This window comes from Micromonospora sp. NPDC005254 (assembly GCF_042872525.1).
Lineage (GTDB): Bacteria > Actinomycetota > Actinomycetes > Mycobacteriales > Micromonosporaceae > Micromonospora.
The window spans coordinates 33,929-88,470 of record NZ_JBIAKM010000010.1 but is presented as its reverse complement, the minus strand read 5'-3'; the positions used below and the strand labels follow the sequence as shown (position 1 = coordinate 88,470).

The window sequence follows — 54,542 nt, the reverse complement described above, 5'->3', positions numbered from 1 at the left end:
CCGCCCTGGTCGGCCCCTCGGGCGCCGGCAAGTCGACGCTGCTGGCCCTGGTCGAGCGCTTCTACGAGGTGAGCGCCGGCGCCGTCCGCGTCGACGGGGTCGATGTGCGGGAGCTGCCCCGCGACGCGCTGCGCGCCCGGCTCGGGTACGTGGAGCAGGAGGCCCCCGTGCTCGCCGGCACGCTGCGCGAGAACCTGCTGATCACCGCGCCCGACGCCACGGACGACCGGCTGCGCGAGGTCCTCGACGAGGTCAACCTGAGCCACCTCGTCCAGCGGACCCCGCAGGGCCTGGACGTGCAGGTGGGGGAGGGCGGGGTGCTGCTCTCCGGGGGTGAGCGGCAGCGGCTGGCCATCGGCCGGGCGCTGCTGGCCGGCCCTCCGGTGCTGCTGCTCGACGAGCCGACCAGCAACCTCGACGCGCGCAACGAGGCGGCGCTGCGCCGGGCCATCGACGCGGTGGCCGCCCGCCGGACACTGCTGATCGTGGCGCATCGACTCGCCACCGTGGTGGACGCCGACCAGATCGTCGTGCTCGACGGCGGCCGGGTGGTGGCGGTGGGCACCCACGCCGAGCTGACCGCCACCGACCCGCTCTACCGGGAGCTGGCCACCCACCAACTGCTGGTCGCCTGATCCGGCGGCGACGCGGAATCGACATGCCGGCGGATACCCGACCGGCCGGGCCGCGCAAGGCGGCTGGAATCGCGTACCGTTGCCGCTCATGGGTGTGTCGCAACGGTTCAAGAGCAAGTTCCGGCGGTTCCTCCAGCGCCCGGGATCAACCGTGGATCTTGCTCCGCTGGAGAAGCTGCTCCCGGCGATCGAGGCGCGCGAGGATGACCTCGCCGCGCTGGACGACGCCGAGCTGACCGAGGCCGCCGGCGTCGCCGCCGGCTACGAGGAGATCTGCGCCGTCGGCCGCGAGGCCGCCCGCCGGGGCCTCGACCAGCGACCGTACGACGTACAGCTGCTCGGCGCGATGGCGCTGCTTTCCGGCAAGGTCGCCGAGATGGCCACCGGTGAGGGCAAGACGCTGACCGCCGCCATCGCCGCGTACGGGCACGTCCGACTCGGCAACGGGCCGGTGCACGTGCTCACCGTCAACGACTACCTGGCCCGCCGCGACGCCCAGTGGATGGAACCCATCTACACGCTGCTCGGCCTGACCGTCGGCTGGGTCAACGAGGCTTCCACGCCGCAGGAGCGGCGCGACGCCTACACCTGCGACGTCACCTATGTCTCGGTCAGCGAGGCGGGCTTCGACTACCTGCGCGACCAGTTGGTCACCGACGTGGCCGACCGGGTGCAGCCCGCGCTGGCCACCGCGATCATCGACGAGGCCGACTCGATCATGATCGACGAGGCCCGGGTGCCGATGGTCCTGGCCGGCGCGGTGCCGGGCGAGCAGGACCCGGTGCACGCCGCCGCCGCACTGGTGCGCGGCCTGCGCAAGGGCCGGCACTACACGGTCGCCGAGGACGGGCGCAGCGTCGCCTTCACCTCCGCCGGCCTGGCCGCCGTCGAGGCCAAGCTCGGCATCGACCTGTACGACGAGGAGCACGTCGAGCAGCTCTCCGCGGTCCACGTGGCGCTGCACGCCCAGGCCCTGCTGCACCGTGACGTGGACTACATCGTCCGGGACGGCTCGGTCGAGCTGATCGACGAGATGCGCGGCCGGGTGGCCCAGCGCCGCCGCTGGCCCGACGGGCTCCAGGCGGCGGTCGAGGCCAAGGAGGGCCTGGACGCCACCGCCGAGGGCGAGGTGCTGGGCACCATCGCCGTGCAGGCGTTCATCGCGCTCTACCCGAAGGTGTGCGGCATGACCGCCACCGCGGTGCTGGTGGGCGACCAGTTGCGGGAGTTCTTCGGCCTGGAGGTCGCGGTGATCCCGCCGAACACCCCGTGTGTCCGCGAGGACGAGCCCGACCGGATCTACGCGACCCGCGCCGAGAAGGACGAGGCGCTGATCGACGAGATTCAGCGCTGGCACGCCAAGGGGCGTCCGGTGCTGGTCGGCACCCTCGACGTCAAGGAGTCCGAGGGGCTGGCCGCCGGGCTCAACGCGGCCGGCGTGTCCTGCGTGGTGCTGAACGCCAAGAACGACGACGAGGAAGCGGCGATCATCGCCGAGGCCGGCGCGTACGGCGCGGTGACCGTCTCCACCCAGATGGCCGGCCGGGGCGTCGACATCCGGCTCGGCGGCAGCGACCAGGCCGACCAGGAGCGGGTGGCCGAGCTGGGTGGCCTCTACGTGATCGGCAGCGGCCGGCACGACAGCCGTCGCGTCGACGACCAGCTGCGGGGCCGTGCCGGCCGGCAGGGCGACCCGGGTGGCTCGGTCTTCTTCGTCAGCCTGGAGGACGACCTGGTCGTCCGGCACGCCGCCGACGCGGTGCCGCCGTCGCCGCGGATGAACGCCGACGGCCTCGTCACCGACGAGCAGGTCGACTACGCGGTCGAGCACGCCCAGCGGGTCGCCGAGGGCGTCAACCACGAGATCCACCGCAACACCTGGCGCTACAGCGTGGTGATCGAGCAGCAGCGCATTGCCCTCGCCGCCCGCCGGGAGCGGCTGCTGACCAGCGACGTGGCCGCGCTGATGCTGCTGGACAAGGTGCCCGAGAAGGCCGGCGAGATGGACGAGGACCTGCTCGCCCGGGTGGCCCGCTCGATCGCGCTCTTTCACCTGGACCGGCTCTGGGCCGAGCACCTGGCCGAGCTGTCGGAGGTCCGCGAGGGCGTGCACCTGCGCGCGCTGGGCCGGCTCGACCCGCTGGACGAGTTCCACCGCGCGGCGGTGCCGGCGTTCAACAACCTCGTCCCGGAGATCGAGGCCCGCACCATCGCCACGTTCACCGAGACCGAATTCGATGAGGATTGGGAGCCCGAGGACGGCACCCTGATCCGGCCGACCGCCACCTGGACGTACCTGGTGCACGACAACCCGTTCGGCTCTGAGCTCGACCGGCTGATCGCCTCGATCGGGCGGCGGCTCAGCGGCGCCTCGCGCTGACCCGACCTTCGGGGCCTCTGCCACACCTCCGGGTATGGCAGAGGCCCCTCCTTACGCCGTTTCGATCCCGGTTTGCGAGGGTAGTAGGGCGGGTCGGTCAACTCGGAAGAGAGCAGACGATGGCACCTGTGACGACGTTGGCGGGATGCACGCGAGGGCGTACGAGGGCAGTGGAACGGTGAACCTGGACACGCGGGAACCGGTGGTCGAGCGACTCGGTGTGCTGGAGACCGCCGCGCTGTTGCGGGAGCTGACCGCCGGCCTGATCGGGTTGACCGATTTCGACGAGGCGCTGCTGGCGCTGGTCCGGGTCACCCGCGACGCGGTGGCCGGGGTGCGCTGGTGCGGTTTCACCGCGCTGCGGGCCGGCGAGCCGGCCGGCGTGGCCGCCTCCGACGAGCGGCTGGCCGGCCTCGACGACCTGCGCCACGGGCCCGACTCGCCGGCGATGAGCGCGATCCGGCGTCGCGAGATGATCCTCGCGGTGGACCTGGCCGGCGAGTCACGCTGGCCGGCCTGGACGCCCCGCGCCCGCGACCTCGGCGTCCGTGGGGTCATCTCCGCCCCGCTGGACATCGACGACCAGGTCATCGGGGCGATCAACCTGTACGCTGCCGCGCCCGACGTCCTCACCCCGCAGCACCAGTTGACCGCGATGCTGCTCGCCGAACACGCCGGCCTGCTGCTGGCCGCCGTCCGGGACCGGAGCCGCCAGCAGGCGCTCGTCGGTGAGCGGGACGCCTCGCTCCTGCACGACGGTGTCATCGGGCAGGCCATCGGTGTGATCATGACGCAGCGCGGCTGCCCGGCGGCCGAGGCCCTCGACGTGCTGCGCACCGCCGCCTCGTCCCTGGACATCCCGCTGCGCGAGGTGGCCGAACGCCTCATCCGGACGGTCTCCCGCCCCCGCGAGACCTGACCTGACCTGCCCGCCGCGCGCCGCCGTGGCGGTGTGGCCGGCTCGGTCGCCGGGAGGTCGGGGCGTCCGAGCCGTGGTGACGGCGCGGTTTCCCGCGAGGATCAGGCCGGGCGTGCCCGTTCTCCCGGTCGGCGGCGAGTCGGGCGGCGTCGTTTCGCGCGACGAGGGGTCGGGTAGCACTCTGGTACTGGTGAGCTGCGCCGACCCTGGGGAGGAACGATGCAGAGCCGGCTGCGGGTGCAGGGGCATCCCATCCAACCGATGCTTGTGACGTTCCCGCTGGGGCTCTTCGTCAGCGCCGCCGTCTTCGACCTCACCGACGTACTCGGCGGGCCGGCCTTCCTCGGTGAGGTCGGCTACTGGACCGGTGTCGCAGCCCTGTTCGCCGCCGCGATGACGGCGGTCGCGGGCATGGTCGACCTGTGGGACGTGCCGGTCGACGGCACCCGCCGCACCGCCATCGCCTTCAACCTGGTGAACGCGGCCATGGCGGGCCTGTTCCTGGTCACCTGCCTGGTGCGCGCCCACTCGCCGGACCGGGGCGCGACGGTCGCGATCCTGGCCACCGAGCTGGTCGCGCTGACCGCCGGTGGGATGAGTGTGCACCTGGGCGCGCGGCTCATGCGCCAGTTCGACGCGGGCCGGGCCGAGACCGGCGGCCTGGACACCCTAGCCGGTGGCACCGTCGAGGTCGCCCGCCCCCGCCCGTGACCGACCCGGCGCGCGCCGGCAGAATCGCGACCCGGCGCACGCGCCGGCAGAATCGGCGGCCCGGTGCTTGCGCCGGCAAATCGGTTGCCCGCCGTCCGGCCGGACGGCGAGGCTGACCGCCATGAGCGCCGAACGTGATGCCGAGGAGTTGATCGCGGAGGCGGCCGCCGCGCCGGTCGACGGCTGGGGCTTCGACTGGCTGGCCGGTCGGGCCACCGAGGAACGTCCACCCTGGGGGTACGCCGGGTTGGTCGCCGAACGGATGGCGCGCGCCGACGCCGCGCTGGACGTGGACACCGGTGGCGGCGAGGTGCTGGCCGAGATTCCGTACCCGCCGAAGGTGTTGGTGGCGACCGAGGCGTGGCCGCCGAACGTCGAGGTCGCCCGGCGGACCCTGCGCCCGCTCGGAGCGACGGTGGTGGCGGTCGCCCCCGACTCGGCGCTGCCGTTCCGGGACGGGTCCTTCGACCTGGTGGTCAGCCGGCATCCGGTGCGCACCGACTGGGCCCAGACGGCCCGGGTGCTGCGCCCCGGCGGCACGTTCCTGTCCCAGCAGATCGGTCCGGGCACCATGCGTGAGCTGAGCGAGGCGATCCTGGGCCCGCTGCCTCCGCCGGACGGGCGGCACCCCGCCGCCGCGGTCGCCGCGGCCGAGGCCGCCGGGCTGCGGGTGGTCGACCTGCGCCGGGCCACGCTGCGCGCGACCTTCCACGACATCGGCGCGGTCGTCTGGTTCCTGCGCAAGGTGGTCTGGACGGTGCCGGGCTTCACGGTGGACCGCTACCGCCCCGAACTGCTCGCCCTGCACCGCCGCATCACCGCCGAGGGCGCCTTCGTCGCCCACGCCCGACGTTTCCTCATCGAGGCCACCCGCCCCACCTCGACGCGCTGATCATGACGGTTGCCGGGGCGTCGCGCCCCGGGGTACCGGTCAGTGGGGGTTGGCCTGGTGGTGGGTTGCCAGGATGTCGGCGCCGAAGTCGCTGGCGGGGCGGCGGAGCACGGTGTGCGCGTGGTTGCCGTCGTCGCTTGTGTTGTCGTACTCGATCAGCAGGTCGTCGCCCTGCACCCGGTAGTAGTGCCGCTGGCCGGGCCTCGTCGGGCCGGCCCAGGCGAAGTGCAGCTGGCCGCCCTCGACGCGGGCCGCCTCCTGCACGGCCAGTTCGGGAGGCAGCCGGTCCAGGTAGAGCGCGACGACCTGGTCGAGCAGCGCGCGGCCGGTCGGGCCGAGCCGGTCGGCCGGCACGCCGAGCGGTTCGAGGGGCCCGTCGACCCGCCCGCGGGTGGCGCTGATGATGTCCGTCGGCGCCTCGTCGGCGATGATCGCGGCGGCCCGCCCGGCCGGCCCGAGCGCGTCGAGCAGGGCGCGGGCCAGGTCCTCCTCGGCAGCGAGCGGTCGGGAGATGGTGTGCCCGGCGTAGCGCACCGCCGCCGGGTTGGCGCCGAAGAAGATCGGCGCGGGGGAGACCTGGTCGTCGACCACGGTCATGGTCACCGACAGGTGGTGCCCTTCGAGCCGCCACGCCCAGCGGTCGTCGCGGGCCGGGTCACCGAACACCGCGATCCAGTAGTCGCCGCTGTGCCGCCCGCGGTGCCAGCCCTCGGCGCGGTCGAGGACTTCCTCCAGCGCGATGATCGCCATGGCCTGCGCGTACGCCGACGGGCTGAGCGCGGTGGCCAGCAGCCGGTGCGCGGCCTTGCGCCCGGCGACGTCCAGCTCGGCCAGGCAGACGCCGGGGCGGGGGCGGGGCCGGTACTCCAGCCAGCGCCGGGCCGACTCGTCGTCGAACGGGTACACGGCGCCGATGCGGGTCGCGGGGTCGAGCGCGGCCAGCAGCGCGGTGCCGGCGGCACGCATCTGTTCGGGCAGGGGATCTTCCACCGACCCTGTATACCGGCCCGTCGGGTGCCGCGTCAGCCGGCCCGCAGCAGCGCGGCCATCTCCGGCAGGTCGAAGAACTGCGCGGTCTCGGCCGCCGACGGGGTGCCGTGCGCCGGATCGGCCCCGGCGGCGAGCAGCGCGCGGACGGCGTCGGCGCTGCTGCGGAAGACCGCGGCGGCGAGTGCGGTCTGACCTCGGTCGTTGGTACGGGTGTGGTCCGCGCCGCGGGCCAGCAGAGCGGCCACCGTGTCCGGGTGGGCGTGGTAGGCGGCCAGGATCAGCAGCGTGTCGCCCTTGTCGTTGGTCAGGTTGACCGGCAGACCGGCGTCGACCTGGGCGGCCAGCTCCTCGGTGGAGCCCGCGCGGGCCAGGTCGAACATCCGGTGCGCGAACGCCAGGGTCTCGGCGTCAAGGTCATCGGTCACCGGTCCAGGGTAGTCGCCGAGGTCCTGATAGGTTGCTCGGCCGGCGCGGTGGGGGAGGGGTCCGATGGGTGAGACGGTCTACGTGGGCAACGCGGGCGTCGACGGCGTCGGCAACGGTGGCTGGCTGCTCGGGCACTTCGCGCCGCCGGACGAGATCCGGCACAGCACCGACGTCGAGGTGAAGTGGGGCGTGCACCCGCCCGGGGAGGCCCGCGCGCGGTGGGCGACCGGCGAGCGTCGGACCACCCTGTTGGTGCTGGTCGACGGGTGCTTCCGGGTGGAGCTGCCGGACCGGACGGTCCGGTTGGCCGCACCCGGCGACTACGTGGTGTGGGCGCGGGGCGTGGATCATTCCTGGTACGCGGAGCGCGCCTCGGTGGTGCTGACCGTGCGCTGGCCGTCGCTGCCCGGCTACCGGGTGGGCCCCCCGGTTCTGCGCTGAGCCCGAGCGGTCGCCTGCTCGCCTCCCGGCATGTGGAATTACCTACTAAACCTATAGGCTTTGCCGGCTAGAGTACGGAGGCACCCCGCCGAACGACCCGCTGAGGAACCACCGATGACCCACGATCGCCCGGCACCCGACCTGCTCGCCGTCGCCGCCCGGTGGGCCGACCCGGCCGGCTGGCCGGTCGCACTGCGCTTCGACCCCACCGAGCGCTGGTACGCCCGGCTCGCCACCGCCGACGACCACGAGGTGTGGGCCCTGAGCTGGCTGCCCGGCCAGGGCACCGACCTGCACGACCATGGCGGCTCCGCGGGCGCGTTCCGGGTGGTCGCCGGCGCCCTCACCGAGGAGACGGTCAGCGGTGCGGCGCTGCGCCCCCGTCTGCTGCCCGCCGGCGCTGCCCGCCGCTTCGGCCCCCGCCACGTCCACCAGGTCACCAACCGCGGCCCGGTGCCGGCGGTCAGCGTGCACGTCTACCGGCCGGCGCTGCGCCGGATGACCCGCTACGACCTCCTCGACGGGCGCCTGCGGGTCGCCGAGGTCGCCGAGGCTGGCCGGTCCTGGTGAGCCTCTCGTTCGCACCGCCCTCTCGTCACCGGAAGGAATCGATAATGCAGGTCACCGCCGAGCACTGTCCGGCACCCGTGCCACCGCCGGGCTCCCGGGGCATCGACGAGATCCTGGCCGCCGCGCGAGCCCGCCTGGACCGACTGGACCCGGAGCGGGCGCACCTGGCGTGCCGGGCCGGCGCGTTGCTTGTCGACATCCGGCCGGCCGCCCAGCGGGCCGCGCACGGCGTCGTGCCCGGCTCGCTCACGATCGAGCGCAACGTGCTGGAGTGGCGCTTCGACCCGCGGTGCCCGGCCCGGCTGCCCGAGGCGGTCGACTACGACGTGCCGGTGGTCGTCATCTGCCAGGAGGGCTACACCTCGTCGCTGGCCGCCGCCGCGTTGCAGGACATCGGCCTGCACCGGGCCACCGACGTCGACGGCGGTTTCGCCGCCTGGCGCATCGCCGGCCTGCCGGCGCTCGGCCCCACCCCGCTGCACCGCGCATCCCCCCTCGCGCCCCCGGTCACCGCCGGCTGGGCGCGCCGCTGACCCCCACGCCGCACCGGGCGTGGCGGGCGTACCGCCATCTCAGGAGGCACGATGTCCGTCGTCGCGATCCCCACCCGTCCCTACTCGCCGGGTCACCCGGGCCGGGCCGCCGTCCGCCCGCGTACCGGCCCGACCCTGACCATCACCCTCGACCTGGCCCCCGGGCCGATGAGCCCTCGGTTGGCCCGGCTGGTGCAGCTGCTCGGCGAGCTGGCCGAGGCCGAGGAGGGTCGGCTGCGCCCCGCTGACGACGTGCCGTCGACGCCGCGACCGCTGTCGCGCCCCGCCACCGCCGAGGTGCCCGCCGCCGACACCGACGGGGCCGGTGTGCGCATCCTGGCCGGCTCGCGGGTGGTCCGCCTGGGCGACCGGGTGGTCGCGCTGACCCGCATCGAGTACGACCTGCTGCTCTTCCTCGCCGAGCGTCCGCGCCGGGTCTTCACCCGCCTTCAGCTGCTGTCGAACGTCTGGGGCTACGAACACGCCGTGGCCCGCACCGTGGACGTGCACGTCCGGCGGCTGCGCGCCAAGCTGGCCGGGGCAGAGGTGGTCACGACCGTCTACGGGGTGGGTTACCGGCTGGGCGACGAGGCGCGGATCAGCGTCGACCACACCCGCTGAACAGCGCTCGTGCGGCGGTCCGCAGGCGACGGCGGTGGCATGGTGAACAGGACGGGGACCCCCGTATCGGGGCATCCTGGCGGCTCTGCTGTAATCATCAGGCTTCGTACGCAGAGCGAGCATCCGGCTCCGATGTGTTCGTCAATTGTCACATTCATGCAACGCAGCCGCCTCTTGACCCTCGCCCGGGCGCCCGGAAGCATCGATGAAGCGGCGTCCCGGGCCGTGGGGAGATACCCGGACCAGCCCAAGGAGGACCATGTCGGTCAGCCCCGCCTCGTCGCGCGCCGGATGGCATACGTCCCAACCCGCGGTGCCCGGTCGACCTCCCGGCGGTCAACGCCGCCCGGCGAACACCGCCGCGCCCATGCTCACCGTGACCCTGTCCATCCCGCTGGCCTGTGAGGAGTCGCTGACCCCGCCGGCCCGGCGGCTGCTCGAAGCCGCGCGCGAGATGCTGGAGCGGGGCGAGGGCGTGATCACCAGCTCCGTTCCGGCCGAGCGTCGCGCCGACGGGGTGCCGGCCAACCGAGCGCCCGCCCGAGCCCTCACCCCGACGATCCCCGCCCTGCACATCCTCGCGGCGTCCCGATCGGTGCTGCGCGACGACGAGCCGCTGCCGCTGACCCGGCTGGAGTTCGACCTCCTGCTGCATCTGGTCGCCCACCCCCGCCGGGTGTTCACCCGGCTGCAACTGCTCAACGCCGTCTGGGGCTATGAGCACGCCGGCGTCCGCACCGTCGACGTGCACGTGCGCCGGCTGCGCGGCAAGGTCGGCGTGGACGTTCCCCTGGTCACCACCGTCTACGGCGTCGGCTACCGGCTGGCCGACGACGCCCGCGTCACCGTCGACCGCACCGGCTGACCGTCCGACGACCGCCCGTTCGGCGCGCGGGGCAGGATGGTTCGGTGCGCATCCGTCCCATCTCGCCCGACCTGCTCGTCGCCGAACTGACCGCCCGGCTCGACGACGCCTCCCGCACCGTCGAGCCCGCCCGGCTGCGCGTGGCGATCGACGGCGCCCCCGCCGCCGGCCCGGACGAGCTGGCCGCCGCGCTGGTCGACCCGCTGCGCGCCCGGGGCCGCCCGGTCCTGCACGTACGCGCCGCCGACTTTCTCCGACCCGCCTCGCTGCGCTTCGAACTCGGTCGCACCAACCCGGACGCCTACTACGAGGGCTGGAACGACGAGGCCGGCCTGCGCCGCGAGGTGCTCGACCCGGCCGGCCCCGGCGGCGACGGGCGGGTGCTGCCGTCGCTGTGGGACGCCGTCGCCGACCGGGCCAGCCGCGCCCGGTACGTCGACCTGCCACCCGGCGGCGTGGTCCTGGTCAGCGGCGCGCTCCTGCTCGGTGGGGCGCTGCCCTTCGACGTGACCGTCCACCTTCAGCTGTCTTCGGCGGCGCTGCGCCGCCGCACCGGTCCGGCCGACGAGTGGACCCTGCCGGCCTTCGACCGCTACGCCGAGGAGGTGGTCCCCGCCAGCTTCGCCGACGTGGTGGTACGCGCCGACGACCCCCGTCACCCCGCGCTCGTGCAGGCCGGCGGCAGCTGAGAAATCGTCGGTTTGCGTGTCACGTCCGCCGGGTACTCGCCCGGCTCACAGAGCGCGGGTGACCGCCCGCGTACCGGATGCGACCGTTGACCGGGGCCCACGCCGCCGGCACCCGGTTCACCTTGAGCCACCAGGCCCAGGAAAGGCAGGCAGCGATGCTCGTCCACGACACGGTCGGTACGGGCCGATCCCAGACGGAGATCGACCAGATCCGGCACTCCCTGCAGGCGCGTTACGACGAGCTGACCGCCGAGTACGAGCAGGCCGTGCTGCAGAGTCAGGTGCTGCGTCTGGTGGAGGTCGGTGACACCGCCGGCGACGACCAGGCCGACAGCGGCACCAAGACGGCCGAGCGCGACACCGCGCAGTCCCTGCTGCGGACCATCCTCGACCGGCGCACCCAGTACGAGCACGCCCTGGGCCGCCTCGCCGAGGGCACGTACGGCTGGTGCGAGGGCTGCTCGGCGGCGATCCCGGTGGAGCGCCTGGAGATCTTCCCGGCCGCGACCACCTGCGTGACCTGCAAGCAGACCCGCGAGCGGCGGGCGGCCTGAGCGACGGCAGCGGTTGCCGGTCGGTCCACGACACGATGGACTTCCCCCATGGGTGACATCCTGGTGGGCACCGCGTCCTGGACCGACCGCACACTGCTCGACTCGGGCTGGTATCCCCAGACCGCGGACACGCCGGAGAAGCGCCTGGCGTACTACGCCCGGCAGTTTCCGCTGGTCGAGGTGGACGCGACCTATTACTCACCGCCCGCCGAGGCGACCGCACGGCTGTGGGCCGAGCGCACCCCGGCGGGCTTCACGTTCAACATCAAGGCCTTCAGCCTGCTCACCGGGCATCCCACCCGGGTCGGCGCGCTCTACAAGGACCTGCGGCCGGAGACGGACAAGAAGAACGTCTACCCCGACGACCTGCCCGCGCAGGCGTACGAGGAGGTGTGGACGCGTTTTCTGTCCGCGCTGGACCCGCTGGTCGAGGCGGGCAAGCTCGGGGCGCTGCTGTTCCAGTTCCCGCCCTGGTTCACGATCAAGCGGGCCAACAAGCAGTACCTGCTGGAGGTGGCGAAGCGCTGTGCGCCGCTGCGACCGGCCTACGAGTTCCGCCACGCGTCCTGGTTCGACGGCGACAACGCCGACGAGACCCTCGCCTTCCTCAGCGAGCACCGGCTGCCGTACGTCTGTGTGGACATGCCGCAGGGCCACCGCTCGTCGGTGCCCCCGGTGCTGGCCGCCACCGGCGACCTCGCGGTGATGCGCTTTCACGGCCACAGTGACAAGTGGACCAGCAAGGACATCCACGAGAAGTTCGGCTACCACTACTCCAAGCGGGAGCTGGCCGACTGGGCGCCGAAGCTGCGCGAGCTGGCCGACTCCGCCGGGCAGACCCACGTCCTCATGAACAATTGTTACCGGGACTTCGCCCAGACCAACGCGAAAACCCTCGCGAATCTCCTCGACGTCGGCTGACCTCACCCGATCCGGGTGGGGCCGGCTCACCCGCCCGACCGGCACGGTGGACACGGTGGGTACGGCCGCACGGAGGTGGCCGACGCCGGAGAGGACACGGAGGTGACGGGGGATGACGGTTCGAGTGGTGACGGATCGACGGCGGGGCGCCGTCCTGCACGTGGTCGGCACTGCCGACAACACCCGGCGCGCGCCACAGGGCACCCCGGTACGGGCCCGCCGCGGCCCGGTGGGGCCGCCGCGACGCGCTGACGACCGACGGTGGGACACGACGGAACGGGGGTCGACCGATGGCTGAAGCGATGATCTCCGCTTTCGAGAGTTCGCTGGACAAGACGAACCTGATCCTCAAGGACATCGAGAACGCCTACGGGTGGCCGAAGGAGCAGCGCAACCAGTCGTACGCGGCGCTGCGTACCGTGCTGCACCTGCTGCGCGACCGGTTGCCGGTCAACGAAAGCGTCGAGTTCGCCCAGCAGTTGCCGGTGCTGGTCCGGGGGATCTACTTCGACGGCTGGAACCCGTCGGACGTGCCGATCAAGCTCAACCGCGACGACTTCCTCTACGAGGTCCGGCAGGGCTTCCCGTACGACGTCGAGGGCGGCGCGGAGCGGGTGACGCAGGTGGTGCTGGACACCCTGCGTCGGCACGTCACCCAGGGCGAGTGGCAGGACGTGAAGGACACCATGCCGAAGAATCTCGCCACGTTCATGCCGTGACGCCGTGACGCGTGAGCCCGCCCGACGACGCCGTCGGGCGGGCTCAGCGCTCGGCCGCGTCGGCCTCGGCAGCGGAGGGCACCCGCGACACCGGATGACCGGCCGCGCGGGCCAGCGCCGCGAAGGCGACGGCGTCGGTGACGGCCGCGCCGCCGGGGTCGTTGTTGAAATAGACGTACGCCGGCTCGTCCGCGCCGAACGCGTCGGTGAGCCGGCGAACCCACGAGCCGAGCGCGGTACGACCGTAGTGCGGCCACGGTCGGGCCCGCCCCTCGTGCAGCCGCAGGTAGCCGAAGTCGGTGGTACGCCAGCGGGGCGCCACCGGACGACCGAGGCGATCCGCCCAGACCAGCGCGGCCCGCCGCCGTTCCAGGACGGCACGGGTGGCGTCGGTCCACCATGACGGGTGCCGCGGCTCGACCGCCACCCGCACCTGCGCCGGGAACAGCCGCAGCGTCGCGTCGAGCGCCTCGACGTCCGCCCGCAGGTTCGGTGGCAGTTGCAGCAGCACCGGCCCGAGCCGGTCACCGAGGGCCGTGGCCCGGCCGAGGAACCGGGCCACCGGCTCGGCCGGGTCCCGCAGACGTCTGATGTGGGTGAGGTAGCGGCTCATCTTCACCGCCACGCAGAAGTCCGCCGGTGTCCGCGCCCGCCACGCCGCGAACGTCTCCCGCTCCGGCAGCCGGTAGAAGGCGTTGTTGACCTCGACGGTGGCGAAGCCCGCGGCGAAGTGCTCCAACCAGAGTCGCTGCGGCAGCCGCTGCGGGTAGAAGCGGCCCCGCCAGTCCCGGTACTGCCAACCGGAGGTGCCGACCAGGATCACCTCCCCATCCTGACACCGACCGCCACCGCCCGCGAACCGCCCGTGTCGCCCCGGTTCGGCGTCTACGGTGTGGGTTAGAGAAGATCGCGCGTGGGGTACCACCCGCAGCACGACGGACCCCGGCGTACGGCGGGGCGGCACACCCGAGGGAGTACCGATGGCACTCAACGACGATGACATGCAGACCACGGGCGGCGGAGGCATGGAAGGCCCGGCCGACGGTGGAGCGACCCCGGGTCACCAGGACGGCGGCGCCGATGGTGGCGCGGAGGGTCCGGCCGATGGCGGTGCGACCCCGGGTCACCAGGACGGCGGCGCCGATGGTGGCGCGGAGGGTCCGGCCGACGGTGGCGCGACGCCGGGTCACCAGGACGGTGGCGCTGACGGTGGCGCGGAGGGTCCGGCCGACGGCGGTGCGACCCCGGGTCACCAGGACGGCGGCGCTGACGGCAGCGCCCGGTAACGGACCGTCATGACGCACCTCGACCCGCCGGGCGGCCACGGCCGCCCGGCGGTTCCGTCCGCGGGCGCCACCGCCGCGCTGGCCCGCTGTGTCTCGGTCGAGCCGGCCAAGTTCGCCGCCGCGCACTGGGGGCACACCCCGCTGTTGTCCCGCGCCGCCGAGCTGCCCGACCCGGCCGGCTTCACCGACCTGTTCAGCCCCGCCGACGCCGACGAGATGCTCAGCCGGCGCGGTCTGCGTACCCCGTTCCTGCGGGTCGCCAAGGACGGCCAGCTCGTCCCGGCGGCGCGGTGGACCGGCGGCGGCGGCGCCGGCGCGGAGATCGGCGACCAGGTCCTCGACGAGCGGGTTCTGGAGCAGTACGCCGGCGGCGCCACCCTGGTCCTGCAGGGCCTGCACCGGATCTGGCCGCCGCTTGTCGACTTCGCCCGCGACCTGGGCCTCGCGCTGAACCAGCCGCTGCAGATCAACGCCTACCTCACCCCCGCGGGCAGCCAGGGCTTCGCCGCCCACTACGACACCCACGACGTCTTCGTGCTCCAGGTCGACGGCCGCAAGCACTGGCGGATCCACCCGCCGGTGCTGCCCGACCCGCTGGAGAAGCAGCCGTGGGGCGGCCGCGCCGACGAGGTTTCCGCCACCGCGCAGGGCCCCGCCGCGCTGGACGTGGTGCTCGCCCCCGGCGACGCCCTCTACCTGCCCCGCGGCTGGTTGCACAGCGCGCAGGCCCAGGACGCCAGCTCCCTGCACCTGACCGTGGGCATCCGCGCGCTGACGCGCTATGCCCTGGTCGAAGAGTTGCTCGCGCTGGCCGCCGAGGACCAGCGGCTGCGTGCCAGCCTGCCGTTCGGCACCGACGTGGCCGACCCCGACGCCATCGAGCCGGAGCTGACCGAGACGGTGGAGGCGCTGCGGGACTGGCTGCTGCGCGCCGACCCGGCCGCCGTCGCGGCGCGACTGCGCCACCGCGCCTGGCCGGCCGCCCGACCGGCGCCGATCCGGCCGCTCGCCCAGGCCGGCGCCGTGGCCACGCTGGACGCCGACTCCCGGCTCACCCTGCGTCCGGGCCTGCGCTGGCAGCTCGTGCCGCACGGGTCGGACCAGGTGGCGCTGCGCCTGTTCGACCGCACCATCACCCTGCCGGCGGACTGCGAGCCGGCGGCCCGCGCCCTGCTGGGCGGGACGGTCACCCGCGTCGGTGACCTGCCCGGTCTGCCCGACGACGCCGACCGGGTCACCCTGGCCCGCCGCCTGTTGCGCGAGGCCGTCCTGATCCCGGCCTGACTGAGTCCCACCCCCGGCCTGCCGGGCCGATGTGGCTGACGAGCGGTATACCTCAGAGGCATAAATATGACTCTGAGGTATACCGCTCACCACCGCATTCGCCTCGACGGACGTGACCGACAGTGACCGCCGCCAGCGGGCCCCAGTCGTCGGCTCAGCTCAGCGGCCGAGCACCAGCAGCAGCGCGGTCGCCACCAGGCCGGCGCCGAGCACCACGGTGATCGGGCGGGGGCCGAGCAGCGCGTGCCGGCGGTCGGCCAGCACCCGCGCCGGCACGAGACCGATCAACGGCCCGAGCAGGGTCACCACCAGCGCCAGCACCGGCATCCCGACCGCCAGGTCGCCGCCGTACCCGACGCCGAGCGCCCGCGCGCCGGAGCCCAGCGCGTACGCCACGACCGCGCCGGCCACCCCGCAGAGCGCCAGCAGCGGGTTGACCGAGCTCGGCAGCTCACCGGGCTGCCCGGCCCGGTCGAGCAGGTCCCGGGCCCGGCCGAGCAGCAGCACCGGCTCGCCGGCCGCACTGCCGTTGGTTGGCGCGGGCGGCGCACCGAGACGGCGGGCGCCGAGGCGGGCCCGCACCTGCTGCCACAGGTGCGCCACCTCGGCGTCGACGCGTTCCTGCTCCTCGCGGGCCGCCACCAACTCCTCCTCGGCGCGGCGCACCTGGTCGGCGGCGTCGGCGAGGGCCCGCTCGGCCGCCGCGCACTGCCGCTCGTACCACGTGTGCGCCTCGGCGCGCTGCTCGCGTACCCGGGCGCTCAGCTCGGCCAGTCGCCGCAGCTGCGCCGTGTACGTGTCACTGGTCACCGGTTGGTTCATCGCGACGGTCCATAGGGGATGAGCACCTGGCCGGTGCGGTGCACCGCCCGGTCGAAGAAGAGCCCGCGCCACGGCCGGGGATACCAGTCCGGGCCGCCGGTGCCCGGATAGAGCGACGCGCCCAACTCGCCGCCGTGCGCGTCGAGCGCCACCCAGGCCCCGATCTGGTCGGTGCGGGCGGCCGGGCCGCCCAGGTCCGCGCGCATCCGCGCCACGCCCCGCCACCAGGCCAGCACGTGGGTGCGCCGCTCCGGTCCGTCGTGCAGGATGCGGCGCAGCTGCTCCAGGCCGGTGCGCCGACCCGTGCGCGCGGCGAGGGCGCCGGCGGCCGCGTCGACCGCGAACAGCAGCAGATAGTGCGGGCTGCCGGGGCCGGACAGCCCGTCGGCCGTCTCGGTCATCAACTCGCCGACGGTCTCCTCGTCGTACCAGGAGGCGTCGTCGGCCAGGTCGTCGTAGAGCGCGCGGGCGATCGGATCGGCGTCCGGGTCGAGGCAGGCGATGGAGAACCGGGCGGTGCCCGGCGGGTGTTGGCGGGCCAGCGACCGGGCCGCAGCGTCCAGCACCGCGCACGCCTCGTCCACCCGTGTGCCCAGCACCGCCAGGTTGCGCCCGGGTGCGCGCGGCAGCCGCAGCGCCGCCGAGCGGGACTGCACGTCGATGATCTCGCCGAGCAGGGCCACCGGGTTGCGCGGCGCGCGGCCGTCCGGCGGCGCGGCGAGCGCCCGGAAGTCCGGGGCCTCGTCCAGCCGGGGGATCGCGTCACCGTCGAAGAGCCGGGCCGGCGCGGCGTCCGGCGGGCGCATCCGCCACAGCCGGTGTTGCAGGCCGCTCCACGTCTCCCAGTCGCTTGCCGACGGGATCCGCGCGACCTCGTTGCCCTCCACCATGCCGGACTCGGCGTTGACCACCGCGTGCCAGCGGGGCAGCGACTGCGCCGCGTCGTTGCGCTCGGCCAGGATCCGCAACGCCTTCGGCAGCGCGATCCGCAACGTGAACTGGGCGACCAGCGCCGGACGGCCCCACAGCGCCTCGATGCCCCGCACGTCCTGCGAGGCGAGCACCAGGTGGATGCCCTGCGACCGGCCGCGGCGGGCCAGGTCCTCCAGCAGGTCGGCGGCCTCTCGCGCGACCACGTCCCGGCCGGCCAGCAGCATCTGGAACTCGTCGACCACGGCGACGATCCGGGGCCAGTGCCCGGTCGGGTCGACCGCGCGCAGCTCGGCCAGCTTGGTCACCTCGTGCTTCTTGGCGGCGTCGGCGCGGCGACGCAGCTCCTCGGTGAGGAACCGCAGCAGCGCCAACCCGAACTCCCGGTCGGTGTTGACGTTGATGCCGACCAGACGCATGTGCGGCAGCCAGCTCGGGTCACGCCGGCCCTGCGCGAACCGGGCGAAGGACACCCCCTCCTTGAAGTCCAGCAGATAGAACTCCAGCTCGGCGGGGGAGTAGCGGGCGGCGAGGGCGCCGATCCACGCGAAGATCAGGTTGGTCTTGCCGGTTCCGGACGGTCCGCCGATCAGCGCGTGCGGTGGATAGTCGCCCAGGGTCAGGCGCACCGGTCGGCCCTGCGGCCCCTCGCCGATCGGGGCGGTCAGGCCGCTGGCCGAGTCCTCCCGCCACATCTGCTCCGGTGGGGGCAGCAGGTCGGCGAACGGGGTCGGCGGCGGGCCGGCGTTGACCTGGGCCGCGATCTCCCGGCAGGTCTCGGTGACCAGCGTCGCCGGTGGCGGCGGGTCCAGCCGGACCGACAGGCCGGACGGGCCGCCGATCCGCGCGCCGGACGCCTCGGTCACCACCCGGGTCACCGTCGGGTCGTCCGGCAGGGGGACGCCCCGGACCACCAGGTGCACCCCGCAGGCGGCGCCGGCGCGGACCACTCGTTCGAGCTGGCCGCGTTCGTGCCGGCTCAGCTCGTCGCCGCCGAGCAGCACCGCCACCCGCCAGGGCTCGGGGCGGCGGCCGGTCGCCGCGGCCAGCTCCCGCAGTGAGCCGTGTTCGCCGGCCAGCACCGTCTCGTTGATGCGGCGGATCTGCTCGACCAGGTCGTCCAGCAGCGGGCCCAACCCGCCCGGGCCGACGAAGGTGAGCAGCCCCGCGGTGCCCAGGGGCGCGAACCCGGCCAGGCCGCCGCCGAGGTGCTCCGGGTCGTACCCGACCAGTCGTACCCCGCCCGGGTCGGCGCGGCCGACGGCCCGCAACAGCAGCGCGGACACGACCGCGTCGCAGCCGGCGCGGTCGTCCCCGGACAGGTGCACGTGCCCGGCGTCGAGGAGCGGCACCAGCGCGGGCACCGGGTCGACGTCGTCGATCCGGACCGTGCCGACCCGCAGCGCACCGGGCGGCTCGGCCCGGCGGGTGGGCGTGGGCGTCCAGCCCGGCCAGTCGGCGCCGGCGCAGCCGGGCGCCTCCCGGCGGGCGGCATCGGCGGCGTGGCGGGCCAGCTCGGCGATCCCGGTGGCGTGCCGGGCGTCGATCTCGGCGAGGCGACGGTCCCGTTGGGCGCCCACCCGCTGCGGTACGGCGGCGGCCGCCCGCCGGACCCGGGTCAGCCGTTCGCGGCCCGCCGTCAGCTCGGCCTGGGCGGCCGACAACCGGGTACGCGTGGCACCCAGCGCCTCGGAGAGGGTGTCCCGGATGCGGGTGGCGAGCTGGCCACGCCGGTCAGCCATCGGAACCCCGGCGGGCCGGCGCGTCCCGCCACGGACTGCCGGTCCGCGGCGGCAGCCCGGCGCCCCGCTGCGGCACGACGCCGCCGGACGCCTGCCTACCGCTAACCGCGCCAGGACGTGGACCGACGCCGCCGGAGGGTGGCTCGGGGGACCGTGGATTCGCCTTCGCGGAGCGTTGCTCAGCGGGGCGCGGACCCGCGTCGCCGGGGCGCTGGTCACCGGTGGCCTGCGGCGTGCCGGTGCCGAGGGGCAGGTCCCGGCCGAGGCGAGCGAGCAGCAGCGCGGTCGCCACGCCGGCGGTGACCGCGGAGTCGGCGGCGTGGGGCGGCTCTCCCGACGCGCGGGGTGGCGGCATCCGGCACACCCGGGTCAGCAGCGTCTCCAGCACCGGCGGCGGCAACCCGGGCAGCAGGTCCCGGACCCGCCCGTCCAGCTCGCCGCGCAGCCGGCCGAGGTCGGCGGCGCGGGGCGGATGCCCCAGCAGCTCACCGGCCAGCTCCCGCAGCAGCGGTGGCGCGAGCGCGGCCATGCCGAGCCCCACGTCGGCGGGCGCCCGCCGCAGCTCGGTGCGCAGCCGGTCCCGGTCACCGGCGCGCACCCCGCCGACGACCCGGCGCAGCAGCTCCTGCGAGTCGCGCAGCCGCTCGTCGGGCTCGTCCGCGCCGCCGTCGCGCCCGCCGGTCAACTCGGCCACCCGCACCGACCACCAGCGACGCATCCGAACCTGCTCGGCCTGCTCGGGCACCACGGTGGTCGGCCCATGCGGCGGGGCCGCGTCGTGGCGCGGGTCGCGCTGCTGCGGGCGGGGCGGCGGGGCGCCGTCGGCGGCCAGCCCGATCGCGGCCAGATACGCCGACAGCTGCTCCTGCGCCACCCGCAGCGCGTAGTTGGCGCTCTCGGCGTGCTCGGTCGCGGCGGACAGCTCGGGCACCCCCATCGGGTTGGCCGACTCCTGTCGTACCCAGCGCAGCCGTTCCGCGGCCAGGCCGAACTTCTCCAGGGCCTGCCCGAGCAGGCCGACCGGGAACTCCTCGCTGGCCGCGCGGACCTGGCCGCCGATGTCCTCGATGATGGACACGGTGGCCTACAGGGTGGAGACGTAGAGCTGCGCCTGCTCGACCGCGACCAGTGTCGCGGCGAGACACTCCTCCAGCTCCTGGCTGGCCTGGGTCAGCGACGCCTGGGCCGCCTCGACCGTCTCGTGCCCGCTGCCCTCCAGCGCGCCGGCCAGGGTCTGCTGCGCCTCGGCGAGCTTCTCACCGGCCGCCTGGACGGCTGTCTGCCCGTCGCCGATCTGTTGGAGAGCGACATCGATGGCAGCCTTCAGCTCGGCGACGCTCGCCACGGCGGAACCTCCTGGGGGCGGGGAGATCTCCATTAGAGCTTACTGGCGTCCATGGGAGAACATCCGCCCTGGCGGTGTTCCTGCCCGACTGACCGTTAACCCACCTGAAGTGCCGGGAGTCCGTTCTGTGGGAGTCCCAGTATGAGAACTTCTCAATTATCGCGGAGCCAGCGCGGGCCGTACACCTCGGCGCCGAGGGCGGTGACCCGCTCGCGCAACTCCCGGTCGGCGGTGACGACCAGCCGGCGGCGCTGCGGCGCCGCCTGCACCAGCTCGACCACCGTGTCGTCGCCGGAGCCGGGGGCGGAGACCACGCGGACGTCGTCGGTGCCGGGCACGTCCCGGGCAGCGCCCTCGACCACGAGGACCACCTCGACCGGGGCGGTCAGACGGGCGGGCAGGCCCGTGGCGGCCACCGGGGCCAGGGAGTCCCGCAGCCGGGCGGCGGCCCCGGCCCGGTCCCGCCACCATCCGTTCGGGCGCGAGCCCACCACGTTGGCGCCGTCCACTATCAGCAGCGGGTTCTCAGTCATGGCGTCAGCCTGCCACCTGCGGCCGGCGCCGGCCCGGTGCCACTCCACATCGCTGTGGGCGCCGCCGCCTGCGGCGTTTGTCGGGCCGAGCGCCGGGTAGCCCCTGGCGACCGTGCCGCGCCCGACTGCGGAGGACAGACATGATGGGACCCGGTGACCCTGGCTCCGACCCGTGGGACGAATTCCTGGCCCGGTACTTCGGCCGGGGTGAGGGAGGACGCCGACCGCCGCACCGGGTCGACATCACCCGACTGATGACGGCCGACGCCCGGGAGATGCTGGCCGACGCGGCCCGCCGCGCCGCGCAGCGGCAGAGCAACGACCTGGACACCGACCACCTGCTCTGGGCTGCGCTGCAACGCGAACCCCTGCGCGACCTGGTACGCCGGGCCGGCGCCGACCCGGACACCCTGCTCAACGCGCTGGGCGGCAAGGGCGACGGCGCGCCGCGCGGGGAGGTGCCGCCCAACCTGTCGCTGACCCCGGCGGCCAAGCGGGCGCTGCTCGACGCCCACCAACTGTCCCGGGCGATGGGGGCCAACTACATCGGCCCCGAGCACATCCTGATGGCCCTGCCGCTCAACCCCGAGTCGCCGGCCGGGCGGATGCTGGCCGCCGGTCGGATCCAGCCCGAGTCGTTGCAGGCCGCCAACGCCGAACGCGGCCCGATGACCGGGCCGAAGCCGGACCGCGGCACACCCACCCTGGACCAGTACGGGCAGGACCTCACCGACCTGGCCCGCGCCGACCAGATCGACCCGGTGATCGGGCGGGCGGACGAGATCGAGCAGGCGGTGGAGATCCTGTCCCGGCGGACCAAGAACAACCCGGTGCTGATCGGCGAGGCCGGTGTCGGCAAGACCGCGATCGTCGAGGGTCTGGCCGAGCGGATCTGCGACGGCGACGTGCCGCAGACCCTGCTCGGCAAGCGGGTGGTGCAGCTCGACCTCGCCGGCCTGGTCGCCGGCACCCGCTACCGGGGTGACTTCGAGGAGCGCCTCAAGAAGGTGATCGACGAGATCCGGGCGCACCGGGACGAGCTGATCATTTTCCTCGACGAGATCCACACCCTGGTCGGCGCCGGTGGGGCCGGCAGCGAGGGCGGAATGGACGCGTCCAACATGCTCAAGCCCGCCCTCGCGCGGGGCGAACTGCGGGTGATCGGCGCGACCACGCTCGACGAGTACCGCAAGAGCATCGAGAAGGACGCCGCGCTGGCCCGGCGGTTCCAGCCGGTGCTGGTGCCCGAGCCCAGCGTCGACGACACCATCGCCATCCTGCGTGGCCTGCGCGACCGGTACGAGGCCCACCACCAGGTGCGCTTCACCGACGAGGCGCTGGTCGCCGCCGCCGAGCTGTCCGACCGGTACGTCACCGACCGGTTCCTGCCGGACAAGGCCATCGACCTGATCGACCAGGCCGGCGCCCGGGTCCGGCTGCGCACCCGCACCCCGGCGTCCGACGTGCGGGAGCTGGAACAGCAGCTCGACGACGTACGCCGGGACAAGGAGCAGGCCGTCACCGACGAGCAGTACGAACGGGCCTCGGCGCTGCGGGACCGGATCTCCGAGCTGGAGGAGGAGATGCGCCGCGCGAGGGGCGCTGACGGCTCGACCTCGCAGGTGCCCGAGGTGGGCCCGCAGGAGATCGCCGAGGTGGTCTCCCGGGCCACCGGCATCCCGGTCAGCCAGCTCACCGAGGAGGAACGCGACCGGCTGCTGCGCCTGGAGGGCCACCTGCACGAGAGGGTGGTCGGCCAGGACGCCGCGGTCACCGCTGTGGCCGAGGCGGTGCGTCGCTCCCGGGCCGGGCTGGCCGACCCGGAACGCCCGATGGGCAGCTTCCTGTTCCTGGGCCCCACCGGCGTCGGCAAGACCGAGCTGGCCCGCGCCCTGGCCGAGGCGTTGTTCGGCGAGGCGGACCGGATGGTCCGGGTGGACATGAGCGAGTTCCAGGAGCGGCACACGGTCAGCCGGCTGGTCGGCGCCCCACCCGGGTACGTCGGCTACGAGGAGGCCGGTCAGCTCACCGAGGCGGTGCGCCGCCGCCCGTACGCGGTGGTGCTGCTCGACGAGATCGAGAAGGCCCACCCCGACGTGTTCAACATCCTGCTCCAGGTGCTCGACGACGGGCGGCTCACCGACAGCCAGGGCCGCACGGTGAACTTCAAGAACACCGTCCTGATCATGACGAGCAACCTCGGCTCCGAGTTGATCACCGGAACCCAGCGGGCCGTCGGGTTCGGCACCGGCGCGCCCGGCAGCGAGCAGGAGAACGACGAGCTGCGCGAACGGCTGATGCGCCGCCTGCAGGAGAACTTCCGGCCGGAGTTCCTCAACCGCATCGACGAGGTCATCATCTTCCGCCGGCTGGAGGCCGAGCAGTTGCGCGACATCACCGCGCTGCTGCTGGAGGAGACCCGCCGCCGGTTGCACGCCCAGGACATCCAGGTGGAGTTCACCACCGCCGGCATCGACTGGCTGGCCGAGCACGGCTACCAGCCGGAGTTCGGGGCCCGTCCGCTGCGCCGGGTCATCCAGCGGGAGGTGGACAACCACCTGTCGCGGATGCTGCTGGAGTCGGCGATCTCGCCCGGGCAGAAGGTCATCGTGGACGCCCGCGACGGGCAGCTCACCTTCGACGTGACCGCAGGTGAGCGGGGGTACACCGCCGCCACGACAACACACCCGCGATGACCGGGCCGGCGCGACGAGACGACCACGAGGACCCGCGTGAGCACGCGGAGTCCGCCAAGCCCCGGGACGAGGACGACGACGAGGACCATCCCGACCCGATCCTGGCGCCCCCGACCGCGAACCCGCGCCGCACGCGGGTGCCCGCCGAGGGCCTGCATCCGAAGACCGACCAGGACGACCCGGAGACGTCGGGTCACCATCGTCGAGAGGAGACCTGATGGTACGCGACACGCGGATCGACCCCGAGGTGGAAGTGCTCTGGGAGGACTTCCACGCCGAGGTCAACGTCCCGTCGGAGCAGCTGCGCACCTGGCTGCTGACCCGGGGCTCCGGCGAGGAGTCGTTCAGCCCGAACCCGGACCTCGACCTGCCCCAGCCGGGACGGGAGATCCTCAAGGTGCTCAACAAGCGCAAGGTCGACCTGACCCCGGAGGACATCGAGGTGATGCGGGAGGCGGTCGAGCGGATCCGCGAGCTGATGGACGCCAAGCCCCAGCGCGGCAACGCCGACGACAAGTGGCGGCACTCGCTGCTCGACCTCGGCCACGACCCTCTCGTCGAACGCTGAGCGATGCCGTACGCGACGGTGCCGTCCCGGGTGCGGGGCGGCACCGTCGCATGCCGCTACTGGCCCTGGTCGGACTCCAGGCTGCCGATGGTCAGCCCCGCCGCGTCGGCGGCGGCGTCGCGCTCGCCCCGGGTCTGGTCCTCCCGGGTGAGCAGGTTGGCGTACTCGGTGACGTCGGCCGGGTCGGGCACCTCCGGCAGCCGGCGCAGGAACGCCTCCACCTGGCGGGTGGCGGCGGTGTGCGCGGCGGCGGCCTGGCGGAGCAGTTCCCGGTCGTCGGCGGGCGGGTAGAGATCGGTCATGTCCGCCAGATACCCCGACAGCGGCCGTTCGCACCGCCACCGACCAGGCAGTAGCCGACGTCCCGGTCGCGTGGCCGGGACTACTCGCCCGGGTGGGGGTGGCCGGTGATGCCGTCCAGGATGGTGGTCAGGTTGTGGTCGAAGGTCTCCTCGGCGCTGAGGTGGGCGCCCTCGATGACGAGCCGGGCGACGGTGGGGTAGCGACCGGTGTCGAGCATGCGGGTCAGGTACGGGCCGAGGCTGGCCTGCCAGGCGCTGACATCGGTGCCGGTGAAGCGGGCGGTGCGCCGCTCGGTGACCTCTCGGCGCAGGGCGCCGACGACGAAGGCGTTGAGGGCGCCCAGGGCCCGCTGGAGGTCGTCGATGTCGCGTATGCCGGGGGCCTGGCTGAGGGCCGCCGCGCTCATCTCGCCCACGGCCAGCGCGTGCGGGCCCAGGTGTGGCCGCCCGCCGAGCAGGTCGGAGAACCACTCGTGGTCGAGGGCGGCGGCGCGGGTCCGCCGAAAGACGGCCAGCACCGTGGCCCGCCACCCGGAGTGCTGGCCGGTCTCGGCGATCTGGGCATAGACGGCGTCGACCATCAGGTCGAGCAGTTCCGATTTGTTGGCCACGTAGTCGTAGAGCCGCATCGGACCGACGCCGAGCTCTTTGGCGATCTTGCGAACCGACAGTCCGTCGAGGCCGTGCGCGTCGGCGAGCCGGATCGCCGTGGCGGCGATCTTCGCGCGGCTCAACGGCACCGGCGTCGCCCGGGGCTGGGGCTCCGGGCGTTCCCAGATGGGCACGACCTCGCTACTGTACGATGTATCCACGCGATACAGTGTACGGTAAGGGCATGAGGATGCGACTGGCGATCGCCGGTGGTGGCCTGGGCGGCCTGACGCTGGCACGGATCCTGCACCGGCACGGCATCGACGCGGTGGTCTACGAACGCGAGGCGAGTCGATCCGCACGCTCCCAGGGCGGAATGCTCGACCTGCACCCGGAGTCCGGGCAACTGGCCCTCGCCGAGGCGGGTCTCGACGACCGGTTCCGCTCCGAGGCGCGGCCCGAGGGCGAGGAACATCGCATCCTCGACCCGGCCGGGCGCACCCTCGTGCACCACACGCCCCGCCCCGGCTCGTTCGCCGGCCGCCCCGAGATCGACCGCACCGTCCTGCGTGATCTCCTGCTCGACTCGCTGCCGCCCGACGCGGTGGCGTGGCGGCACCGCCTCGTCGCGGCGACGCCACGACCGGGCGGGGGCTTCGGGTTGACCTTCGACGGCGGCCACCGCGCCGACTGCGACATCCTGGTCGGCGCGGACGGCGCGCGCTCGGTCGTCCGGGCGCTGCTGACCGACGCGGGACTGTCCCACGTGTCCAGCCACGTGGAGCTGACCATCGACGACGCCGACCGACGCCACCCGGATCTCGCCGAGCTGGTCGGCCCGGGAAACCTGTGGTGCGTCGGCGTGAACCAGATCCTCGCGGCGCAACGCCTCGGCGACGGCAGCATCCGGGTCGGGATCTCCCTGCCCGCCGACGACCGCGACCTCGACGCCTACCGTGACACGCGTGCCCTGCTGGACCTGTTCGACGGCTGGGACGCCCGTCTCACCGCCCTCATCGACGCGGCCGACAGCCCGCCGACGCCGCGCCGGGTCGAGGCGATGCCGGTCGGCGCGCGCTGGGCCCACCGGCCGGGAACCACGCTTCTCGGCGACGCCGCGCACCTCATGCCGCCGGTCGGCGAGGGCGCCAACCAGGCCATGCTGGACGCCGCCGAACTCGCACGCGAACTCGCCGCCAACCCCGCCGACCCGGACGCGGCGATCCGGGCGTACGAGGAGGCGATGTTCGCGAGGATCGAGCCGATCGCCGAGATGTGCGCACGAGTTCAGGCGATGATGCTGTCCCCGACGGCGGCCGACGACCTCGTCCGCTTCTTCACGCCACGGTCCGCCAAACCCTCTTCCGGGGACGAGGAACCCGTCGCCGCGCCCCGCTAGACCTCCCGTGGGCCCTCACACCCCGCTGGGCTGCCGGACGCCGAAACCCGGATTGCGCACCAGCCAGTCCAGGTAGGTGGGGTGCGGGGCCAGCGAGTCGGTGTACGCCGCCTTCGCCGTCGCCAGCACCAGCTCCGCGTCCTCGGCGGCGGGCGAGTCCGGATGCCACCCCAGCAGCAGCCGCCAGCGCAGCGGGACACCGGCCAGCCGCCGGGTGACCAGGCCGGCGACCGGGCGGAACGTCGCCTGGCAAAGGGCCACCGCCACGCCCGCCTCCACCAGGTCGACACAGCCGCGGATGTCGGTCTCGTACACCTTGCGGGGGGTGAAGCCGGCGCGGGCGCACGCGGCGGCGAAACAGTCGCCGAAGCAGCCGTCGCCCGGCGCGGCCACCCACTGCTCGTGACCCAGGTCCGCCAGGCGCACCTCGGCCCGCTCCGCGAGCGGGTGGGTCTCCGGCAGCAGCACCAGCACCGGGTCGATGGCCACCTCCCGCCAGCGCAACCCGAACGCGGCCGACGGGGTGGCGTCGCCGCACACGCCGGTGAGGGCGAAGTCCAACCGCCCGCCGGCCACCAACTGCGCCAGCTCGTCGACCGACCACGAGGCGTACGTGGTGATCTGGGCCGGTGGCTGCTCGGCGGCCAGCCGGTGCACCAACCGGCCCAGGATCGGGCTGTTCACCCCGCCGAGGCGGTAGCAGCGAGGCGCCGCGCCCGCCCCGGCGAGCCGTGCCGCCTCGTCCTGCAGGCCCTTCATCGCCGGCAGCAGCACCCGGGCCCGGGCGAGCACCAGCTCACCGAGCGCGGTGGGCCGGGCGCCGCGCCGATCCCGGTCGAACAGCGGCCCGCCCAGCGTCCGCTCGATCCGCTGGAGCTGAGCGGTGAGCGCCGGCTGGGCGAGCCCGAGCGCCGACGCCGCCTTGGTCACACTCCCTGTCTCCGCGATCGCGCAGACCACCCGCAGGTGTCGCAGCTCCAGGTTCATACGGTGACGGTAGGACCACGTCGCAGCCTGCGGAAGAGGCCAAGCGAATCGGTGACGTTGAATGCATTTCGTGGCGCGGCCCGCGCTTCAGTCGCGCGGCGGCTCCGGCAGGTCGGCCAGGTACGTCGGCCGCCGCGTCACCGCGTCGCGGACCTTGTCCACCACACCCACCGCCGGCTCGACGATCCGGTTCCACGGCGGCGTGGCCGGGGTGCCCGGGTGCGGCCGGGTCGGCGCGGCCTCCTCGGCGATCTCCAACCGGTTGCCCAGCCGGATCAGCTCCTCCCCGGTGGCCACCGCGCGCAACTCGGCCACCAGCGCGCCCACCCCGTCGACGTGCCGGCGGACCCGCTCGGCGACCTCGGTCAGGGTCTCGTCGGACAGCCCCTTCAGGGCCGCCAGCAGCGCGGCGTCAGCGTCGATCTCCGCGTCCACCCGGTCGGCCTGGGCCGGCAGCGCCGCCCGCACCGCCGGCAGCAGGTACTGCTCCTCGGCGGAGACGTGCCGCGACAGCGCGGCCGTGAGCACCGCCAGCCCCTCCTGCGGGGTGGCGTCCGGGCCGGTCAGCTGGTCCACGAGAGCCAGCAGCTGCCGGTGTTCGCGGTCCACGATGTCGGCGATGCTGCGGCCACCGGGCCGGTAACCCTCCTCGGATGCGGGCGCGGGCGGCAACGGGGGCAGGGGGACGGCGGACATGGTGCCCTCCTCGACTGGCGGGCGGAAGCTCCGGCAGGGGATGTGCGGTCGTGGGCGGCGGTACCCGAACGCGGACGCCGCGAAACCGGCACGCGGATCCGCCGAGGTGAATGCCCGGCCCCGGCACGCCGGTGCGCCGGCCCGCCGGTCACCCCGGGCTGGTATGAAGGGGCGATGACGAGCGACGCCGCCTCCGCCCGACCGGACCCCAGCGCGGAGGTCGTGGACCTCTGCCGCGACCTGCTGCGCATCGACACCACCAACACGGGGGACAACGACACCAGCGTCGGCGAGCGCCGCGCCGCCGAGTACGTGGCGGAGAAACTCGCCGAGGTGGGCGTCGAATCGGTCCTGCACGAGTCCGCCCCCGGCCGGGCCAACGTGGTGGCCCGCATCCCCGGCGCCGACCCGAGCCGGGGCGCGCTGCTGGTGCACGGCCACCTGGACGTGGTGCCCGCCGACGCCGACGAGTGGTCCGTGCACCCGTTCTCCGGCGAAGAGCGCGACGGCTACCTGTGGGGCCGCGGCGCCATCGACATGAAGGACTTCGACGCGATGGTGCTCGCCGTGGTGCGGCACTGGCAGCGCACCGGCGTACGGCCCCCGCGCGACATCGTGCTCGCGTACACCGCCGACGAGGAGGCGGGCAGCGACTACGGCGCGCGCTTCCTGGTGGAGAACCACCGCGGCCTGTTCGACGGCTGCACCGAGGCCATCGGCGAGGTCGGCGGCTTCTCCTACTCGGTCAACGACAGTCAGCGGCTCTACCTCATCGAGACCGCCGAGAAGGGCATCGACTGGCTGCGGCTGCACGCCAAGGGCCGCCCCGGGCACGGATCGATGGTGCACGACGACAACGCGGTGACTGCCCTCGCCGAGGCCGTGGCCCGCATCGGCCGGCACCGCTTCCCGGTGGTGGTCACCGACACCGTGCGGGCGTTCCTGACCGAGGTCTCCGACCTGCTCGGCATCGAGCTGGACCCGAACGACCCGGAGACGGCCATCGCCAAGCTCGGCCCGATCGCCAACATCATCGGGGCGACCATCCGCAACACGGCCAACCCCACCCGGCTCAGCGCCGGCTACAAGGACAACGTCATCCCCGGCCGCGCCACCGCCACCATCGACTGCCGCAGCCTGCCCGGCCAGTCCGAGCTGCTGGAGCGGCAGCTGCGCGAGCTGGTCGGCCCGGACATCGCCATCGAGTACGTCCAGCGACAGCCGGCACTGGAGACCACCTTCGACGGCGACCTGGTCGAGGCCATGTCGGCGGCGCTGCGCGCCGAGGACCCGGGCGCCCGGCCGGTGCCGTACATGCTCTCCGGCGGCACCGACGCGAAGGCGTTCTCGCAGCTCGGCATCCGCTGCTTCGGGTTCGCGCCGCTGCGGCTGCCCGCCGACCTGAACTTCTCGGCGTTGTTCCACGGCATCGACGAGCGCGTTCCGGTCGACGGACTACAGTTCGGCGTGCGGGTTCTCGACCGGTTCCTCCGCACCTGCTAACCGTGTCCGGTAGCTGCACCCGGCGCGTTACCTCCCCATCGTGAAGGGACTGCCCCACATGACCGACCAGCACGGTGAGCTGGACGCCGCTCTCGAGCGGGTGATCGAAGCGGCCCGCCACCACCTGGCCGCCGTACGCGCCGCGCAGGGCCGCGTCGACGACGACGACGTCTGGCAGGCGTACGTGGCGTTGAACAACGCGTCCTTCGCCTACGACGAGCAACTGCTCGACGCCTTCGGCGAGGTGACCCCGTGGGACGTCGACTCGATCGACCCGGACGAGGCCGACGAGCGCTTCGGCGGCGAGGGCGCCGAGGCCAGCGACCCCCACCCGCGGGTGATCTCGGTACGTCAACGCCGCGACTACCGGGTGCCGAGCATCTCCGCGCTGCTGCGGGCGGCCGAGGCGGCCCGGCGCGAGGGCACCCCGGAGGACGACGAGCCGGCGCCGGTGGAGGGCGTCGGCGAGGCGGTGCTGGAGCTGCTGCAGAGCGGCGACGGCTCGCTCGGCGCGCTGGACGTCCCCGAGCTGGAGCCCCTCGACGGGGTTGTCATGGTCAGCGAGGTGGGCACACCCGTGGACCTGGAGTCGTTCGACGATGACGACGCCGCCGGCCCGTTCCAGCCGGCGAGCGACGACCGGCTCGTCGGTCGACTCGACGAGCACCCGTTCCTGGAGCTCGACGACGACCACGACCACGCCGGGCACCAGCACTAGGGCCGGCGTCGGCCGGGGCTCCTCCGCCGCGGACCGACCGAGGGCCAGGCACGAGGCCAGGTGACGCCCGGGGTCCGAACCGTTCGCGGTTCGGGCCCCGGGCGTGTCACCGCCCGTCCCGGCCCGGTGTCAGTACGACAGGCCCGGCTGCGGCTGGTTGACCCGCCGACGGCGCAGCATGACCTGCCGCGTGCCGTCACGGAACAGCCGCACCCGGGCCAACTCCCATCCGGAGAACTCCGCCTGGATCGCCAACTGCGCCGCGGCGGTCAACCGGTCGACGTTCGGCGGCAGCCGCAGCGGCGCGTACTCGTAGTCCATGCCGTCCATGCTGCCCAGCCCAGCGGCCGTCCGCCACCCCCTGCGGGGTGACCAACGCCGCTGCCCTGCGTGGTTCGTGCCGCCCCGGGCGCCCGCGCGTGGCCTTCGCCGCGCGGGAGCCGCCCGCGGTTAGCAGGCGCCCCGGTCAGCGCCGGTTCGGTGAGCGCCCGCGTCTCACCCGTCGCGCTCGGGGTAGCCGATGGGCACCGACGAGACGTCGTCCAGGGCGGTGGTGATCTCCTCGGGCAGCGTGATCCGCTCGACCTGCAACGCGCCGAGCAGCTGCCCGACCGTCCGGGCGCCGAGGATCGGCGCGGTCACCCCCGGTCGGTCCCGGATCCACGCCAGCGCCACCTCCAGCGGCGACACCCCCAGGCCGCCGGCCGCGGTCGCCACCGCCTCCACGATGCTCGAGCAGCGCGGCTCCAGGTACGTGGAGACGAACCGCTCGAAGTGCGGCGAGGCGGCCCGCGAGTCCGCCGGCCGGCCGTGCCGGTACTTGCCGGTGAGCACACCCCGACCCAGCGGCGACCAGGGCAGCACGCCGAGGCCCAACGCGTCGCACGCCGGCAGCACCTCCCGCTCCACGCCCCGCTCCAGCAGCGAGTACTCCACCTGGGCGGCGACCACCGGCGCCCGGCCCGGCCAGGCCGTCTGCCAGGCGGCGGCCCGCGCGGTCTGCCAGCCGGAGAAGTTCGACACACCCACGTAGCGGACCTTTCCGCTGGCCACCGAGTGGTCCAGCGCCGCGAGGGTCTCTTCGAGGGGGGTGTCCGGGTCGTACCCGTGCACCTGGAACAGGTCGACGTGGTCCGTGCCGAGCCGGCGCAGCGACGCCTCGAGGGTGCGCAGCAGGTGGCCTCGGGAGCCGTCGCGACGCCGACCGCTGCCCGGCCGCAACCCCGCCTTGGTGGCGATCAACAGCTCGTCGCGCGGTACGAGGCTGCCCAGCAGCGACCCGATCACCGACTCGGCGTCGCCGTCGCCGTACACGTCGGCGGTGTCGATCAGGTTGCCGCCCGCGTCCAGGTAACTCTTCAGCTGGGCGGCCGCATCGTCGGCGTCGGTGTCCCGGCCCCAGGTCATGGTGCCGAGCGCGAGCCGCGAAACCGCCAGCCCGCTTCGGCCGAGCGGTCGCTGTTGCATGGGTGAACCTTATTTCGAACCCGCCGCCACGGATATCCTCGCTCCCGTCATCTCTGCCGGTTCTGCCGGTTCCGCCTCCGGCGGGCACCGCGACGGACGGGGAATCATTGGCGGTGAGCCGGTGATCGGGTCCGTTTTCGGCATTGCGTAACCTGGTGCGACCTGTGCCACGGATGGGGGAGGACCAGTGCGACTCGGGCTCAGCCTTGGATACCAGACGGCGTGGAGCACGCCGGCCGACCACCTGGCGTTGGCCCAGGAGGCGGATCGCCTCGGCTACTCGGTGGTGTGGGCGGCGGAAGCCTACGGCTCCGACTCGCCCAGCATGCTCGCCTGGATGGCCGGCCAGACGCAACGGATCGACGTGGGCTCGGCGGTGATGCAGATTCCCGCCCGTACGCCGGCCGCCACCGCGATGACCGCCGCCACCATCGACGCGCTCTCCGGCGGCCGGTTCCGGCTGGGCCTCGGCGTCTCCGGCCCGCAGGTCTCCGAGGGCTGGCACGGTGTGCGGTTCGCCAAGCCGCTGGGCCGGACCCGCGAGTTCGTCGACATCGTCAAGCTGGCCGTCGCCCGCAAGGAGGTGGCGTACGACGGCGAGCACTACACGCTGCCGCTGCCCGACGGCCCCGGCAAGGCGCTGCGGCTGAGCTTCCACCCACCTCGCGAACACATCCCGATCTACCTGGCCGCGGTCGGGCCGAAGAACCTGGAGTTGGCCGGCGAGATCGCCGATGGCTGGCTCGCCGTGTTCTACGCCCCGGAGTTCGCCGACGAGCACCTCGCCGCCGTGGCCGCCGGGCGGGCCAAGGCCGGCAAGGAACTGGCCGGCTTCGACGTGGTGCCCTCCGTGCCGGTCGTCATCGGCGACGACGTGGCCTCCTGTGCCGAGCTGGTGCGCTGGTACGCCGCGCTCTACGTCGGCGGGATGGGCAGCCGGAAGCAGAACTTCTACAACCAGCTCGCCACCCGGATGGGTTACGGCGACGCCGCCCGCGAGGTGCAGGACCTGTACCTGGCCAAGCGGCAGCGCGACGCGGCCGCCGCGGTGCCGATGGAGTTCATCGACCGCACCTCGCTGCTCGGCCCGAAGGAGCGCATCGCCGAACGGTTGCGGGAGTACGCCGCCTCCGGCGTCACCACGCTGTCGGTGACCCTGTTCGTGGCCGACCGGGACAGCGGCGTGCAGACCCTGCGTACCGTCGCCGAGGCGCTCGACCTCTCCGGAGTCGGCGAGTGACCTGGATCGAGGCCATCGTCCTGGGCGTCGTCCAGGGGCTGACCGAGTTCCTGCCGGTCAGCTCGTCGGGGCATCTGCGGATCACCTCGGCGATCTTCTTCGACCGCGACGCCGGCGCGTCGTTCACCGCCGTCACCCAGCTCGGCACCGAGGCAGCCGTGCTGATCTACTTCGCGAAGGACATCTGGCGGATCACCCGTACCTGGCTGGTGGGGCTGCGCGACACGTCGGTGCGCTCCAGCCTCGACTACCGGATGGGCTGGTACGTGATCGTCGGCTCGATCCCGATCGGGCTGTTCGGGTTCCTCTTCAAGGACCAGATCAAGACCGCCGGGCGCAACCTGTGGGTGGTGGCGACCACCCTGATCGTGTTCGCGTTCGTGCTGGCGTTCGCCGAGTACTGGGGCCGGCAGACGCGCACGCTGGAGAACTTCCGGATGAAAGACGGCGTGGTCATGGGCTTCGCCCAGGCCATGGCCCTGGTCCCCGGGGTGTCCCGCTCCGGCGGCACGCTCACCGCCGGCCTGCTGCTCAACCTGACCCGGGAGGCGGCGGCGCGCTACTCGTTCCTGCTGGCCATCCCGGCGGTGGTGATGTCCGGGGTGTTCAGCCTCGGCGACGTCTTCGAACCGTCCGCCCCGGGCACGTCCGTGCCCACCGTGGCCCAGACGATCGTGGCCACCGCCATCGCCTTCGGCATCGGCTACGCGGCCATCGCCTGGCTGCTGCGCTACGTCGCCCACCACACCCTGTACGTCTTCGTGCTGTACCGGGTCGCGCTGGGCACCCTGGTCCTGGCTCTCCTGCTGACCGGCACGATCAGCGCCACCTGATCAGCGGCGTCGTTCCGTTGAGATCTTGGACAGTTTCCGTCAGCAGCTGACGGAAACTGTCCAAGATCTCGCGGGCATGACAATGGGCCGGCACCCCGGGTTCGGGGTGCCGGCCATTGGTTCGTGCGGTCAGCTGTTCCAGTGCTGGCCAACCAGGTCGGTGGCCTGCTGCTCCCACTGGGCGTAGGCGTCCGGGTAGGCGGAGACCTGCACGGTCTGCGCGGCCTGGGTCAGGGGCATGTCCTGCCACCCGTCAACCTGACGCAGGCCCTTGAGGAACGCGGTGGTGGAGTACTCGGGGTTGGTGATCTGCTCCGGGGTGCCCCAACCGGAGAAGGGGCGCTGCTGGAACAGGCCCAGCGAGTCATGATCGTTCATGTCGCCGAGGTGACCGAGGTTCTCCAGCTTCGACTCCTGCAGGCTCGTCGCGATCGAGATGACCGCGGCCCGCTCGGGCAGGCCGGCCTTCTTCGTCGCGGCGATGATCGCCTTGGCGTTGACGGTCTGCTCGCCGTTCAGGCTGATGTGCGACTGGTCGCCCTGCGGCTTCGACACTGCCGTCTGCACGGCCGCCACGGGCTTCGCATCGGCGGCGGGGTTGGCGTGGGCGGCGATCGGACCGGCGAACACACCACCGGCGAACGCGAGACCAGCAACGGACAGCATGCTCTTACGGAAGATCGTGTTCATGGGGGTAGCTCCTTCGGGGGTAGGAACACCAGCGCACCGTTCGGGGGAAGCGGTGCCGCGGGTGTGAGCACCTCGTCCGGCGCTGCACTATCAAGCGGGAAAAGTCTGGGGGGGGGCCTGCGAGCCGGGGCTCGCGGCGCGGTGGCCTGCGAGCGGGGGGCTCGTGGCGCCGGGACGGTGTGTAACGACCGTCGGGCGGGGGGGATTCCCGGGGCGGCCCGCGAGCGGGGGCTCGTGGCGCCGGGACCGTGTGTAACGACCGTCGGGCCGGGGTCATTCCCGCGGCGGTGGGCCGGAGGGGCGCACCGGTCGGCGGGGCCTGCGGTCGTTCCGGGGGGTCTGCAACGACCCGGCCCGGCTGGCCATTCCCCCGCCGGTCGAGCGGGCGGGGTGGCGGTGGTCCTGCGATCGTCAGGGTATGTAACGACCCCCGGCCCGCCACGATTCCAGCCCACGGATGCGACCGGTCACAGGTGAGCGCCGGCCCGAACCAGACACCAGGCCCAGAACACACCAGGCCGGGCGCGTCAGGCCGGTCGCCCGGCGGTGATCCACTCCAGGTCGGCGACATCGCCGTATCAGCCGAGCGGGACATCCCCACATCGCCGATACCGTGTCGATCATTGCCGAACGCGTCAGCCGTCGTCAGCCGTCGCCAAGCGGACATCACGCCCGACTGGACAGGCCGGGCGCGTCAGGCGGGCTGCCCGGCGATGATCGACTCCAGGTCGGCGACATCGTCATACCAAGCGAGCGGGAACCCTCAGGCTTGATCGACTCGGGTTCCTGCAAACCGGGGCATCCGGACGACCGGGACACCCCGACATTCAAGAGCCCGAGTCGATCAAGGAACTCGGCCTCGGAGCCCGGCCTCGGAGCCCGGCCTCGGAGCCCGGCCTCGGAGCCCGGCCTCGGAGAACGGCACGGGGTGCGGCACGGAGCCCGCGGCGATCGGAGGCACGGGTGAGGCCCTAGGGTGATCGGTGTGGCGACCCTTCTGCTTCTGCGACACGGCCGTACCACGGCGAACGCCGACGGCGGCCTGGCCGGTCGGCAGCCGGTCGAGCTGGACGACACCGGGCGCGCCCAGGCCACGGCGGTGGGGGAACGGTTGCGGGCGGTGCCGCTCGCGGCGGTCGTCACCAGTCCGCTGATCCGCTGCCGGCAGACCCTGGAACTGGCGGTGCCGCAGGCCACGCCGGTGGTCGAGGAGGGGCTGATCGAGTGCGACTACGGCAGCTGGGAGGGGCAGCCGCTGAAGAAGCTCGCCAAGGAGCCGCTCTGGCCGGTGGTCCAGCAGCATCCCAGCGCGGCGGTCTTCCCGCAGGGGGAGGCGATGGCGGCGATGGCGGCCCGCGCGGTGGCGGCCGTACGCGACTGGGACGCCCGGGTGAGCGCGGAGCACGGGCCCGAGGCGGTCTGGCTGGCGTGCAGCCACGGTGACGTGATCAAGGCCATCGTGGCGGACGCGCTCGGCGTACACCTGGATGCTTTTCAGCGGATCGTGGCCGACCCGGCGTCGGTGACCGCGATCCGCTTCACGCCGCTGCGACCGTTCCTGGTGCGGCTCAACGACACCGGCGGTGACCTCGCCGCGCTGGTTCCACCGCCGCGCAAGCGGCGTCGGCGGGCCACCCGGGCGGCCGACTCGGACGCCGCCGTGGGCGGCGGGGCTGGTGCGGCCAGGTGACGCGCGCGGTGACGCCACCACCGACCAAGGCCGCCACGGCCGGGGCCGCGACCCCCGCGAACGTCGACGCCGCCACGGCCCGAGGGGCCGCCACGCCCGGGTGTGGCCCCCGATACACCGGGCGCGTTGCCCCTGCGGTGATTCGGGTCGGTGGGGTGCGCGATGCCATGGCGGGCCGGATAGGGTCGTGGGTATGACCCACCAGGTGCACGCCTTCGAACCGCCGGAGCGGTTCGTCGCCGGGACTGTCGGGCCGCCGGGGGAGCGCACGTTCTTCCTGCAGGCCCGCGGCGGCGGCAGGCTGGTCAGCGTCGCGCTGGAGAAGGTCCAGGTGTCCCTGCTCGCCGAGAAGCTGGAGGAGCTGCTCACCGAGGCGCAGCGTCGCTTCGGGGTGGACCTGCCCGAGTTGGCGCCGGTGATCGGCGACAACGAGCCGCTGGACACTCCGGTCGACGAGGAGTTCCGCGTCGGGACCCTCGGGCTGGCCTTCGACGTGGACACCGCGACCGTGGTGATCGAGGCGATCGCCGCTGGCGAGGTCGAGCCCGAGGTCGAGCTGGGCGACGAGGACGACGAAGACGACGAGGACGAGGACGACGAGCCGGACGAGGACCTGGACCGGCTTCGGGTCCGGCTCACCCCGCAGGCCACCCGCCAGTTCATCGAGCGGGCCCGGCGCGTGGTCAACGCGGGCCGGCCGCCGTGCCCCCTGTGCGGCCAGCCGTTGGATCCCGCCGGGCACCTGTGCCCGCGGCACAACGGTTACCACCGGTGACCTTGTCCGGCCTCGAGCCCCTGCGCGACGGTGACGCCGCGCTGCGGCTGCTGCGCGACGGCACGCTCGACCTGGAGGGCCGGCTGGTCGACGCGTCGAACACCACCCTGCGGGGCATCCTGACCCTCGACGGGGTCACGGCCCGCTGTGTCTACAAGCCGGTGCGCGGCGAGCGCCCGCTGTGGGACTTCCCGGACGGCACCCTCGCCGGGCGGGAGGTGTCGGCGTTCCTGGTCTCCGACGCCACCGGCTGGGGTCTGGTGCCGCCCACCGTGCTGCGCGACGGGCCGTTCGGCCCCGGCTCCTGCCAGCTCTGGATCGACGAGCCGGACGACGCCGAGCCGCTCGTCGGGTTCGTGCCGGCCGACGAGCTGCCGCCACGCTGGTTTCCCATCGCGGCGGCGCGGGACGACGACGGCGTCGCGTACGCCCTCGCCCACGCCGACGACCCCCGGCTGGCCCGTCTCGCGGTGCTCGACGCGGTGATCAACAACGCGGACCGCAAGGGTGGCCACGTGCTGGTCGGCGCGGACGACCGGATCTACGGCGTGGACCACGGGGTGAGCTTCCACGTCGAGGGCAAGCTGCGGACGGTGCTGTGGGGTTGGGCCGGAAAGCAGTTGCCGCCGGACGCCGTGGAGATGCTCGACGGCCTTGCCGGGCAGGTCGCCGGGGCGCTCGGCGACGAGCTGGCCGATCACCTGACGATCAGCGAGATCGCCGAGTTGGCCGTCCGCATCGAGGTTCTGCGCAAGACCGGCCGCTTTCCGCAGCCGCCGGAGGACTGGCCGGCGGTGCCCTGGCCGCCGATGTGAACCGCTGTCATCTTGATCACCCGTGGGGCGGCCCGGTGCCGCCTGAGGGCTGGTTAGGCTGAGGCCATGGAGTCTTGGGCGGGACACGAGGTGCCACGGCTGCCGGGCAGAGGCGAGCCGCTGGCGTTGTACGACTCGGCGCGGCAGGGCGTCCACCCGAGCGAGCCGGTCGACGCGGGAAGCATGTACGTCTGCGGCATCACCCCGTACGACGCCACCCACCTCGGCCACGCCGCCACCATGATCACGTTCGACCTGGTGCAGCGGATGTGGCGGGACGCCGGGCGCCCGGTGCGCTACGTGCAGAACGTCACCGACATCGACGACCCGCTGCTGGAGCGGGCCGCCCGCGACGGCGAGGACTGGGTGGTCCTGGCGATGCGGGAGACGGCGCTGTTCCGCGAGGACATGGAGGCGCTGCGGATCATCCCGCCGGAGCACTACGTGGGCGCCGTCGAGTCGATCCCGGACATCGCCGACAAGGTCGAGGTGCTGCTCAAGGACGGTGCCGCGTACCGGCTCGACGACGGCACCGGCGACGTCTACTTCGACATCTCCGCCACCGGCCGGTTCGGCTACGAGTCCAACCTGACCCGCGAGCAGATGCTGGAGATCTTCCCGGAGCGCGGCGGTGACCCGGCCCGCGCCGGCAAGCGCGACCCGCTCGATCCGCTGCTGTGGCGCGGCGCCCGCGAGGGGGAGCCGTCCTGGCCGGGCGGGGAGCTGGGCCCGGGCCGGCCGGGCTGGCACATCGAGTGCGCGGTCATCGCGCTGAACCTGCTCGGCGACCGGATCGACGTGCAGGGTGGCGGCAACGACCTGCTGTTCCCGCACCACGAGGCGTCCGCCGCGCACGCCGAGCGGCTCACGGGCCAGGCGCCGTTCGCCGAGCACTACGTGCACGCCGGGATGATCGGCCTGGACGGCGAGAAGATGTCCAAGTCGCGCGGCAACCTGGTCTTCGTCTCCCGGCTGCGCGCCGACAAGGTCGACCCGATGGCGATCCGGCTGGCGTTGATCTCCGGGCACTACCGCGGCGACCGCACGTGGACCGACGAGCTGCTCACGGCCGCGCAGGAGCGCCTGGACCGCTGGCGGCGGGCCGCCGCCGCGCCCGCCGGGCCGTCCGGGGCCGAGCTGCTGGCCGGGGTACGCGAACGCCTGGCCGACGACCTCGACACCCCGGGCGCCCTGGCCGTGGCCGACCGCTGGGCCGACGTGACCCTGTCCGGCGCCACGGACGACGCCGAGGCCCCCGCCCTCTTCGCCAAGACCGTCGACGCCCTCCTCGGCATCCGCCTCTGACCCGCGTCCACGGCCACGCCGCAGCCCTCCGCGGCGCGGGAGGCGGTTTCCTGTCGGAGCAGCGCGCAGGACGTGGTGGCCGACGCCGGCCGGGGGCGGGTTCGCGTTCGACCCTCATGACTCTGCGGTATGAATATGACTCTGAGGAATGACGCCCAACAGCGTGGATGGCACCCAGCCATCTCGAGGCCCTGACCGCGCCGCGGGTCACCGCGCACCGGCGTCGACCTCCTCGGCCGCCGCATCCGACCCCACCCGCGGACACGAATGCCGGCCCACCCCCCGAACCAGCACCGCGACGAGCGGACGCAGACGGCTGGGCGGCACCGGGGCGCGGTGACGAGCTGGTCAGCCCAGGACCAGGCCGGGGTCGGGTTCCGGGTCGGGGGTCGGGCCGGGGATCTTGTACTCCTCGGTGAGGGTGGTCATCGGGCCGGGCCAGGTGGCCTGGGCCACCTCGATGGGCTTGCGGTTCGCGTCGAAGGCGACGTGCAGCAGGTGCAGCACCGGGGTGTCGGGCCGGATCTGGAGGGTCTCGGCCTCCTCCCGGCTGGGTTGGCGGGCGCTGATCGTGTCGGTGGCCGAGACGTACCGCCGGCCGGTGGCCTCCTCGGCCTCCTGGTAGAGCGGCCGGCCGAACGCCTCGGCGCGCTCGAGGGAGGTGCCGGCGGTGTCGGCGGGCAGGAACCAGGAGGCGCCCACCTCGACGGGGGAGTCGTCGGTGCGCACGAGGTGGCGGCGGCAGAGCAGGTCCGTGCCGTCGGAGACGCCGAACGCGTCGGCGACCTCGGCGGGCGCGGGGGCGCGGCCGACCGAGACGAGCTGCTGGCGGTACCGAGCGGCCAGGTCGGTGTGGTAGCCCCGGAAACCGCCGTACCGGCCCCGGGAGAGCCGGTTGAGTCGGCGCCGGGTGCCCCGGACGTACGTACCGGAGCCGGGTTTGGTGATCAGGATGCCCTCGACCCGCAGCTGGTCGACGGCGCGTTGCACGGTCTGCTTGGCGACGCCGAACATCTCGGCGATGGCCGGGATGGACGGCAGCCGTTCGCCCGGCCCCCAGTCACCGCGGCGGACCTGGTCCTTGAGTTGCGCGGCGATCTGCCGGTGGGGGAACTCGGCCGCGCCGGGGTTGATCTGCACACCCGCCTCCTTGATCACATCTAGGTTCCTAGGATGCCGTAGAGGGTGTGACGGCGCCACCCCGGACACGCGAAAACGGGCCCCCGGACCACAAAGGTCCGAGGGCCCGCCGTGAACAGTGCTACCAGGAGCCGGCGGTGGGGCCGGCCGAACCGCCCCGACGCCGCAGGTACTTCTCGAACTCCTGCGCGATCTCGTCACCGGTCAACGGGGTGATGCCCTCGTCGCCGACCCGTTCCTCCAGCTCGCGGACGTACTCGCCCAGCTCGGCGTCCTGCTCGGCGGCGCTGCGCACCCGCTGCTCCCACTCGGCGGACTCCTCGGCCAGGTCGGCCATCGGCACCGGCAGGTCGACGACCTCCTCGACCCGGTGCAGCAGGGCGAGGGTGGCCTTGGGGCAGGGCGGGTTGTTGGCGTAGTGCGGCACGTGCACCCAGAACGACACGGCGTCGACCTCGGCGCGGGCGCAGGCGTCGTGCAGCACGCCGACGATGCCGGTCGGGCCGTCGTAGCGGGTCGGAGTGAGCTGGTAGCGCTCCGCGGCCTGCGCGTCGGAGGCGCTGCCGCTGATCGGCAACGGCCGGGTGTACGGCACGTCGGCCAGCAACGCGCCGAGCAGCACCACCCGCTCCACCTCCAGGCTGTGGCAGATCTCCAGAACCTGCTCGCAGAACGTCCGCCAGCGCATGCTCGGCTCGATGCCCCGGATCAGCACGACGTCCCGGTCGGTGCCCTCGGGGCTCGCCACCATGAACCGGGTCGTCGGCCACTCCACCCGGCGGGTCTCCCCGTCGGCCATGGTGATGGTGGGCCGGCTGACCTGGAAGTCGTAGAAGTCCTCCGGGTCCAGCTCGGCGATCTGCCGCGCGTTCCAGACCTGCTCCAGGTGCTCGACGGCCGCGGTGGACGCGTCGGCGGCGTCGTTCCAACCCTCGAATGCGGCAATGGCCACGGGGGACCGCAGTACCGGCAGTCCGTCGAACTCGGTCACGCCGTCACCTCACCCTGCTCGTCGCGGCCGACACCGGGACCGCGCCCGGTCGTCGGGCCGTGGTGCACGGCGGCGTCCCTGTTGTCCTTCACGTCCGCCAGCCTACGTGCCGGGCAGGGATGCGGCCCGTCGGCCGCGCCGGTCCGCCCGGTCCACCACCGGGCATACGGCGGCGAACCGGACAGCGTGATCCGCCCGACACAATATGGGATCGGGCCCGGACGGCGCTCGGGTTCACGCAGGATCGCACTAACCTGAACGGGTGCGGACTTCGTTGCTGGATGTGCTGGCCGATCGGATCCTCATCGCCGACGGGGCGATGGGCACGATGTTGCAGGCCGCTGACCTCACGCTCGACGACTTCGACGGGCTCGAAGGGTGCAACGAGATCCTCAACGTCACCCGTCCCGACGTGGTGCGGGGGGTGCACGACGCCTACCTGGCCGCCGGCGCGGACTGCGTGGAGACCAACACCTTCGGCGCCAACCTGGCCAACCTGGCCGAATATGACATCCCGCACCGCATCCGGGAGCTGTCGACGGCGGCCGCCCGGATCGCGCGGGAGGCCGCCGACGCGGCGAGCACCCCGGCCCGGCCCCGGTTCGTGCTGGGCTCGATGGGGCCGGGCACCAAGCTGCCGACCCTCGGGCACGCCGACTACGCGACCCTGCGCGACGCGTACCAGGAGAACGCCGCCGGCCTGATCGACGGCGGCGCGGACGCTCTGATCATCGAGACCTGCCAGGACCTGTTGCAGGTCAAGGCGGCGGTCGTCGGGTCGAAGCGGGCGATGGCCGAGCTGGGGCAGCAGGTGCCGATCATCTGCCAGGTGTCCGTGGAGACCACCGGCACGATGCTGGTGGGCAGCGAGATCGGCGCGGCCCTGGCCGCGATCGAGCCGCTCGGGGTGGACCTGATCGGGCTCAACTGCTCCACCGGCCCGGCCGAGATGAGCGAGCACCTGCGCTACCTGTCGCAGCACTCCCGCATCCCGGTGTCGGTGATGCCGAACGCCGGCCTGCCGGTGCTGACCGCCGACGGCGCGTACTTCCCGCTGACTCCCGTGGAGATGGCCGACGCCCTGGAGCGGTTCGTCACCGAGTACGGCGTGGGGCTCGTCGGCGGCTGCTGCGGCACCACGCCGGAGCACATCCGGGTGCTGGCCGAGCGGCTGCACGGCGTCACCGCCCCGGCCCGCGAGCCGCAGCACGAGGCGGGTGTCTCGTCGGTCTACCACCCGGTGCCGTTCGCCCAGGACGCGTCGGTGCTGATGGTGGGGGAGCGGACCAACGCCAACGGCTCGAAGGCGTTCCGGGAGGCGATGCTCGCCGGTGACTTCCGCGCCTGCGTGGAGATCGCCCGCAGCCAGGCCCGCGACGGTTCGCACCTGCTCGACCTGTGCGTGGACTACGTCGGGCGCGACGGCACCCGGGACATGCGCGAGCTGGCCGGCCGGTTCGCCACCGCGTCGACGCTGCCGATCATGCTGGACTCCACCGAGCCGGCCGTCGTCGAGGCCGGGCTGGAGATGCTCGGCGGCCGGTGCGTGGTCAACTCGGTCAACTTCGAGGACGGCGACGGCCCCGACTCCCGGTACGCGCGGGTCATGCCCGTCGTGCGCGAGCACGGCGCGGCGGTGGTGGCGCTGCTCATCGACGAGGAGGGCCAGGCGCGTACGAAGGAGTGGAAGGTCCGGGTCGCGGCACGGCTGATCGACGACCTGACCGGCCGGTGGGGGATGGACCGCGCCGACATCCTGATCGACGCGCTGACGTTCCCGATCGCCACCGGTCAGGAGGAGACCCGCCGCGACGGCATCGAGACGATCGAGGCGATCCGGGAGATCTCCACCCGCTACCCGGGGGTCAACTTCACCCTGGGCATCTCGAACATCTCCTTCGGGCTCAACCCGGCGGCCCGGCAGGTGCTCAACTCGGTGTTCCTGCACGAGTGCGTCCAGGCCGGCCTGACCTCGGCCATCGTGCACGCCAGCAAGATCCTGCCGATGTCGAAGATCCCCGACGAGCAGCGCGAGGTCGCGCTCGACCTGGTCTACGACCGGCGCCGCGAGGGGTACGACCCGGTGCAGCGCTTCCTGGAGCTCTTCGAGGGCGTCGACGTGACCAGCGCGCGCGCCACCCGTGCGCAGGAGCTGGCGGCGCTGCCCCTGGACGAGCGGCTCAAGCGGCGCATCATCGACGGTGAGCGCAACGGCCTGGAGGCCGACCTGGACGAGGCGATGGCCGGCGGCCGCTCCCCGCTGTCGATCATCAACGACATCCTGCTGGACGGCATGAAGGTCGTCGGCGAGCTGTTCGGCTCCGGGCAGATGCAGCTGCCGTTCGTGCTCCAGTCGGCCGAGGTGATGAAGACCGCGGTGGCGTACCTGGAGCCGCACATGGAGACCACCGAGGACGGCGGCAAGGGCCGCATCGTGCTGGCCACCGTGCGCGGCGACGTGCACGACATCGGCAAGAACCTCGTCGACATCATCCTGTCCAACAACGGCTACGAGGTCGTCAACATCGGCATCAAGCAGCCGATCAGCGCCATCCTGGACGCCGCCGAGCAGCACCGCGCCGACGCGATCGGCATGTCCGGGCTGCTGGTCAAGAGCACGGTCATCATGAAGGAGAATCTGGCCGAGATGGCCACGCGCGGGGTCGCCGACCGCTGGCCGGTCCTGCTCGGTGGGGCGGCGCTGACCCGCGCGTACGTCGAGGACGACCTGCGGTCGATGTTCCCCGGTCAGGTGCACTACGCGCGGGACGCGTTCGAGGGTCTGTCCCTGATGGACAAGGTGATGACCGCCAAGCGCGGCGGCGCGCCGGTGATCGACCCGGAGCGGGAGGCGGCCCTGGCGGCCCGTCGTGCCCGCCGGGAACGGCAGCGCACCATGGTCACCGAGTCCCTGCCGGAGCTGCACGACTCCTCGGTGCGCTCCGATGTGGCGCTGGACGTGGAGGTGCCCGCCCCGCCGTTCTTCGGCACCCGGGTGGTCAAGGGTGTACCGATGGCCGACTACGCGGCGCTGCTCGACGAGCGGGCCACGTTCCGCGGGCAGTGGGGGCTCAACGGCGCCCGGGGTGGCAACGGGCCCTCCTACGACGAGCTGGTCGAGACCGAGGGCCGGCCGCGTCTGCGGTACTGGCTGGACCGGCTGATCGCCGACCAGGTCCTTGAGGCAGCCGTGGTGTACGGCTACTTCCCCGCGTACTCCGAAGGCAATGACCTGGTGGTGCTCGACGAGAACGGGCACGCGGAGCGCGCCCGGTTCTCCTTCCCCCGCCAGCGCCAGGAGCGACGGCTCTGCCTGGCCGACTTCTTCAAGCCCAAGGGCGACCAGCTCGATGTGGTCGCGCTGCAACTGGTCACCGTCGGGCAACCCGTCAGCGAGTACGCGGCGAAGCTGTTCGCCCGCAACGAGTACCGCGACTACCTGGAGGTGCACGGGCTGTCCGTGCAGCTCACCGAGGCCCTCGCCGAGTACTGGCACCGGCGCATCCGCGCCGAGCTGACCCTGCCCGACGGGCGTCCGCTGGGCCACGACGACCCGAGCGACCTGGCCGGAATCCTGCGCAACGACTACCGGGGCTGCCGGTACGCGTTCGGCTACCCGGCCTGCCCCGACCTGGAGGATCGGGCGAAGATCGTGGATCTGCTCGGGTCGGAGCGGATCGGCGTGGAGCTGTCCGAGGAGTTCCAGCTGATGCCGGAGCAGGCCACCGACGCCATCGTGGTCCACCACCCGGAAGCGAGCTACTTCAACGCCAAGTAACGACCACGTCTAGACCATTTAGATCCTTGCCAGCGTGCGGAATTCGTTTGGGCGCATGTGAGGATGCCTACATGGAACGGACACTGAGTCGGCGGGCGGCCTCGGACGCGGTCAGCGACCAGGGATGGCGGTATTTGCTGGGCGCGTTGCGCACGTCGGTCCCCGTCGGCTCATTGGTCCAGGCAACTGAGGTGGCGGCGCGCGTGGTGGCGGCGTGCGGCAGCCATGCCGATCAGCACCTACGCGTTGATATCCGGCCAGACCGGGTTGTCATGACCCTGCAATCGTTGGATCAGGCGGCGCTTACCGCTTGCGATATCGACCTGGCGCATCAAGTTTCCGCCGCCATTTGGAATGTCGGGCTACGGACGGAGCCTGAGATTGGTACGGGAGCGCCCCGGTCGGTCCAGCTCGTGGAGATCGCTATCGACGCGCTCGACATCGCAGCGGTCAGGCCGTTCTGGAAGGCCGTGCTGGGCTACACGGACGAGGCGGGAGCCGACGGTCCGAAGGATCCGATCGTCGACCCGGTCGGGCAGGGTCCGGCGATCTGGTTTCAGCAAATGGATCAGCCACGCCGGGACCGGAATCGCATCCACTTCGACATCTGTGTCCCGCACGACGAATCTCCACGGCGGATCGAAGCCGCGCTGACGGGCGGTGGCCGACTTGTATCCGCGTCCCATGCTCCCGCCTTCTGGGTTCTCGCCGATATCGAGGGTAACGAGGCTTGTGTGACGACCTGGCAGGGCCGAGACGACTCGTAGACCGGGCTGACCGGCCATCGAGGAGACAGCCCGCAGTCAATCCCGGTCCTGGCCGGTATCCGGGTACCCGGATCGGGTGGTGGACGCTGCTACCGGGCACTCGTTACTCGCTACGACAAACCCGCCGTCCGCTACCAAGCTACCGCCCACATCGTCGCGATCAACGAGTGGCTCTTTTCCATGACCACCATCATGCCTAGGGCGGCCCACGCACGCAGGTAGCCGGCCGCGTGTGCGCCGGCAAGGGCAGGATCATCGCCGGCATCCGCAATCGCGGGCGCAGGTGTCGCCGCTGCGAGATCAGCCAGGGCGGCGCTTGGGTGACGACCGGCTCGGGCGCCACCGGACGAGCTCGGACCACGCCGGTAGCGGATGGCCGACAGAGCAGCAGGTAGACGCCCGTGATTGTTGCCTAAGGGCAAGCGGTCGTCGTGGTATGCCACCGAGGCTAGTACTCCAGCCGGAGATCGTGATCCGAACCTTCATGCCGTCTTCGCTGGTACGACAGCAGCACGGGGGCGCAACCCAGCCATTGTTACGGTCAGCAGAAGAGCAGCACGGGACGGCAGAATGCCGGGATGCATCGAAGCACCAGGGGTCGGGACCGTGCAGACGGACGCAGTGTCGGTGGCGCTTCGGTGCCAGGCCCGGCGATAGGAGGGCGGAGCCTGGCCCGCCGCGTCGGCCAAGCGTCGGCCGCAGTCGCTGTAGTCCTTGTCGTGGTGGGGCTGGTGATCCTGTCGCCCATCGCACTGCGAGCTGTGAGCCTGGGAGAGGCGGAAGACTGGGGCCGGTTAAGTGATATCGGCCAGACCTACGGAGCCACGTCGGCGGTCCTGTCGGCACTTGCGCTCGGAGGCGTAGCGGCGTCGCTGCTGCTCCAGGCCCGCCAGACCAGAGCGGAACGGATCCAGGCCATCCGCGGTTTCCACGCGGATCTGATCCGGATGCAACTCGATGATCTACCTGTTTACCTGCCCTGCTGGGGTCCGCTGGACTTGCCCGATGACACCGCCAAGCGGCAGCACATCTACACCAACCTGCTGTTGCAGTACGCCTGGATGGGCTACGAGATTGGCACCATCTCGGAACCGCTGCTTCGGGACATGCTGGGCGGCATGTTTCGTGGCGACGTCGCTCGGCGTTTCTGGCTGATGGCTCGGGGGTCCTGGGCGGCGAGTACGGCGGGGACGAGGCGAGGACGACGCTTTCTCCTGATCATTGATGAGGAGCATTCCAGAACTTTGTTGACCGAACCGAGAGTGCGCGCAGCGGGGCCTGAAGATGGCCTCAGTCCCGTCCGAATCTCCGTCCCAGCGGCCGCTCGCCTATTGAACTGCGTCGTCATCGGCGTTGCGGCGAGTATCTCGGCAGGCCTGGTATGGCGCCGGCTGCGATCAGCTCGTACTCCAGCCAGAGATGTTGGTCTGATCCGGGGGAGGGCTCACCCGGGGCCGGAGCGGGTGCAGCCACCATCGAGCATGGACGGTTGTGTGGACTGAGCATGACGCGGCGGTGACTGCCGGATACAGGGTAGACGCCCAGCGGTGGCGGGTGTTGTTCGATGACCTGTCGCTGACGACCGGGCAGCGTCTCCGCAGGCCGGAGCCTCGTCGTCGGGTGCGTGACTTCGTCCGGGGCTTGCTGGCGCCGTTACCACGAAAGAGCTGCTGGACGATCGCGGAGCATGCGGGTGACGGGGGTCTGGACGGAATGCAGGACCTGCTGACCCGGGTGAAGTGGGACGATGCCGAGGTCCGCGCCGATGTTCGCGAGTTCGTCGGCCACCACCTCGGTGATGCCGAGGCGGTACTGGCCATCGACGAGACCGGCGATCTGAAGAAGGGCCGGCACACCGTCGGCGTGCAGCGGCAGTATTCGGGCACCGCCGGGAAGATCGAGAACTGTCAGGTCGCCGTGCACCTCGTCTACGCCACCGATGCTGTTCACGCGATGCTCGACACGGCGCTCTACCTGCCCGGGTCCTGGTGCGACGACGCCGAGCGCCGCGCCGAGGCCGGTGTCCCTGAGCAGGTGCGGTTCGCGACCAAGCCGCAGCTGGCGTCTCGGATGATCGCCGCGGCGGTCACCGCCGCGCTGCCATGTCGATGGGTGGCCGGCGACGAGGCCTACGGCAACGATCCGCATCTGGGCGCACGGCTTCGTGAGCTGCGACTGGGCTACGTCCTGGCCGTGGCCTGTTCGCATCAGGTGATCACCGGCCTTGGCGTCTACGGCGTTGACGTGCTAGCCGCCGGTCTTCCTGCCACCGCCTGGCAGCGGGTGTCCGCCGGTCGAGGCGCGAAAGGCTATCGCTACTACGACTAGTCCTCTACCGCACTGCCACACGCCGCCGACGCCCACGGCGGGCACCACTGGCTGCTGATCCGCCGCAACCGCAGGACTGGCAAGCTGGCCTTCTACCGCTGCTGGACACCCGAGGCCGTCCCGCTACGCAGCCTCGTCCTGGTGGCCGGCCGCCGCTGGAAGATCGAAGAATCGTTTCAAACGATCGTTGCGCGGCTCGTCACTCGTACCGGTACTTCAGCGAGTCCGCCTCCGCCTGCTCGATGTCGGCGATCGTCAGCTCCGGCATCCGCAGCTGGGCCAGCGTCACCTCGGCCGAGGTCGGCTGCGCGTCCGCTGGCAGCCACCGCTCGGGCTCCCAGACCCCGGTGCGCAGGAGCGACTTGGGGCAGTGCGGGTAGACCTCCTCGATTCCCACCACCAGCGCACTGGCCGGCGGCTTACCCACGGCGGTCAGCTGCGACAGCAGGTCGGGGCGGGTGGAGACGCAGGCTCGGCCGTTCACCCGAAGCGTCGTGGTGCGCCCGGGGATGATGAACAGCAGCCCGGCCCGTCCGGTGGCGATGACGTTCTGCAGCGTGTCCAGGCGCTTGTTGCCAGTCGCGTCTGGGATCGCCACCGTCCGTGCGTCCAGGACGGCCACGAACCCGGCGGGGCCGCCGCGCGGGGAGACGTCGCAGTTGCCCTCGGCGTCCACGCTCGCGATCAGGACAAGCGCCGCACAGCCGATCAACCGCCGGGTCTGCTCGGTGAGTTCGGTCATCTGTTTCCGCACGGCCGCCTCGCTGGGGAGGTCGTAGGCCCGGCGCAGCGCTTGCTGGTCGGGCACCGCGTCGAGGCGGAGCGAGTCGAAGGCGGTGGTGGCAGGGGCTGGCGTCATGCCGCCGACCCTATTGGGCAGCCAGAAGCCGTGGGGGACCGTGCTGCTGGCGGGTGCTCGGACCCGCAGCTCAGATCGCCCCGGACGCTCTGAGGTCGCGGCCGACCCAGGTGGCGACGCACACCTCGTTGCCCTCCGCGTCGGCCAGAACCCACCACATCGGCGCGTGTGCGTCGGAAACCAGCTGGCCGCCGGCGGCCAGGGCGGCGGCGATGCGCGCCTCGGCCTGATCGTGCGGAACAGCGATGTCGAGATGCATGCGGTTCCGTTGTGGGCGCGGCACGTCCATCTGCTGCACGCCGAACCCGGGGCCGCGGCGCGACGGGTCGTAGAGGTAGTCGTCGCCGATCTGGGAGTAGCCGAGCACCGCACGCCAGAACGGCAGCACATCCACGCTGACGAGCGCGTCGAGGCTGACGTTGATGACCTGCACGGCTGTCGGATCGGCGGCGAGGCCCCGCTTTCTCGCGGCGGCCGAGATCCGCCGGGCCAGCCCGGCGTCGCGCCGCGACAGGGACACCGTGACGCCGGTGCCGCGTACATCGATGGTCAGAATCTGCTGCTCGGCTTCGTCGGCGAGCCGGCCGATTTCATCGACGAAAGCGATGGCCTCGGTCAACGAACCGGTGGGGAAATGGGCGGAGACCAGGTGATACAGGGAGCGCCAGTCCTCCACACCCTCGGCCGCGTGAAACTCGCTGGCCGTGATCTGCCGCGTCATGCCAGCGAACCTAACATCGGACGCCCCAACCGGAGTTCGGGTGCCGGCTGCCCGCGACGTGGAGGGGCGACAGCCTGGTTGGCCACGATGACCCCGGTGGGTGGTCAGCGTGTCCGTGGCCGGATCTGGGTGACGGCAGCGTAGGCGACGCTTCCGAGCAGAGCGCCGAGTGCGGCGAACAGGATGCCGTCCCAGGGCTGCGGTAGCGACCCTTTCAACAGCACCGCAGCGGCAAGGGCCGCTGGCACTGCGATCAGCACCGCCGAGCCCAGTGCCCACCGTGACCGTCGGTCATCCGTGCGATGCAGGAAGCCCAACGCGCTGAGAATCGCGAGCATCCCGTCGGAGTAGAATTAGGACAGCGCCAGGACGAGGAGAGTTCCCATGGTGAGGCCAAGGGCCCAACGCCGGAGGGCGGTGCCAAGCGACACGACGCCCGGCTGGGCGACATCGCCTCTGCCGCCCAGGTCATCGGCCGTGCTCGCCACCGCGCCTGGGAGCCGGTCATCCACCACCCGATGATCGCACACCCGGTTGTACTCCCCGCCGAGGTCGATCCCGGGAGGGCAGCCTGCCAGCCATGCCGCCCCACGTCGGGAGGGTGTGGCGTTGACGCAGCCGCCTTCGAGCGAGCGCGGCCCAGGCGTCGCACGGCGAGAGAAAAACCAGTCGGGACCCTTTCCGTGTCGAGAACCCGCTGGTGGCTTCGTCTCGGGGGAGGATGCGACCACGGCGGCGCACCAGAGCGAGGAGATCCCGCATGGCGATCCAGCGGATGGACAACGTCCTCATTGTCGTCAACGACCTCGACGCTGTCATCGCGTTCTTCGTCGAACTCGGCATGGAGCTGGAGGGCAGGGGGCCGGTCGAGGGACGGTGGGTGGAGCGTGTGATCGGCATCGACGACGTCCGCCAGGAGGTCGCGATGCTGCGGACCCCGGACGGTCACGGCAAGGTCGAGCTGGCGATGTTCCACACGCCGAAGGCGATCAGCCCCGCACCGGAGAACGCGCCCGCGAACACCCTGGGGATCCGTCGGATCATGTTCGCCGTCGACGACATCGAGGACGTCATCGCCCGACTGCGTACGCATGGGGCCGAACTCGTCGGGGAGGTCGAGCGGTACGAGGACATCTTCCTGCTCTGTTACCTGCGTGGCCCGGAGGGCATCATCGTCGGACTGGCCGAGCACCTCCGCTGAGCCGCGAGAGTCAGGCCCCGACCTCGGCGACCATGGTGTCCGCGTCCGTGAACGACTCGACCGTGCGGAACCCTTCGGACGCGTAGAGACGGGCGGCGGCGTTCGCCCGCTCCACGCTCAGCGACACGGTACGGATGCCGCGGTCCCGCGCGGCGTCCAGGACGGCACGCAGCAGCGCCCGGCCCACACCCCGCCCTCGCCAGTCTCGCCGCACACCGATGGTCAGCTCCGGCACGTCGTCCGCGACGTACCCGTAGCCGGGATCTTCGGCGCTCAGGTGCCGGAACCAGGCGGCGCCGAGCGGCCGGTGAGCGGGGTCGACCGCGACCACACCGACGTCGGTGCGTCGCATCCACCCCGTGACGTAGTGGGCCAGCGCGGGATCCGCCAGGATCCGCTCGCGAGGCCAGTCGCGCTCGGGCAGCCAGTTCACGGCCTCGACGAGCATGTCCACCAGGAACTCGGCGTCGGCCGGGGTGGCCGCGCGGATGTCGAAGTCGGTCACCGCGCCAGCCTCGCACACATGATCGTGCGGTTGCCCGGAGGCGGGAGCCGGGACCAATGCTGGACAACACGTCACGCTGGCGTACGACGTGAGTGTCGCCGACAGCACGGGCGGTGGAGTCCGGGGTGGTTACCGCCGCCCCGGACTCCACCCGTCACGCGGTCCGGTAGGCCAGCAGCACCGTCTGCGTCACGGTGTTGCCGGCGGTGCCGGTGGCCGTCACGCGCAGCGCGACGAAACCCGGCCGGCGGGGATGGGCGACGAGGGCGACACCGTGCAGCACCGGCAGCGCGACCCACGGGAGGAGGAGTCAGGGCGGCACCGCCACTGGTGGAGCCAACAACTTCAGGGTTGTTGCGGCCTCCCGGCGCAGGGAGACCACGATATCCCCGAAGTTGCGCAGATCTTGGGGAGTCGGTCCGGTCGGCGCGGCTTCGCCGCAGCACTGCCACTGAGCGCGGCGCTCACGGCGACCGCCGCCTTCGTTACGCTCGCGGCATGTTCCGTGCGGCCCGGCCCGACGACTTCGCGCAGATCATCCACCTGTACCGGCAGTTGAACCCGGACGATCCGGTGCTGGACGACGGCACCGATGCGGCGGCCTTCGCGCAGATCCTCGGCTCACCCGGGCTGCGTCTGTTCGTCCTCGACCTGGACGGGGTCGTCGTCGCCACGACGTACCTCAACGTGATCCCCAACCTCAGCCGGTCGGCATCGCCGTACGCCGTCATCGAGAACGTCGTCGTCGACGAATCCCGACGCGGCACCGGGCTCGGTCGGCAGATCATGGCCGGCACGCTCCAGGCCGCCTGGGACGCCGGTTGCTACAAGGCGATGCTGATGACGGGTTCGCAGAACCTGGCGACCCACGCGTTCTACCGCGCCTGCGGGTTCTCCGCCGACGTCAAGACGGCGTACCTCGCGCGCCCAACCGGCTAGCCAGGGAAGGTTTCGCGCAGCGCCGGGTCCAGCGCGCGGCCGGTCGTCGGCTCGATGAACAACTCCGCGAGCAGGAGGTCGGCGAGGTAGGTGGGATTGATCCCGGACTCCTTGCGACTGAGGGCCTGCAACGCGCCGCCGAGCCGCAGGGCCGTGCGTGCCGCGCCGGCCGGTAGCCGGCCGACCCTGCGGCGTCGGCCGACCGCGTCGGCGATGCGCGCGATCATGTCGTGCCAGGTGAGGTTCTCGTCGGCGACCGGAATGTCCGCGCCGCTGGCCTGCTCCAGGGCGTCGGCCGCGACCTCGGCCACGCTGCGCGCCGAAGCCGCCGCGCTTCCGCCGGTCGGCGCGACCAGAGGTGTACGCGAGCGCGCCCACCGGTCCAGCGGACCGGCCCAGTTCGGCAGCCGGTCGCCGGCCCGGCCGAAGACGAAGGGCAGTTCGAGTACGGCGACCGGCAGACCCGCCCCGGCGGCGGCGCGCCCCTCCCGGGCCTGCTCCAGGCGGCAGCGGATGTACGTGTGCCGCTCGGCGAGCCGCCACTGCGGGTGCGACCGGTCAAAGTACGTGTAGTACGAGCCCATGATCACGCCACGGGTGAGGCCCTGGGCGCGGGCGGCGGTGAACAGGCGTACCACCGGATCGACGTTGTCGCGCCGGAACTGCGGGTAGATCGGCGTGGGCAGCGGCCGCTGCTCGTCGGTCCGGGTGGCGTACACGACGCCGTCGTGACCGGCGAGCAGCGACCGCAGGTCGTCGATCGAGGCGGACTCGACGTCGAGCAGGTGGTCGACTCCCTGCTGGGCGGTACGCGCCACCGCGGTCGTGGCATGACCGCGCTCGCGCAGCACCTCCACGACGTGCGCGCCGATCAGGCCACTGCCACCCACCACGAGAATCCGCACGCTGAATCGTCCACTCTGCAGTGGGGTGCGTGTCAAGCACGCGGCGGCTGCGGGTGCGACGGGGGCAGGGCGCGACCACAATGGCGTCCGGAGGTGATGGAGGATGATCGACCAGGAGAGCGTTCCGCGGCTGACGTCGGTGGTGCTCGACGGCACCGACGTGCGGAAGTTGGCGGAGTTCTACCGGCAGCTCATGAGCTTCGTCTATCGACCCGGCGACGAGCCACCCGTGGACGGCCGACCCGACGAGCGCGGCCGTGACTGGTTGGTGCTCAGGTCCCCGGACGGTGGCCCACAGATCGCGTTCCAGCAAATCGACGACCTGCCCGAGGCGACGTGGCCGAAGAACGACGTGCCACAACAGCTACACCTGGACCTGACCGTGGACTCCGTCGACGAGCTGCTGGTTCAACACGAGCGTGTGCTGCGCCTCGGCGGCCGGCTGCGCTACGACCGGATCGAGGACCCGGACGAGCCGTTGCGCGTGTACGCCGACCCGGCCGGCCACCCGTTCTGCATCATGGTGGGATAGTGGCGTGGCACCCGTGCGACCGGGGTGCTGACGGTCGTCGAGAACGGGGTCGAGGATGCGGGAACCGCGCGCCTTCTGGGTGGACGAGCAGTTCGACCGCGAGCACGGCACCGGCGGGCACGGTCGCTACGAGGCCGAGGTGCTCCGCCGGATCGACGAATTCGCCGAGACGTGGGGCGACTTCGCGCCGGTCGCGTTCGCCGCGACGGCCTGGCGGGTGGCCAGCGAGCTGTCGCCCGGCTTCGTCCGGTGGCACCGGCGCATCATCTCGGCGACCTGCGAACGCAGTCCGTGGGACGGCGGCATGGTCTGCGCGGTCACCGTGGCCTCCCGCTGGCCCGCGGAGCTGACCTGGACCAAGCAGTGGCAACGCGACCGTGGTTGGCGGGACTGGCCGCAGTTGTTCGGCCAGTTCACCACGCCCACCGAGCAGGACCGGACGCGTAGTCCGCATCTTCGCGCCCTGCTCCAGGTGGAGGCGCCGCTGCCGCTCGAGGGCCTGCCGCCGACACCCGACGGCCCGGACGACGACGTCGCCGCCGCGGCACGTCGGGCGGTCGTGGTGCTGTCCCGGGAACTCAACGATTTGCTGGCGCCGATGATCGGGCAACTCGACAGCGGGGTCCCCGCCGACTCCTGACGGCGGGGACCCCTCTCGACGCGGCGCGTCGGCAGTCGATGGTGTGGTGGGGGCCCCCCCCGCCCCCCCCCCCCCCGGGCCCCCCCCCCCGCCCCCGCGGGGGGGGCCGCCCCCCCCCCCCCCCCCCCCCCCCGACCGGGGGGGCTCACTGGC

General features: G+C 72.7%; 58 protein-coding genes and 1 pseudogene (1 of these 59 cut by a window edge). 36 read left to right on the top strand and 23 right to left on the bottom strand.

Annotated elements, in window-relative coordinates; translation table 11 throughout:
- The 5 genes from ACFYPR_RS27435 to ACFYPR_RS27415 form a co-directional block, all read left to right on the top strand.
- Positions 1 to 635: the 3' portion of an ABC transporter ATP-binding protein gene (locus ACFYPR_RS27435; protein WP_355067262.1), read on the top strand. 1,144 nt of this gene lie to the left of the window's left edge; the window shows 635 of its 1,779 coding nt (coding positions 1,145-1,779); the start codon falls outside the window, past its left edge; the stop codon is at positions 633 to 635.
- An 88-nt stretch (positions 636 to 723) separates the two neighbouring features.
- Complete coding sequence (gene secA2 / locus ACFYPR_RS27430) at positions 724 to 3,015, top strand: accessory Sec system translocase SecA2 (RefSeq protein ID WP_387263219.1); 2,292 nt, start codon at positions 724 to 726, stop codon at positions 3,013 to 3,015.
- A 178-nt stretch (positions 3,016 to 3,193) separates the two neighbouring features.
- Positions 3,194 to 3,934, top strand: coding sequence for a GAF and ANTAR domain-containing protein (locus tag ACFYPR_RS27425; RefSeq protein WP_354862123.1), 741 nt, complete (start codon positions 3,194 to 3,196; stop codon positions 3,932 to 3,934).
- Between the two features lie 219 nt (positions 3,935 to 4,153).
- Positions 4,154 to 4,645: a DUF2231 domain-containing protein gene (locus tag ACFYPR_RS27420; protein WP_387182421.1), complete on the top strand. Its 492-nt coding sequence runs from the start codon at positions 4,154 to 4,156 to the stop codon at positions 4,643 to 4,645.
- Between the two features lie 121 nt (positions 4,646 to 4,766).
- Entirely contained in the window at positions 4,767 to 5,537 is a 771-nt protein-coding gene (locus tag ACFYPR_RS27415; protein ID WP_387182419.1) for a class I SAM-dependent methyltransferase, read from the top strand.
- A 39-nt stretch (positions 5,538 to 5,576) separates the two neighbouring features.
- Here ACFYPR_RS27415 and ACFYPR_RS27410 read toward each other — a convergent pair whose 3' ends face one another.
- Both ACFYPR_RS27410 and ACFYPR_RS27405 read right to left on the bottom strand, forming a co-directional pair.
- Positions 5,577 to 6,527, bottom strand: coding sequence for a DUF3500 domain-containing protein (locus ACFYPR_RS27410; RefSeq protein WP_387182416.1), 951 nt, complete (start codon positions 6,525 to 6,527; stop codon positions 5,577 to 5,579).
- A 32-nt stretch (positions 6,528 to 6,559) separates the two neighbouring features.
- Positions 6,560 to 6,952: an ankyrin repeat domain-containing protein gene (locus ACFYPR_RS27405; RefSeq protein ID WP_387182413.1), complete on the bottom strand. Its 393-nt coding sequence runs from the start codon at positions 6,950 to 6,952 to the stop codon at positions 6,560 to 6,562.
- A gap of 64 nt (positions 6,953 to 7,016) precedes the next feature.
- Between ACFYPR_RS27405 and ACFYPR_RS27400 the strand changes: the two genes are divergently transcribed.
- The 9 genes from ACFYPR_RS27400 to ACFYPR_RS27360 all read left to right on the top strand — a co-directional run bounded on the left by ACFYPR_RS27400 (position 7,017) and on the right by ACFYPR_RS27360 (position 12,866).
- Positions 7,017 to 7,394, top strand: coding sequence for a signal peptidase I (locus ACFYPR_RS27400; protein WP_354860324.1), 378 nt, complete (start codon positions 7,017 to 7,019; stop codon positions 7,392 to 7,394).
- Between the two features lie 114 nt (positions 7,395 to 7,508).
- Positions 7,509 to 7,964, top strand: coding sequence for a cysteine dioxygenase family protein (locus tag ACFYPR_RS27395; protein ID WP_354860325.1), 456 nt, complete (start codon positions 7,509 to 7,511; stop codon positions 7,962 to 7,964).
- A gap of 44 nt (positions 7,965 to 8,008) precedes the next feature.
- Positions 8,009 to 8,497: a rhodanese-like domain-containing protein gene (locus ACFYPR_RS27390; protein WP_354860327.1), complete on the top strand. Its 489-nt coding sequence runs from the start codon at positions 8,009 to 8,011 to the stop codon at positions 8,495 to 8,497.
- Positions 8,498 to 8,548: 51 nt separating this feature from the next.
- A complete protein-coding gene (locus ACFYPR_RS27385; protein WP_387263216.1) occupies positions 8,549 to 9,118 on the top strand; it encodes a winged helix-turn-helix domain-containing protein in 570 nt (189 codons plus the stop codon).
- A gap of 259 nt (positions 9,119 to 9,377) precedes the next feature.
- Positions 9,378 to 9,983: a winged helix-turn-helix domain-containing protein gene (locus ACFYPR_RS27380; RefSeq protein WP_363940473.1), complete on the top strand. Its 606-nt coding sequence runs from the start codon at positions 9,378 to 9,380 to the stop codon at positions 9,981 to 9,983.
- A 44-nt stretch (positions 9,984 to 10,027) separates the two neighbouring features.
- Positions 10,028 to 10,672: a uridine kinase gene (locus tag ACFYPR_RS27375; RefSeq protein ID WP_387182408.1), complete on the top strand. Its 645-nt coding sequence runs from the start codon at positions 10,028 to 10,030 to the stop codon at positions 10,670 to 10,672.
- 155 nt (positions 10,673 to 10,827) lie between these two features.
- Entirely contained in the window at positions 10,828 to 11,226 is a 399-nt protein-coding gene (locus ACFYPR_RS27370; RefSeq protein WP_007459738.1) for a TraR/DksA C4-type zinc finger protein, read from the top strand.
- A gap of 48 nt (positions 11,227 to 11,274) precedes the next feature.
- On the top strand, positions 11,275 to 12,147 hold the full coding sequence (locus ACFYPR_RS27365; protein ID WP_354860334.1) for a DUF72 domain-containing protein: 873 nt from the start codon (positions 11,275 to 11,277) through the stop codon (positions 12,145 to 12,147).
- 290 nt (positions 12,148 to 12,437) lie between these two features.
- Entirely contained in the window at positions 12,438 to 12,866 is a 429-nt protein-coding gene (locus tag ACFYPR_RS27360; protein ID WP_354860335.1) for a DUF2267 domain-containing protein, read from the top strand.
- Between the two features lie 43 nt (positions 12,867 to 12,909).
- On the opposite strand, the gene ACFYPR_RS27355 is transcribed toward ACFYPR_RS27360, so the two are convergent.
- Entirely contained in the window at positions 12,910 to 13,689 is a 780-nt protein-coding gene (locus ACFYPR_RS27355; RefSeq protein ID WP_354860337.1) for a DUF72 domain-containing protein, read from the bottom strand.
- 157 nt (positions 13,690 to 13,846) lie between these two features.
- Here ACFYPR_RS27355 and ACFYPR_RS27350 point away from each other — a divergent pair, with 157 nt between their 5' ends.
- Both ACFYPR_RS27350 and ACFYPR_RS27345 read left to right on the top strand, forming a co-directional pair.
- Complete coding sequence (locus ACFYPR_RS27350; RefSeq protein WP_355067269.1) at positions 13,847 to 14,152, top strand: hypothetical protein; 306 nt, start codon at positions 13,847 to 13,849, stop codon at positions 14,150 to 14,152.
- A gap of 9 nt (positions 14,153 to 14,161) precedes the next feature.
- The gene (locus tag ACFYPR_RS27345; RefSeq protein WP_387263213.1) at positions 14,162 to 15,436 is read left to right on the top strand and encodes a cupin domain-containing protein; all 1,275 of its coding nucleotides are present in this window, start codon (positions 14,162 to 14,164) and stop codon (positions 15,434 to 15,436) included.
- 159 nt (positions 15,437 to 15,595) lie between these two features.
- Here ACFYPR_RS27345 and ACFYPR_RS27340 read toward each other — a convergent pair whose 3' ends face one another.
- The 5 genes from ACFYPR_RS27340 to ACFYPR_RS27320 form a co-directional block, all read right to left on the bottom strand.
- Entirely contained in the window at positions 15,596 to 16,258 is a 663-nt protein-coding gene (locus ACFYPR_RS27340) for a hypothetical protein (protein WP_387263211.1), read from the bottom strand.
- Entirely contained in the window at positions 16,255 to 18,930 is a 2,676-nt protein-coding gene (locus ACFYPR_RS27335) for an FtsK/SpoIIIE domain-containing protein (protein ID WP_387263209.1), read from the bottom strand. The genes ACFYPR_RS27340 and ACFYPR_RS27335 overlap by 4 nt, the downstream gene beginning before the upstream one ends.
- Positions 18,923 to 20,008: a hypothetical protein gene (locus ACFYPR_RS27330; RefSeq protein WP_387263207.1), complete on the bottom strand. Its 1,086-nt coding sequence runs from the start codon at positions 20,006 to 20,008 to the stop codon at positions 18,923 to 18,925. Before ACFYPR_RS27330 ends, ACFYPR_RS27335 begins: the two co-directional genes overlap by 8 nt.
- 6 nt (positions 20,009 to 20,014) lie before the next feature.
- Entirely contained in the window at positions 20,015 to 20,275 is a 261-nt protein-coding gene (locus ACFYPR_RS27325) for a hypothetical protein (protein WP_007076395.1), read from the bottom strand.
- Between the two features lie 152 nt (positions 20,276 to 20,427).
- On the bottom strand, positions 20,428 to 20,808 hold the full coding sequence (locus tag ACFYPR_RS27320; RefSeq protein WP_234582026.1) for a hypothetical protein: 381 nt from the start codon (positions 20,806 to 20,808) through the stop codon (positions 20,428 to 20,430).
- Between the two features lie 140 nt (positions 20,809 to 20,948).
- Here ACFYPR_RS27320 and ACFYPR_RS27315 point away from each other — a divergent pair, with 140 nt between their 5' ends.
- The 3 genes from ACFYPR_RS27315 to ACFYPR_RS27305 are packed head-to-tail and all read left to right on the top strand — an operon-like array spanning position 20,949 to position 24,072.
- Positions 20,949 to 23,504 (top strand): ATP-dependent Clp protease ATP-binding subunit, encoded by a 2,556-nt coding sequence (locus ACFYPR_RS27315; protein ID WP_354860346.1) that lies wholly within the window; start codon positions 20,949 to 20,951, stop codon positions 23,502 to 23,504.
- The gene (locus tag ACFYPR_RS27310; RefSeq protein ID WP_354860347.1) at positions 23,501 to 23,722 is read left to right on the top strand and encodes a hypothetical protein; all 222 of its coding nucleotides are present in this window, start codon (positions 23,501 to 23,503) and stop codon (positions 23,720 to 23,722) included. Before ACFYPR_RS27315 ends, ACFYPR_RS27310 begins: the two co-directional genes overlap by 4 nt.
- The gene (locus ACFYPR_RS27305) at positions 23,722 to 24,072 is read left to right on the top strand and encodes a DUF3140 domain-containing protein (RefSeq protein ID WP_354860348.1); all 351 of its coding nucleotides are present in this window, start codon (positions 23,722 to 23,724) and stop codon (positions 24,070 to 24,072) included. Before ACFYPR_RS27310 ends, ACFYPR_RS27305 begins: the two co-directional genes overlap by 1 nt.
- Positions 24,073 to 24,128: 56 nt before the next feature.
- Here ACFYPR_RS27305 and ACFYPR_RS27300 read toward each other — a convergent pair whose 3' ends face one another.
- Entirely contained in the window at positions 24,129 to 24,374 is a 246-nt protein-coding gene (locus ACFYPR_RS27300; protein WP_234582022.1) for a hypothetical protein, read from the bottom strand.
- 80 nt (positions 24,375 to 24,454) lie between these two features.
- Complete coding sequence (locus ACFYPR_RS27295; RefSeq protein ID WP_387263204.1) at positions 24,455 to 25,186, bottom strand: TetR/AcrR family transcriptional regulator; 732 nt, start codon at positions 25,184 to 25,186, stop codon at positions 24,455 to 24,457.
- 23 nt (positions 25,187 to 25,209) lie between these two features.
- Here ACFYPR_RS27295 and ACFYPR_RS27290 point away from each other — a divergent pair, with 23 nt between their 5' ends.
- Positions 25,210 to 26,364 carry an FAD-dependent monooxygenase gene (locus tag ACFYPR_RS27290; RefSeq protein ID WP_354860351.1) on the top strand — a complete coding sequence of 385 codons (1,155 nt, stop codon included), beginning with the start codon at positions 25,210 to 25,212 and terminating at the stop codon, positions 26,362 to 26,364.
- Positions 26,365 to 26,379: 15 nt separating this feature from the next.
- Here ACFYPR_RS27290 and ACFYPR_RS27285 read toward each other — a convergent pair whose 3' ends face one another.
- Positions 26,380 to 27,351 carry a LysR family transcriptional regulator gene (locus ACFYPR_RS27285; protein ID WP_387182390.1) on the bottom strand — a complete coding sequence of 324 codons (972 nt, stop codon included), beginning with the start codon at positions 27,349 to 27,351 and terminating at the stop codon, positions 26,380 to 26,382.
- 87 nt (positions 27,352 to 27,438) lie between these two features.
- Positions 27,439 to 28,047: a hemerythrin domain-containing protein gene (locus ACFYPR_RS27280; RefSeq protein WP_354860353.1), complete on the bottom strand. Its 609-nt coding sequence runs from the start codon at positions 28,045 to 28,047 to the stop codon at positions 27,439 to 27,441.
- A gap of 174 nt (positions 28,048 to 28,221) precedes the next feature.
- Here ACFYPR_RS27280 and ACFYPR_RS27275 point away from each other — a divergent pair, with 174 nt between their 5' ends.
- Together ACFYPR_RS27275 and ACFYPR_RS27270 are read left to right on the top strand one after the other, a co-directional pair.
- Complete coding sequence (locus ACFYPR_RS27275; protein WP_354860355.1) at positions 28,222 to 29,550, top strand: M20/M25/M40 family metallo-hydrolase; 1,329 nt, start codon at positions 28,222 to 28,224, stop codon at positions 29,548 to 29,550.
- Between the two features lie 58 nt (positions 29,551 to 29,608).
- Positions 29,609 to 30,268: a hypothetical protein gene (locus ACFYPR_RS27270; protein WP_354860356.1), complete on the top strand. Its 660-nt coding sequence runs from the start codon at positions 29,609 to 29,611 to the stop codon at positions 30,266 to 30,268.
- A 129-nt stretch (positions 30,269 to 30,397) separates the two neighbouring features.
- Here the strand turns inward: ACFYPR_RS27270 and ACFYPR_RS27265 are convergent, their stop codons facing one another.
- Both ACFYPR_RS27265 and ACFYPR_RS27260 read right to left on the bottom strand, forming a co-directional pair.
- Complete coding sequence (locus tag ACFYPR_RS27265; RefSeq protein ID WP_039906151.1) at positions 30,398 to 30,589, bottom strand: DUF5703 family protein; 192 nt, start codon at positions 30,587 to 30,589, stop codon at positions 30,398 to 30,400.
- A 174-nt stretch (positions 30,590 to 30,763) separates the two neighbouring features.
- Entirely contained in the window at positions 30,764 to 31,735 is a 972-nt protein-coding gene (locus ACFYPR_RS27260; protein WP_387182385.1) for an aldo/keto reductase, read from the bottom strand.
- Positions 31,736 to 31,922: 187 nt separating this feature from the next.
- Between ACFYPR_RS27260 and ACFYPR_RS27255 the strand changes: the two genes are divergently transcribed.
- Together ACFYPR_RS27255 and ACFYPR_RS27250 are read left to right on the top strand one after the other, a co-directional pair.
- Positions 31,923 to 32,975 carry an LLM class F420-dependent oxidoreductase gene (locus tag ACFYPR_RS27255; protein WP_354860358.1) on the top strand — a complete coding sequence of 351 codons (1,053 nt, stop codon included), beginning with the start codon at positions 31,923 to 31,925 and terminating at the stop codon, positions 32,973 to 32,975.
- Positions 32,972 to 33,808, top strand: coding sequence for an undecaprenyl-diphosphate phosphatase (locus ACFYPR_RS27250; protein WP_354860360.1), 837 nt, complete (start codon positions 32,972 to 32,974; stop codon positions 33,806 to 33,808). Before ACFYPR_RS27255 ends, ACFYPR_RS27250 begins: the two co-directional genes overlap by 4 nt.
- A gap of 129 nt (positions 33,809 to 33,937) precedes the next feature.
- Here ACFYPR_RS27250 and ACFYPR_RS27245 read toward each other — a convergent pair whose 3' ends face one another.
- Positions 33,938 to 34,498: a hypothetical protein gene (locus ACFYPR_RS27245; protein ID WP_387263201.1), complete on the bottom strand. Its 561-nt coding sequence runs from the start codon at positions 34,496 to 34,498 to the stop codon at positions 33,938 to 33,940.
- A 976-nt stretch (positions 34,499 to 35,474) separates the two neighbouring features.
- Between ACFYPR_RS27245 and ACFYPR_RS27240 the strand changes: the two genes are divergently transcribed.
- From ACFYPR_RS27240 to mshC, 4 genes are all read left to right on the top strand, one after another.
- Entirely contained in the window at positions 35,475 to 36,188 is a 714-nt protein-coding gene (locus tag ACFYPR_RS27240; RefSeq protein WP_354863289.1) for an MSMEG_4193 family putative phosphomutase, read from the top strand.
- A gap of 193 nt (positions 36,189 to 36,381) precedes the next feature.
- On the top strand, positions 36,382 to 36,963 hold the full coding sequence (locus ACFYPR_RS27235) for a DUF3090 domain-containing protein (RefSeq protein WP_354863290.1): 582 nt from the start codon (positions 36,382 to 36,384) through the stop codon (positions 36,961 to 36,963).
- A complete protein-coding gene (locus ACFYPR_RS27230) occupies positions 36,960 to 37,778 on the top strand; it encodes an SCO1664 family protein (protein WP_387263198.1) in 819 nt (272 codons plus the stop codon). The genes ACFYPR_RS27235 and ACFYPR_RS27230 overlap by 4 nt, the downstream gene beginning before the upstream one ends.
- A gap of 66 nt (positions 37,779 to 37,844) precedes the next feature.
- Positions 37,845 to 39,083, top strand: a complete 1,239-nt coding sequence (mshC, locus tag ACFYPR_RS27225; protein WP_387263195.1) for a cysteine--1-D-myo-inosityl 2-amino-2-deoxy-alpha-D-glucopyranoside ligase — start codon at positions 37,845 to 37,847, stop codon at positions 39,081 to 39,083.
- Positions 39,084 to 39,431: 348 nt separating this feature from the next.
- Here mshC and ACFYPR_RS27220 read toward each other — a convergent pair whose 3' ends face one another.
- Together ACFYPR_RS27220 and ACFYPR_RS27215 are read right to left on the bottom strand one after the other, a co-directional pair.
- Complete coding sequence (locus ACFYPR_RS27220) at positions 39,432 to 40,223, bottom strand: GntR family transcriptional regulator (RefSeq protein WP_387182374.1); 792 nt, start codon at positions 40,221 to 40,223, stop codon at positions 39,432 to 39,434.
- 121 nt (positions 40,224 to 40,344) lie between these two features.
- Complete coding sequence (locus ACFYPR_RS27215; RefSeq protein ID WP_145782100.1) at positions 40,345 to 41,214, bottom strand: PAC2 family protein; 870 nt, start codon at positions 41,212 to 41,214, stop codon at positions 40,345 to 40,347.
- A 262-nt stretch (positions 41,215 to 41,476) separates the two neighbouring features.
- On the opposite strand from ACFYPR_RS27215, the gene metH reads away from it, so the two are divergent.
- The 4 genes and pseudogenes from metH to ACFYPR_RS27195 form a co-directional block, all read left to right on the top strand.
- Positions 41,477 to 44,992: a methionine synthase gene (metH, locus tag ACFYPR_RS27210; RefSeq protein ID WP_387263192.1), complete on the top strand. Its 3,516-nt coding sequence runs from the start codon at positions 41,477 to 41,479 to the stop codon at positions 44,990 to 44,992.
- A gap of 71 nt (positions 44,993 to 45,063) precedes the next feature.
- On the top strand, positions 45,064 to 45,759 hold the full coding sequence (locus ACFYPR_RS27205) for a VOC family protein (protein WP_387263190.1): 696 nt from the start codon (positions 45,064 to 45,066) through the stop codon (positions 45,757 to 45,759).
- Positions 45,760 to 46,478: 719 nt separating this feature from the next.
- Positions 46,479 to 47,261, top strand: a complete 783-nt coding sequence (locus ACFYPR_RS27200) for a DUF6082 family protein (RefSeq protein ID WP_355137087.1) — start codon at positions 46,479 to 46,481, stop codon at positions 47,259 to 47,261.
- Positions 47,262 to 47,274: 13 nt separating this feature from the next.
- Positions 47,275 to 48,267, top strand: a pseudogene (locus ACFYPR_RS27195) (IS701 family transposase); the annotation flags it as partial.
- A gap of 19 nt (positions 48,268 to 48,286) precedes the next feature.
- Here ACFYPR_RS27195 and ACFYPR_RS27190 read toward each other — a convergent pair.
- The 3 genes from ACFYPR_RS27190 to ACFYPR_RS27180 form a co-directional block, all read right to left on the bottom strand.
- The gene (locus ACFYPR_RS27190) at positions 48,287 to 48,946 is read right to left on the bottom strand and encodes an MSMEG_1061 family FMN-dependent PPOX-type flavoprotein (RefSeq protein ID WP_363937474.1); all 660 of its coding nucleotides are present in this window, start codon (positions 48,944 to 48,946) and stop codon (positions 48,287 to 48,289) included.
- Positions 48,947 to 49,016: 70 nt separating this feature from the next.
- Positions 49,017 to 49,667: a VOC family protein gene (locus ACFYPR_RS27185; RefSeq protein WP_387263187.1), complete on the bottom strand. Its 651-nt coding sequence runs from the start codon at positions 49,665 to 49,667 to the stop codon at positions 49,017 to 49,019.
- Between the two features lie 104 nt (positions 49,668 to 49,771).
- Entirely contained in the window at positions 49,772 to 50,005 is a 234-nt protein-coding gene (locus ACFYPR_RS27180; protein ID WP_387263185.1) for a hypothetical protein, read from the bottom strand.
- A 422-nt stretch (positions 50,006 to 50,427) separates the two neighbouring features.
- On the opposite strand from ACFYPR_RS27180, the gene ACFYPR_RS27175 reads away from it, so the two are divergent.
- Positions 50,428 to 50,868, top strand: a complete 441-nt coding sequence (locus tag ACFYPR_RS27175; RefSeq protein WP_354861881.1) for a VOC family protein — start codon at positions 50,428 to 50,430, stop codon at positions 50,866 to 50,868.
- A gap of 10 nt (positions 50,869 to 50,878) precedes the next feature.
- Here ACFYPR_RS27175 and ACFYPR_RS27170 read toward each other — a convergent pair whose 3' ends face one another.
- Together ACFYPR_RS27170 and ACFYPR_RS27165 are read right to left on the bottom strand one after the other, a co-directional pair.
- On the bottom strand, positions 50,879 to 51,373 hold the full coding sequence (locus ACFYPR_RS27170) for a GNAT family N-acetyltransferase (protein WP_354861879.1): 495 nt from the start codon (positions 51,371 to 51,373) through the stop codon (positions 50,879 to 50,881).
- Positions 51,374 to 51,527: 154 nt separating this feature from the next.
- Positions 51,528 to 51,656 carry a hypothetical protein gene (locus ACFYPR_RS27165; protein ID WP_354861878.1) on the bottom strand — a complete coding sequence of 43 codons (129 nt, stop codon included), beginning with the start codon at positions 51,654 to 51,656 and terminating at the stop codon, positions 51,528 to 51,530.
- Between the two features lie 215 nt (positions 51,657 to 51,871).
- Here ACFYPR_RS27165 and ACFYPR_RS27160 point away from each other — a divergent pair, with 215 nt between their 5' ends.
- Positions 51,872 to 52,312, top strand: a complete 441-nt coding sequence (locus ACFYPR_RS27160) for a GNAT family N-acetyltransferase (RefSeq protein WP_355137097.1) — start codon at positions 51,872 to 51,874, stop codon at positions 52,310 to 52,312.
- Here the strand turns inward: ACFYPR_RS27160 and ACFYPR_RS27155 are convergent.
- On the bottom strand, positions 52,309 to 53,217 hold the full coding sequence (locus ACFYPR_RS27155; protein WP_363937482.1) for an NAD(P)H-binding protein: 909 nt from the start codon (positions 53,215 to 53,217) through the stop codon (positions 52,309 to 52,311). The genes ACFYPR_RS27160 and ACFYPR_RS27155 overlap by 4 nt on opposite strands.
- A 103-nt stretch (positions 53,218 to 53,320) precedes the next feature.
- Here ACFYPR_RS27155 and ACFYPR_RS27150 point away from each other — a divergent pair, with 103 nt between their 5' ends.
- Together ACFYPR_RS27150 and ACFYPR_RS27145 are read left to right on the top strand one after the other, a co-directional pair.
- On the top strand, positions 53,321 to 53,749 hold the full coding sequence (locus tag ACFYPR_RS27150; RefSeq protein WP_387263181.1) for a VOC family protein: 429 nt from the start codon (positions 53,321 to 53,323) through the stop codon (positions 53,747 to 53,749).
- 55 nt (positions 53,750 to 53,804) lie between these two features.
- Complete coding sequence (locus ACFYPR_RS27145; RefSeq protein ID WP_387263178.1) at positions 53,805 to 54,389, top strand: hypothetical protein; 585 nt, start codon at positions 53,805 to 53,807, stop codon at positions 54,387 to 54,389.
- Positions 54,390 to 54,542: the final 153 nt, after the last annotated feature.

What these genes read in the sequence shown, in the direction of transcription:
- secA2 (WP_387263219.1), top strand. Translation starts at nt 724, where the DNA reads ATGGGTGTGTCGCAACGGTTCAAGAGCAAGTTCCGGCGGTTCCTCCAG.
- ACFYPR_RS27420 (WP_387182421.1), top strand. Translation starts at nt 4,154, where the DNA reads ATGCAGAGCCGGCTGCGGGTGCAGGGGCATCCCATCCAACCGATGCTT.
- ACFYPR_RS27415 (WP_387182419.1), top strand. Translation starts at nt 4,767, where the DNA reads ATGAGCGCCGAACGTGATGCCGAGGAGTTGATCGCGGAGGCGGCCGCC.
- ACFYPR_RS27400 (WP_354860324.1), top strand. Translation starts at nt 7,017, where the DNA reads ATGGGTGAGACGGTCTACGTGGGCAACGCGGGCGTCGACGGCGTCGGC.
- ACFYPR_RS27395 (WP_354860325.1), top strand. Translation starts at nt 7,509, where the DNA reads ATGACCCACGATCGCCCGGCACCCGACCTGCTCGCCGTCGCCGCCCGG.
- ACFYPR_RS27390 (WP_354860327.1), top strand. Translation starts at nt 8,009, where the DNA reads ATGCAGGTCACCGCCGAGCACTGTCCGGCACCCGTGCCACCGCCGGGC.
- ACFYPR_RS27385 (WP_387263216.1), top strand. Translation starts at nt 8,549, where the DNA reads ATGTCCGTCGTCGCGATCCCCACCCGTCCCTACTCGCCGGGTCACCCG.
- ACFYPR_RS27380 (WP_363940473.1), top strand. Translation starts at nt 9,378, where the DNA reads ATGTCGGTCAGCCCCGCCTCGTCGCGCGCCGGATGGCATACGTCCCAA.
- ACFYPR_RS27370 (WP_007459738.1), top strand. Translation starts at nt 10,828, where the DNA reads ATGCTCGTCCACGACACGGTCGGTACGGGCCGATCCCAGACGGAGATC.
- ACFYPR_RS27365 (WP_354860334.1), top strand. Translation starts at nt 11,275, where the DNA reads ATGGGTGACATCCTGGTGGGCACCGCGTCCTGGACCGACCGCACACTG.
- ACFYPR_RS27360 (WP_354860335.1), top strand. Translation starts at nt 12,438, where the DNA reads ATGGCTGAAGCGATGATCTCCGCTTTCGAGAGTTCGCTGGACAAGACG.
- ACFYPR_RS27350 (WP_355067269.1), top strand. Translation starts at nt 13,847, where the DNA reads ATGGCACTCAACGACGATGACATGCAGACCACGGGCGGCGGAGGCATG.
- ACFYPR_RS27345 (WP_387263213.1), top strand. Translation starts at nt 14,162, where the DNA reads ATGACGCACCTCGACCCGCCGGGCGGCCACGGCCGCCCGGCGGTTCCG.
- ACFYPR_RS27340 (WP_387263211.1), bottom strand. Translation starts at nt 16,258, where the DNA reads ATGAACCAACCGGTGACCAGTGACACGTACACGGCGCAGCTGCGGCGA.
- ACFYPR_RS27335 (WP_387263209.1), bottom strand. Translation starts at nt 18,930, where the DNA reads ATGGCTGACCGGCGTGGCCAGCTCGCCACCCGCATCCGGGACACCCTC.
- ACFYPR_RS27320 (WP_234582026.1), bottom strand. Translation starts at nt 20,808, where the DNA reads ATGACTGAGAACCCGCTGCTGATAGTGGACGGCGCCAACGTGGTGGGC.
- ACFYPR_RS27315 (WP_354860346.1), top strand. Translation starts at nt 20,949, where the DNA reads ATGATGGGACCCGGTGACCCTGGCTCCGACCCGTGGGACGAATTCCTG.
- ACFYPR_RS27310 (WP_354860347.1), top strand. Translation starts at nt 23,501, where the DNA reads ATGACCGGGCCGGCGCGACGAGACGACCACGAGGACCCGCGTGAGCAC.
- ACFYPR_RS27305 (WP_354860348.1), top strand. Translation starts at nt 23,722, where the DNA reads ATGGTACGCGACACGCGGATCGACCCCGAGGTGGAAGTGCTCTGGGAG.
- ACFYPR_RS27300 (WP_234582022.1), bottom strand. Translation starts at nt 24,374, where the DNA reads ATGACCGATCTCTACCCGCCCGCCGACGACCGGGAACTGCTCCGCCAG.
- ACFYPR_RS27290 (WP_354860351.1), top strand. Translation starts at nt 25,210, where the DNA reads ATGAGGATGCGACTGGCGATCGCCGGTGGTGGCCTGGGCGGCCTGACG.
- ACFYPR_RS27285 (WP_387182390.1), bottom strand. Translation starts at nt 27,351, where the DNA reads ATGAACCTGGAGCTGCGACACCTGCGGGTGGTCTGCGCGATCGCGGAG.
- ACFYPR_RS27280 (WP_354860353.1), bottom strand. Translation starts at nt 28,047, where the DNA reads ATGTCCGCCGTCCCCCTGCCCCCGTTGCCGCCCGCGCCCGCATCCGAG.
- ACFYPR_RS27275 (WP_354860355.1), top strand. Translation starts at nt 28,222, where the DNA reads ATGACGAGCGACGCCGCCTCCGCCCGACCGGACCCCAGCGCGGAGGTC.
- ACFYPR_RS27270 (WP_354860356.1), top strand. Translation starts at nt 29,609, where the DNA reads ATGACCGACCAGCACGGTGAGCTGGACGCCGCTCTCGAGCGGGTGATC.
- ACFYPR_RS27265 (WP_039906151.1), bottom strand. Translation starts at nt 30,589, where the DNA reads ATGGACTACGAGTACGCGCCGCTGCGGCTGCCGCCGAACGTCGACCGG.
- ACFYPR_RS27260 (WP_387182385.1), bottom strand. Translation starts at nt 31,735, where the DNA reads ATGCAACAGCGACCGCTCGGCCGAAGCGGGCTGGCGGTTTCGCGGCTC.
- ACFYPR_RS27245 (WP_387263201.1), bottom strand. Translation starts at nt 34,498, where the DNA reads ATGAACACGATCTTCCGTAAGAGCATGCTGTCCGTTGCTGGTCTCGCG.
- ACFYPR_RS27235 (WP_354863290.1), top strand. Translation starts at nt 36,382, where the DNA reads ATGACCCACCAGGTGCACGCCTTCGAACCGCCGGAGCGGTTCGTCGCC.
- mshC (WP_387263195.1), top strand. Translation starts at nt 37,845, where the DNA reads ATGGAGTCTTGGGCGGGACACGAGGTGCCACGGCTGCCGGGCAGAGGC.
- ACFYPR_RS27205 (WP_387263190.1), top strand. Translation starts at nt 45,064, where the DNA reads ATGGAACGGACACTGAGTCGGCGGGCGGCCTCGGACGCGGTCAGCGAC.
- ACFYPR_RS27190 (WP_363937474.1), bottom strand. Translation starts at nt 48,946, where the DNA reads ATGACGCCAGCCCCTGCCACCACCGCCTTCGACTCGCTCCGCCTCGAC.
- ACFYPR_RS27185 (WP_387263187.1), bottom strand. Translation starts at nt 49,667, where the DNA reads ATGACGCGGCAGATCACGGCCAGCGAGTTTCACGCGGCCGAGGGTGTG.
- ACFYPR_RS27180 (WP_387263185.1), bottom strand. Translation starts at nt 50,005, where the DNA reads ATGCTCGCGATTCTCAGCGCGTTGGGCTTCCTGCATCGCACGGATGAC.
- ACFYPR_RS27175 (WP_354861881.1), top strand. Translation starts at nt 50,428, where the DNA reads ATGGCGATCCAGCGGATGGACAACGTCCTCATTGTCGTCAACGACCTC.
- ACFYPR_RS27160 (WP_355137097.1), top strand. Translation starts at nt 51,872, where the DNA reads ATGTTCCGTGCGGCCCGGCCCGACGACTTCGCGCAGATCATCCACCTG.
- ACFYPR_RS27150 (WP_387263181.1), top strand. Translation starts at nt 53,321, where the DNA reads ATGATCGACCAGGAGAGCGTTCCGCGGCTGACGTCGGTGGTGCTCGAC.
- ACFYPR_RS27145 (WP_387263178.1), top strand. Translation starts at nt 53,805, where the DNA reads ATGCGGGAACCGCGCGCCTTCTGGGTGGACGAGCAGTTCGACCGCGAG.